Annotated in this window: 57 protein-coding genes and 2 tRNA genes (2 of these 59 running past the window's edge); 25 read left to right on the forward strand and 34 right to left on the reverse strand. The window is 33.8% G+C overall.

Annotated elements, in window-relative coordinates; genetic code table 11:
• Window positions 1-375: the 3' portion of a DUF3108 domain-containing protein gene (locus M9B42_03610; protein ID URQ63868.1), read on the forward strand. 297 nt of this gene lie to the left of the window's left edge; 375 of the gene's 672 nt are visible here — the last part of the coding sequence; the start codon falls outside the window, past its left edge; it ends in the stop codon at window positions 373-375.
• On the opposite strand, the gene dcd is transcribed toward M9B42_03610, so the two are convergent.
• Genes dcd through M9B42_03640 form a run of 6 tightly spaced genes read right to left on the reverse strand, consistent with a single transcriptional unit; the run spans window position 356 to window position 4,264 of the window.
• Window positions 356-922: a dCTP deaminase gene (gene dcd / locus M9B42_03615; GenBank protein ID URQ63869.1), complete on the reverse strand. Its 567-nt coding sequence runs from the start codon at window positions 920-922 to the stop codon at window positions 356-358. The two genes, M9B42_03610 and dcd, sit on opposite strands and share 20 nt — an antisense overlap.
• Window positions 919-1,524: a recombination mediator RecR gene (recR, locus tag M9B42_03620; protein ID URQ63870.1), complete on the reverse strand. Its 606-nt coding sequence runs from the start codon at window positions 1,522-1,524 to the stop codon at window positions 919-921. The genes dcd and recR overlap by 4 nt, the downstream gene beginning before the upstream one ends.
• Window positions 1,514-3,088: a DNA polymerase III subunit gamma/tau gene (gene dnaX, locus M9B42_03625; protein ID URQ63871.1), complete on the reverse strand. Its 1,575-nt coding sequence runs from the start codon at window positions 3,086-3,088 to the stop codon at window positions 1,514-1,516. The genes recR and dnaX overlap by 11 nt, the downstream gene beginning before the upstream one ends.
• Window positions 3,085-3,519 carry a recombination regulator RecX gene (locus M9B42_03630; protein ID URQ63872.1) on the reverse strand — a complete coding sequence of 145 codons (435 nt, stop codon included), beginning with the start codon at window positions 3,517-3,519 and terminating at the stop codon, window positions 3,085-3,087. The genes dnaX and M9B42_03630 overlap by 4 nt, the downstream gene beginning before the upstream one ends.
• Before the next feature lie 3 nt (window positions 3,520-3,522).
• On the reverse strand, window positions 3,523-4,017 hold the full coding sequence (locus M9B42_03635; protein URQ63873.1) for a hypothetical protein: 495 nt from the start codon (window positions 4,015-4,017) through the stop codon (window positions 3,523-3,525).
• On the reverse strand, window positions 4,007-4,264 hold the full coding sequence (locus M9B42_03640; protein ID URQ63874.1) for a helix-turn-helix transcriptional regulator: 258 nt from the start codon (window positions 4,262-4,264) through the stop codon (window positions 4,007-4,009). The genes M9B42_03635 and M9B42_03640 overlap by 11 nt, the downstream gene beginning before the upstream one ends.
• A 193-nt stretch (window positions 4,265-4,457) precedes the next feature.
• On the opposite strand from M9B42_03640, the gene M9B42_03645 reads away from it, so the two are divergent.
• The 3 genes from M9B42_03645 to M9B42_03655 are packed head-to-tail and all read left to right on the forward strand — an operon-like array spanning window position 4,458 to window position 7,482.
• Window positions 4,458-4,874, forward strand: coding sequence for an Hsp20 family protein (locus M9B42_03645; protein ID URQ63875.1), 417 nt, complete (start codon window positions 4,458-4,460; stop codon window positions 4,872-4,874).
• 29 nt (window positions 4,875-4,903) lie between these two features.
• Window positions 4,904-6,886, forward strand: a complete 1,983-nt coding sequence (locus M9B42_03650) for a thioredoxin family protein (protein URQ63876.1) — start codon at window positions 4,904-4,906, stop codon at window positions 6,884-6,886.
• Complete coding sequence (locus M9B42_03655) at window positions 6,883-7,482, forward strand: redoxin domain-containing protein (GenBank protein URQ63877.1); 600 nt, start codon at window positions 6,883-6,885, stop codon at window positions 7,480-7,482. Before M9B42_03650 ends, M9B42_03655 begins: the two co-directional genes overlap by 4 nt.
• On the opposite strand, the gene M9B42_03660 is transcribed toward M9B42_03655, so the two are convergent.
• On the reverse strand, window positions 7,479-7,991 hold the full coding sequence (locus M9B42_03660) for an HNH endonuclease (GenBank protein URQ63878.1): 513 nt from the start codon (window positions 7,989-7,991) through the stop codon (window positions 7,479-7,481). The two genes, M9B42_03655 and M9B42_03660, sit on opposite strands and share 4 nt — an antisense overlap.
• Before the next feature lie 91 nt (window positions 7,992-8,082).
• On the opposite strand from M9B42_03660, the gene M9B42_03665 reads away from it, so the two are divergent.
• From M9B42_03665 to M9B42_03680, 4 genes are read left to right on the forward strand one after another with little or no spacing between them, the layout of a single operon-like run.
• Window positions 8,083-8,787, forward strand: a complete 705-nt coding sequence (locus M9B42_03665) for a TIGR02206 family membrane protein (protein URQ63879.1) — start codon at window positions 8,083-8,085, stop codon at window positions 8,785-8,787.
• Window positions 8,784-10,454, forward strand: coding sequence for a GMC family oxidoreductase N-terminal domain-containing protein (locus M9B42_03670; protein ID URQ63880.1), 1,671 nt, complete (start codon window positions 8,784-8,786; stop codon window positions 10,452-10,454). The genes M9B42_03665 and M9B42_03670 overlap by 4 nt, the downstream gene beginning before the upstream one ends.
• The gene (locus M9B42_03675; protein ID URQ63881.1) at window positions 10,451-11,146 is read left to right on the forward strand and encodes a TIGR02206 family membrane protein; all 696 of its coding nucleotides are present in this window, start codon (window positions 10,451-10,453) and stop codon (window positions 11,144-11,146) included. The genes M9B42_03670 and M9B42_03675 overlap by 4 nt, the downstream gene beginning before the upstream one ends.
• Window positions 11,147-11,189: 43 nt before the next feature.
• Complete coding sequence (locus tag M9B42_03680) at window positions 11,190-11,834, forward strand: biotin--[acetyl-CoA-carboxylase] ligase (protein URQ64790.1); 645 nt, start codon at window positions 11,190-11,192, stop codon at window positions 11,832-11,834.
• A 23-nt stretch (window positions 11,835-11,857) separates the two neighbouring features.
• Here M9B42_03680 and M9B42_03685 read toward each other — a convergent pair whose 3' ends face one another.
• The gene (locus M9B42_03685) at window positions 11,858-12,583 is read right to left on the reverse strand and encodes a hypothetical protein (GenBank protein URQ63882.1); all 726 of its coding nucleotides are present in this window, start codon (window positions 12,581-12,583) and stop codon (window positions 11,858-11,860) included.
• Between the two features lie 73 nt (window positions 12,584-12,656).
• On the opposite strand from M9B42_03685, the gene M9B42_03690 reads away from it, so the two are divergent.
• From M9B42_03690 to M9B42_03730, 9 genes are all read left to right on the forward strand, one after another.
• Window positions 12,657-13,274 carry a glutathione S-transferase family protein gene (locus tag M9B42_03690; protein URQ63883.1) on the forward strand — a complete coding sequence of 206 codons (618 nt, stop codon included), beginning with the start codon at window positions 12,657-12,659 and terminating at the stop codon, window positions 13,272-13,274.
• A gap of 2 nt (window positions 13,275-13,276) precedes the next feature.
• A complete protein-coding gene (locus tag M9B42_03695) occupies window positions 13,277-13,894 on the forward strand; it encodes a hypothetical protein (protein URQ63884.1) in 618 nt (205 codons plus the stop codon).
• Window positions 13,895-13,945: 51 nt separating this feature from the next.
• Window positions 13,946-15,208: a glycoside hydrolase family 3 C-terminal domain-containing protein gene (locus tag M9B42_03700; protein URQ63885.1), complete on the forward strand. Its 1,263-nt coding sequence runs from the start codon at window positions 13,946-13,948 to the stop codon at window positions 15,206-15,208.
• Window positions 15,209-15,296: 88 nt separating this feature from the next.
• On the forward strand, window positions 15,297-16,940 hold the full coding sequence (locus M9B42_03705) for an acyl-CoA carboxylase subunit beta (protein URQ63886.1): 1,644 nt from the start codon (window positions 15,297-15,299) through the stop codon (window positions 16,938-16,940).
• Window positions 16,937-18,874 carry an ATP-grasp domain-containing protein gene (locus M9B42_03710; protein URQ63887.1) on the forward strand — a complete coding sequence of 646 codons (1,938 nt, stop codon included), beginning with the start codon at window positions 16,937-16,939 and terminating at the stop codon, window positions 18,872-18,874. Before M9B42_03705 ends, M9B42_03710 begins: the two co-directional genes overlap by 4 nt.
• Entirely contained in the window at window positions 18,874-20,643 is a 1,770-nt protein-coding gene (locus tag M9B42_03715; GenBank protein ID URQ63888.1) for a DUF1446 domain-containing protein, read from the forward strand. Before M9B42_03710 ends, M9B42_03715 begins: the two co-directional genes overlap by 1 nt.
• Window positions 20,633-21,418 carry an enoyl-CoA hydratase-related protein gene (locus M9B42_03720; GenBank protein ID URQ64791.1) on the forward strand — a complete coding sequence of 262 codons (786 nt, stop codon included), beginning with the start codon at window positions 20,633-20,635 and terminating at the stop codon, window positions 21,416-21,418. The genes M9B42_03715 and M9B42_03720 overlap by 11 nt, the downstream gene beginning before the upstream one ends.
• Before the next feature lie 71 nt (window positions 21,419-21,489).
• Window positions 21,490-22,626 carry a nitronate monooxygenase family protein gene (locus M9B42_03725; GenBank protein URQ63889.1) on the forward strand — a complete coding sequence of 379 codons (1,137 nt, stop codon included), beginning with the start codon at window positions 21,490-21,492 and terminating at the stop codon, window positions 22,624-22,626.
• 105 nt (window positions 22,627-22,731) lie between these two features.
• A complete protein-coding gene (locus M9B42_03730; GenBank protein ID URQ64792.1) occupies window positions 22,732-23,910 on the forward strand; it encodes an MFS transporter in 1,179 nt (392 codons plus the stop codon).
• Here the strand turns inward: M9B42_03730 and M9B42_03735 are convergent.
• The 4 genes from M9B42_03735 to M9B42_03750 form a co-directional block, all read right to left on the reverse strand.
• Window positions 23,907-24,875, reverse strand: coding sequence for an alpha/beta hydrolase-fold protein (locus M9B42_03735; GenBank protein URQ63890.1), 969 nt, complete (start codon window positions 24,873-24,875; stop codon window positions 23,907-23,909). The two genes, M9B42_03730 and M9B42_03735, sit on opposite strands and share 4 nt — an antisense overlap.
• Before the next feature lie 5 nt (window positions 24,876-24,880).
• Window positions 24,881-24,957, reverse strand: a tRNA-Val gene (locus M9B42_03740).
• 31 nt (window positions 24,958-24,988) lie between these two features.
• Window positions 24,989-25,672, reverse strand: coding sequence for a pirin family protein (locus tag M9B42_03745; GenBank protein URQ63891.1), 684 nt, complete (start codon window positions 25,670-25,672; stop codon window positions 24,989-24,991).
• Between the two features lie 13 nt (window positions 25,673-25,685).
• On the reverse strand, window positions 25,686-28,145 hold the full coding sequence (locus M9B42_03750; protein ID URQ63892.1) for a zinc-dependent metalloprotease: 2,460 nt from the start codon (window positions 28,143-28,145) through the stop codon (window positions 25,686-25,688).
• 81 nt (window positions 28,146-28,226) lie between these two features.
• Here M9B42_03750 and M9B42_03755 point away from each other — a divergent pair, with 81 nt between their 5' ends.
• Window positions 28,227-29,318: a PQQ-dependent sugar dehydrogenase gene (locus M9B42_03755; GenBank protein URQ63893.1), complete on the forward strand. Its 1,092-nt coding sequence runs from the start codon at window positions 28,227-28,229 to the stop codon at window positions 29,316-29,318.
• On the opposite strand, the gene M9B42_03760 is transcribed toward M9B42_03755, so the two are convergent.
• Genes M9B42_03760 through M9B42_03780 form a run of 5 tightly spaced genes read right to left on the reverse strand, consistent with a single transcriptional unit; the run spans window position 29,311 to window position 33,505 of the window.
• Complete coding sequence (locus tag M9B42_03760) at window positions 29,311-30,366, reverse strand: MBL fold metallo-hydrolase (protein URQ63894.1); 1,056 nt, start codon at window positions 30,364-30,366, stop codon at window positions 29,311-29,313. The two genes, M9B42_03755 and M9B42_03760, sit on opposite strands and share 8 nt — an antisense overlap.
• Window positions 30,363-30,824, reverse strand: coding sequence for a hypothetical protein (locus tag M9B42_03765; GenBank protein ID URQ63895.1), 462 nt, complete (start codon window positions 30,822-30,824; stop codon window positions 30,363-30,365). The genes M9B42_03760 and M9B42_03765 overlap by 4 nt, the downstream gene beginning before the upstream one ends.
• Entirely contained in the window at window positions 30,821-31,222 is a 402-nt protein-coding gene (locus tag M9B42_03770) for a DUF1330 domain-containing protein (protein ID URQ63896.1), read from the reverse strand. The genes M9B42_03765 and M9B42_03770 overlap by 4 nt, the downstream gene beginning before the upstream one ends.
• A complete protein-coding gene (locus M9B42_03775; protein URQ63897.1) occupies window positions 31,209-32,288 on the reverse strand; it encodes a haloalkane dehalogenase in 1,080 nt (359 codons plus the stop codon). Before M9B42_03775 ends, M9B42_03770 begins: the two co-directional genes overlap by 14 nt.
• Entirely contained in the window at window positions 32,288-33,505 is a 1,218-nt protein-coding gene (locus tag M9B42_03780; protein URQ63898.1) for an acyl-CoA dehydrogenase family protein, read from the reverse strand. The genes M9B42_03775 and M9B42_03780 overlap by 1 nt, the downstream gene beginning before the upstream one ends.
• Window positions 33,506-33,588: 83 nt before the next feature.
• Here M9B42_03780 and M9B42_03785 point away from each other — a divergent pair, with 83 nt between their 5' ends.
• From M9B42_03785 to M9B42_03800, 4 genes are all read left to right on the forward strand, one after another.
• Complete coding sequence (locus M9B42_03785) at window positions 33,589-34,494, forward strand: LysR family transcriptional regulator (GenBank protein URQ63899.1); 906 nt, start codon at window positions 33,589-33,591, stop codon at window positions 34,492-34,494.
• A gap of 91 nt (window positions 34,495-34,585) precedes the next feature.
• Window positions 34,586-37,675 carry a bifunctional proline dehydrogenase/L-glutamate gamma-semialdehyde dehydrogenase PutA gene (gene putA, locus M9B42_03790; protein URQ63900.1) on the forward strand — a complete coding sequence of 1,030 codons (3,090 nt, stop codon included), beginning with the start codon at window positions 34,586-34,588 and terminating at the stop codon, window positions 37,673-37,675.
• Window positions 37,675-38,061: a DUF4345 family protein gene (locus M9B42_03795; GenBank protein URQ63901.1), complete on the forward strand. Its 387-nt coding sequence runs from the start codon at window positions 37,675-37,677 to the stop codon at window positions 38,059-38,061. The genes putA and M9B42_03795 overlap by 1 nt, the downstream gene beginning before the upstream one ends.
• The gene (locus M9B42_03800) at window positions 38,061-38,354 is read left to right on the forward strand and encodes a hypothetical protein (GenBank protein URQ63902.1); all 294 of its coding nucleotides are present in this window, start codon (window positions 38,061-38,063) and stop codon (window positions 38,352-38,354) included. The genes M9B42_03795 and M9B42_03800 overlap by 1 nt, the downstream gene beginning before the upstream one ends.
• Here M9B42_03800 and M9B42_03805 read toward each other — a convergent pair.
• The 3 genes from M9B42_03805 to M9B42_03815 are packed head-to-tail and all read right to left on the reverse strand — an operon-like array spanning window position 38,351 to window position 42,929.
• A complete protein-coding gene (locus M9B42_03805) occupies window positions 38,351-38,764 on the reverse strand; it encodes a TIGR01244 family sulfur transferase (GenBank protein URQ63903.1) in 414 nt (137 codons plus the stop codon). The genes M9B42_03800 and M9B42_03805 overlap by 4 nt on opposite strands.
• Window positions 38,765-42,163, reverse strand: a complete 3,399-nt coding sequence (locus tag M9B42_03810; GenBank protein ID URQ63904.1) for an indolepyruvate ferredoxin oxidoreductase family protein — start codon at window positions 42,161-42,163, stop codon at window positions 38,765-38,767. It lies immediately after the preceding gene.
• A 37-nt stretch (window positions 42,164-42,200) separates the two neighbouring features.
• A complete protein-coding gene (locus M9B42_03815) occupies window positions 42,201-42,929 on the reverse strand; it encodes an SDR family oxidoreductase (GenBank protein URQ63905.1) in 729 nt (242 codons plus the stop codon).
• A 41-nt stretch (window positions 42,930-42,970) separates the two neighbouring features.
• Here M9B42_03815 and M9B42_03820 point away from each other — a divergent pair, with 41 nt between their 5' ends.
• Complete coding sequence (locus M9B42_03820) at window positions 42,971-43,561, forward strand: 2-hydroxychromene-2-carboxylate isomerase (protein ID URQ63906.1); 591 nt, start codon at window positions 42,971-42,973, stop codon at window positions 43,559-43,561.
• Here the strand turns inward: M9B42_03820 and M9B42_03825 are convergent.
• The 8 genes from M9B42_03825 to M9B42_03860 form a co-directional block, all read right to left on the reverse strand.
• Window positions 43,558-44,202: a hypothetical protein gene (locus M9B42_03825; protein ID URQ63907.1), complete on the reverse strand. Its 645-nt coding sequence runs from the start codon at window positions 44,200-44,202 to the stop codon at window positions 43,558-43,560. The genes M9B42_03820 and M9B42_03825 overlap by 4 nt on opposite strands.
• A gap of 13 nt (window positions 44,203-44,215) precedes the next feature.
• Window positions 44,216-44,362, reverse strand: coding sequence for a hypothetical protein (locus tag M9B42_03830; GenBank protein URQ63908.1), 147 nt, complete (start codon window positions 44,360-44,362; stop codon window positions 44,216-44,218).
• A gap of 6 nt (window positions 44,363-44,368) precedes the next feature.
• Window positions 44,369-44,800 (reverse strand): pseudoazurin, encoded by a 432-nt coding sequence (locus M9B42_03835; GenBank protein ID URQ63909.1) that lies wholly within the window; start codon window positions 44,798-44,800, stop codon window positions 44,369-44,371.
• A complete protein-coding gene (locus M9B42_03840) occupies window positions 44,797-45,405 on the reverse strand; it encodes an alternative oxidase (GenBank protein ID URQ63910.1) in 609 nt (202 codons plus the stop codon). The genes M9B42_03835 and M9B42_03840 overlap by 4 nt, the downstream gene beginning before the upstream one ends.
• 119 nt (window positions 45,406-45,524) lie before the next feature.
• Window positions 45,525-45,830, reverse strand: a complete 306-nt coding sequence (locus M9B42_03845; GenBank protein ID URQ63911.1) for a hypothetical protein — start codon at window positions 45,828-45,830, stop codon at window positions 45,525-45,527.
• Between the two features lie 62 nt (window positions 45,831-45,892).
• Window positions 45,893-45,977: transfer RNA gene (locus M9B42_03850), tRNA-Leu, on the reverse strand.
• A gap of 15 nt (window positions 45,978-45,992) precedes the next feature.
• Entirely contained in the window at window positions 45,993-46,205 is a 213-nt protein-coding gene (locus M9B42_03855; GenBank protein URQ63912.1) for a hypothetical protein, read from the reverse strand.
• 3 nt (window positions 46,206-46,208) lie between these two features.
• Window positions 46,209-47,918 (reverse strand): MBL fold metallo-hydrolase, encoded by a 1,710-nt coding sequence (locus M9B42_03860; GenBank protein ID URQ63913.1) that lies wholly within the window; start codon window positions 47,916-47,918, stop codon window positions 46,209-46,211.
• Window positions 47,919-47,980: 62 nt separating this feature from the next.
• Here M9B42_03860 and M9B42_03865 point away from each other — a divergent pair, with 62 nt between their 5' ends.
• A complete protein-coding gene (locus tag M9B42_03865) occupies window positions 47,981-48,556 on the forward strand; it encodes a pyridoxamine 5'-phosphate oxidase family protein (protein ID URQ63914.1) in 576 nt (191 codons plus the stop codon).
• Here M9B42_03865 and M9B42_03870 read toward each other — a convergent pair.
• Window positions 48,553-49,074 carry a hypothetical protein gene (locus M9B42_03870; protein ID URQ63915.1) on the reverse strand — a complete coding sequence of 174 codons (522 nt, stop codon included), beginning with the start codon at window positions 49,072-49,074 and terminating at the stop codon, window positions 48,553-48,555. The genes M9B42_03865 and M9B42_03870 overlap by 4 nt on opposite strands.
• A 56-nt stretch (window positions 49,075-49,130) precedes the next feature.
• Here M9B42_03870 and M9B42_03875 point away from each other — a divergent pair, with 56 nt between their 5' ends.
• Window positions 49,131-52,013 carry an insulinase family protein gene (locus M9B42_03875; protein URQ63916.1) on the forward strand — a complete coding sequence of 961 codons (2,883 nt, stop codon included), beginning with the start codon at window positions 49,131-49,133 and terminating at the stop codon, window positions 52,011-52,013.
• Here M9B42_03875 and M9B42_03880 read toward each other — a convergent pair.
• The 5 genes in view from M9B42_03880 to M9B42_03900 are tightly spaced (each overlapping or abutting the next) and all read right to left on the reverse strand, a layout consistent with a single transcriptional unit that may run on beyond the window.
• The gene (locus M9B42_03880) at window positions 52,010-52,612 is read right to left on the reverse strand and encodes a transglycosylase SLT domain-containing protein (GenBank protein ID URQ63917.1); all 603 of its coding nucleotides are present in this window, start codon (window positions 52,610-52,612) and stop codon (window positions 52,010-52,012) included. The two genes, M9B42_03875 and M9B42_03880, sit on opposite strands and share 4 nt — an antisense overlap.
• The gene (gene ligA / locus M9B42_03885) at window positions 52,609-54,639 is read right to left on the reverse strand and encodes an NAD-dependent DNA ligase LigA (GenBank protein ID URQ63918.1); all 2,031 of its coding nucleotides are present in this window, start codon (window positions 54,637-54,639) and stop codon (window positions 52,609-52,611) included. Before ligA ends, M9B42_03880 begins: the two co-directional genes overlap by 4 nt.
• Window positions 54,575-55,228: a cell division protein ZipA C-terminal FtsZ-binding domain-containing protein gene (locus M9B42_03890; GenBank protein URQ63919.1), complete on the reverse strand. Its 654-nt coding sequence runs from the start codon at window positions 55,226-55,228 to the stop codon at window positions 54,575-54,577. The genes ligA and M9B42_03890 overlap by 65 nt, the downstream gene beginning before the upstream one ends.
• A complete protein-coding gene (locus M9B42_03895) occupies window positions 55,225-57,429 on the reverse strand; it encodes an AAA family ATPase (GenBank protein ID URQ63920.1) in 2,205 nt (734 codons plus the stop codon). Before M9B42_03895 ends, M9B42_03890 begins: the two co-directional genes overlap by 4 nt.
• A protein-coding gene (locus M9B42_03900) for a cytochrome c-type biogenesis protein CcmH (protein ID URQ63921.1) crosses the window boundary here: on the reverse strand, window positions 57,419-57,671 show its 3' portion. It continues 131 nt past the right edge of the window; only the last 253 of its 384 coding nucleotides appear in the window; its start codon lies beyond the right edge, outside the window — the gene reads right to left on this strand; it ends in the stop codon at window positions 57,419-57,421. Before M9B42_03900 ends, M9B42_03895 begins: the two co-directional genes overlap by 11 nt.

The raw sequence follows: 57,671 nt of genomic DNA on the forward strand, positions 1-57,671 counted from the left end.
AATAAGATTGAATCTCAGGAGCTTGGTTTTGCATTTTTAAATGAAGAAAATGTGCTGGATCAGCTTGGAAGTGATCTCCAAATGCGACTTAATGTTAAAAATGGCGTTGATAACTTTTTCTTAAATGTAATTACAAATACAGAAGGGAAAATTGTTGAACGTGAATATAAGGTAGTTGGAGAAGAGGTTATTAAAAAGAAATTTGGAAATATTAATTGCATTAAAGTTAAAGCAACATCAAATGATGCGGGAGATATAACTTATTATATTTCACCGGAGTATGATTTTATGATTATTGATAGTTTCATAGAGTTAAGAAATGGCAAAATTAATAAACTATCTCTAGTAGACGAACCTAAGTTTTTGGAAGAGTGACACCTGTTTGTCCCTGATATTTTCCTCCACGATCTTTATAGCTAGTCTTACAAACTTGGTCTGATTCAAAAAAAAGCATTTGAGCAACTCCTTCGTTAGCGTAAATTTTTGCAGGTAAATTAGTTGTGTTTGAAAACTCTAGCGTCACATGACCCTCCCATTCAGGCTCTAGTGGAGTTACATTTACAATAATTCCACATCTAGCATAGGTTGATTTTCCAAGACATAGAGTAAGTATCGATCTTGGTATCTTGAAATATTCCACCGTTCTAGCAAGTGCAAAAGAATTGGGTGGAATAATACATTCACTATCTTGTATATCGACAAAACTTTTTTCATCAAAATTTTTAGGGTCAACTACTGACGAAAATGTATTTGTGAATATTTTAAATTCATTTGCACACCTTACATCGTAACCATAACTTGATACGCCATAGGAGATTACTTTTTTATTATCAACTTCTCTAATTTGCTCTTTTTCAAAAGGTTTAATGAGCTGATTTTTTTCTGCCTGTTCAATAATCCAATTATCAGATTTAATGCTCATTCTTTGATTTCTCTTCTACCCTGAATAGCTCTACCTAAAGTAGTATTATCAACATACTCCAATTCCCCTCCCATTGGAACTCCATAGGCTATTCTAGTGACTTTAACTTCTTCTTTTGTGATCTGATCTCTAATATAGAATGATGTTGCGTCCCCCTCCACTGTTGGACTTGTTGCAACTATTATTTCTTTTATATTCGAATTAGTAATTTGTTGGATTAATTTAGGAATGCCTAATTCTTCAGGCCCTAAGCCATCTATTGGAGAAAGTCTGCCCATCAAAACAAAATACTTTCCCTTAAAAGTTCCTGAATTTTCTATTGCAAGTACATCTGAAGGATTTTCAACTATACATAGCATATTTTGATCTCTTTTTTCATCACTGCATATATTACAAATGCTTTGCTCAGTTAAATTTCTACATTGGTTACAATTCCTTATTTGTTCGGTTGCTAACCTTAATAGATCAGATAAATTTTTGGCTTTATCTCTGTTTTTTTCAAGTATATTAAACACCATCCTTTGCGCAGATTTGATGCCAACGCCAGGCAAAATAGTTAAAGCATTTATTAATTCATTTAACAGATCAGAGTCATTCTTCATGGTCAATAATTATTAGTTTCTCTTTATTTAAAGTCTTGTCATAGTTTTCTTGTAAATTTTTAATTAGAGAGCTGTTAATTATCTCTTTTTGAAAATCTTCAATTTGTTCTTTTCTTTTTTTCTTCCAGTTATTTGAGGGTGTATCAATTACTTTATCTATCTCCTCAATTTCTATATCAAGGTTACCAAAACCTGCATTATCAAGAGATTTTTTTAATTCAGAAATATTATTTTCTTTTATTCTTTTTGCAAACATCTTCTCTCCAATAAAAATTACTTTGTTATCGGATGATTCTTTTATCTCGAGATTTGCAAAATGAGTTCTGGTAGGCCCAACAATATCAAGACTTTCAAAAGTTTCCAACCAGATTTTAGGATCTAATTTTTTTTCTTCATTTGTTTGCTTTGATTCTTCTGTTTCAATTTTTTCCTCAGACTTTTGTGGTATTTTAGATTTACTTTTCTTGGAATATTCTATTGATTGGTCTTCAGACTTTTTTTTTGAATCGTCTTTAATTTCTTCGGTAGAGTTTTTTCTGTTATCTCTGAATGATAAACATTTCAAAACACTTATTTCAAATGCTTCTCTTGTTCTTCCAGAAATTTGTGACTCATTAAATCCAGAATTGAAAAATTGATGATATAAATGAGCGTCCTGAGAATCATTTCCTTTTAACATCTCTTGAATTATTTGTTTATGCAATTCAGCTAAAACTCTCTCAAAAAGAATTTGATAGTTTGTATCGAGGTCATAAAAACGTTTTAGTTCGTTGATAATATTTTCGACATTATTTTCTGAAATATCACTTAATAATTTATCTACAGATGATTTGTCTATTAGGCCATGAAATTTTGACATCTCTGCCTCAGTTATATTGTTATTGCATTGAAAAGCAGCCTGATCTGCAAGGGTAATTGAGTCTCTAATTGATCCGCCAGCTAATTCAACTAATAAATCTATTGCACCATCATCAAATGAAATATTTTCTTTTTTAAAAATATTTTTTATATTCTCTGCAATAGAATTATCCGAAACAATCTTTAAGTTAAATTGTAAGCATCTCGATATAATTGTTTTAGGAATTTTATCTGACTCTGTAGTTGCCATTAAAAATACAACGTGTTCAGGGGGTTCCTCTAAAGTCTTAAGCATAGCATTCCAGGCATTTTTAGAGAGCATATGAACCTCATCTATGAGATAGATTTTGTATTTCCCATTTGAAGGACTGAATTGAACGCTGTCTAGAAGCTCTCTCATTTCCTCAACTTTGCTATTTGATGCTGCGTCTATTTCTATTAAATCTAAATGAGAATTATTTTGTATATCTATGCAGCTAGGACAGTTATTGCAAACATCGCCGTTATCTAAATCATACTGATGGCAGTTTAGTGCTTTTGCAAATAGTCTAGCAAGCGATGTTTTACCAATTCCTCTTGTGCCAGAAAAGATATAACCGTTATGAATTTTTTGATTTTTAATAATATTTCTTAATGCAACCACTGCATGATCTTGTCCTATTACTTCTGAAAAAGATTTTGGTCTATATTTTGTTGCTAAAGTCATATATCAAGATTTGTTGACCCTTTTATTATTTCATAAGTGAAACCTCGGTAGGACAAAAATCTCAAAATCTTTTGCTTATCTTCGTAATTAAGTTTTTTGTTACCAATTTTTCTTTCTGAAACATTTTTACAAATAGCATGCCAATCAATATTGAGTGAATATAAATCGTAATCATTTTTTGAGATTGAATTTTTCTGGAGAAGTTGTTCTATGTAATTTGGGCCATAACCTGCTTCACTTTTGGACTTTATTAGAGATTCAGCAAATCGCTTATCTGATAACAAATTTTTATCAATGAGTTTATTTATCAGCTCTTCAATTTGTTCTTCATTATCCTGAAACTTTTGAATTTTGCTTTTTAATTGCGAAATCGAGTGCTCCCTTCTTGATAGGATATCTAGCGCTTTATTCCAAAGGTTTACTTCTGGCAATTCTTATTCAAGTGGAACTACCCTCGTTCTGCCGGCAGACCTGATAATTCTAACTTCATCTCCTTTACGGAAATTATAGTTTAGGTCTTCTGATATTTCTTGCACTACTGAAATTTCTTTTCCATTATTTTCAAGAAGAATTATTAACTCTAACCCCTTCTTTCTTGATAGTGACTCTCCTACTTCACTTCCAACAACTGAACCAACCAGTCCTCCAACTAATCCACCAATTAACTCAGATGTTTCTCCATCACCGTCAGCTGATCTTTTCGCAGCAGATCCTGTTACAATTGCACCAATTACAGCGCCCGATGCAGTTCCAGCATCCCTATCGCCCTCTATAATAACCTCTTTGACTGATACAACAGTGCCAGAGAGAACTATTTGAGATTTTCCTGCTGCATCTCTAGGCACAACGTTTGGCTTGAATCCACCAGTAGCACAGCTAGTTAGAAAGATTAGAGAAAAGGTTAAAAATATTTTAAGTTTATTGCTCATATTTACTTTGATTTATCATAAGAGGAAAAGTTCCCTCATGTAATTTAAATAAGTCCTCAACTTTACAATTCAATATTGTAGCAATCTTTAATGATAAGACTGTAGAGGGTATATAAACCCCATTCTCAATTGCATTGATACTTTTACGTGATACCTGCACAGCTTCTGCTAAAACAGCTTGAGTTATGCCAGCCTCTTTTCTTTTAACCGTTAGTAGCACTTCTAAATCTCTATGATTTTTACCCATTTATATTATCCTTAATAAACAATAATGTAACTTATACTACTCATTATTTCAAAAAAAAACAACATTTTGAGAAGTATAAGTTACATTTATCAAAAAAAAACTTGATTTTTGAAAACTAATCTATAAATTATGTGATGTTGGTGCTCGGGTGAGGCCAGCAATTAATTAACTAGTCGCTTATAAGGAGGACATTATGTTAATAAATTTTACTGATCCAATGTTTTCAAACCGAGTTTTAGGTTTTGAAACACTCGTAGATAGACTCGAAAGAATTTCTAATGAGTCTCAATCTGGTTACCCACCGTATAATATTTTTAAGGATGGGCTTAAGTTTAAGATAGAAATTGCTCTAGCAGGCATCGATAAAAAAGATGTTGATATTGAGCTGTGTGATGGAGTGCTGACAATTAAGCATGATGGTCCTAAGGAGGACAATTCTGCTGAAGAGGCATTGCACAAAGGCATAGCTAAAAGAGCATTCAAGCTAAAATTTACTTTAGCAGAAGATCTTGAAGTTTTAGGTGCTGCAATAAAAAATGGTTTACTTACTGTTAACCTTGAAAGAGTAGTACCTGACCATAAAAAACCTCGTGTAATTGAGGTAAAATAACTATAGGGCGGGAAACCGCCCTTCACTTTATGAAATCTATAACTAAATTATTTTTATATCTTCTACTAACATTTAGTATAAGTGTTCAAAGTAGTGTTCAAAACGAATACTCTTCATTTTCAGTTATAGGTAACAACAATGTAATAAATAAACCTGGAGCAATCGAGCTCGGTTTTAAATTTGCCTTAAAAGATGGTTGGCATACGTATTGGTTAAATGCTGGTGATTCTGGAGGGCCTGCTGTATTTGAGTATAAAAATAATTCTAATTTAGTTATTTCTGACATAACCTGGCCTGGACCTCAAAAGATTCCATACCCTCCTCTCATGACATATGGATTTAAAAATGATTTGGTTATTCCTTTTAAATTAACTCTCAATAACTTAGAAGATTCTCAAATAGAAATAAAAACAAAATTTTTAGTTTGTGATGATATTTGCATACCACAAAATGATTCTTTCTCTTTAGAGTTAAAAAATGGGATTTTAAATATTAAACAAGCCCCAAATGAGCTTTTGAAATGGAAATCTCTTATTCCTGCAAGAGGACCTCCGGTTGAGATAGTTTTTCCAAACCAAAATGGAGCCCTAGAGATAATTTCAGATCAGATTGATGAAGGATCATATTTTTATCCGTACATGGATGGTGTAATCGATTATTCAGTTGCACAAAAAATTACAATTAAAAATCAAACACAAGAAGGTTCACTAGCTCTTTCCATGTTAGATACTTTTGATGGACAAATTTCTGGAGTTATATCCTCAAAAAACGGTTTTAGCGAAATTAATGAAACAATTAAGATTACGCCAACTGTTTTAGAAAGTTCTTTATCCGAGATAAGTTTAATAACAGCTTTATTGTTCGCATTTATTGGAGGTTTGATCCTTAACCTAATGCCATGCGTTCTGCCAGTAATTGCTTTAAAGGCCTTTTCTCTCATTAAAAATTCACAAAATTCTAATAGCTCAATTACTTTAAATGCTTCTCTGTATGTATTTGGTGTTTTAGCTACTTTTTTAGGTATTGCAGGAATTTTGATTGCATTGAAGGGAGCAGGAGAAAATATTGGTTGGGGCTATCAATTGCAATCTCCAATGATTGTTGGTTTTCTAAGCACTTTAATGTTTGTAATAGGGCTTATCCTTTTTACAGATATTGATTTTGGCAGCAGCTTAACAAAACTAGAAAATCTTAATAATACTTCTGGTGCATCGGGCTCATTTTTGACTGGAGTTTTATCAGTTTTAGTTGCTTCACCTTGTACTGCACCATTCATGGGTGCAGCGTTAGGATATGCATTAGTGCAATCTAATACCTTCTCAATGCTGATTTTTCTATTCCTTGGACTTGGATTTGCATTACCATATTTTCTAATTGCAATTTTCCCAAGACTTGTTGAATTCTTACCAAAACCTGGAGAGTGGATGAAATATTTAAAACAATTTTTTTCATTCTTAATGTTTGGAACAGCAATCTGGTTATTTTGGGTATTATCAAACCAAGTGGAGACAAACTCACTTCTTACAATACTAATAGTTTGGCTAGTCATTTCTTTTTTCATATGGTTTTTACCTCTCAAAATTTCAAAACCAATTAAATACTTAACTTCTTTAGTAATTTTATTCTCCACTATAATTTTTCTTGACTGGGGTTTTAAGCAGAAAGGTGTAGAAACTATGGTTAATGAAAGCTCTTGGACCAAAGAGAGAGAAATTTCCCTTAGAAATCAAGGTTCATCATATTTTATTAACTTTACTGCAGCTTGGTGCATTACTTGTCAGGTAAATGAGAGAGTTGCATTAACAGAAAGAACATTAAAAGAATTTGATAAAAGAAATATAAAATATTTCAAGGCTGACTGGACAAATAGAAGTGATGAAATTTTCCAAGAATTAAAAAAATATGGCAGATCTGGTGTTCCTGTATATGTATTTTGGAATAAAAATCTAGAACAGCCTATAATTTTAAATGAAGTTTTAACAGAAAAATATGTAATGGAGGTTACAAAATGAAAGCTAAAATTATTCTAATTATTTTCTTTGCAATGAATATTTTTTCTCTTGCAAAAGTTGGAGAAACTGCACCTAACTTTTCACTAATTAATCAAGACAATAAAAAAATAAGCCTTGAGGAGTTTCGTGGCAAAAAAGTAGTCCTAGAGTGGACTAATCATGAATGTCCCTTTGTCAAAAGGCATTATGAGACTGGTAACATGCAAAAACTTCAAAAGGAATTAGTTGAAGAGAATGTAATTTGGCTTTCTATTGTTTCTTCTGCAAAAGGAAAACAAGGATATATAGATCAAGACCAAGCTAAGGAACTTACCCTAACAAGAGATGCATCCCCTAATCATGTTCTTCTTGACGAGGATGGTTCTGTAGGTAAAAAGTTTGTAGCTAAAACTACACCTCATATGTATGTAATCGATGAAGATGGCATGCTTAAATATCAGGGTGCAATAGATAACCTTGGGACAATGGGTGCTCTTTTTAGTACAGATCTATCCAAGGGAGTAAATTTTGTTAGAGAAGCAATTCAAAGTCTTAACGCAGGATTAGAAATTGAAAGTAGCAGCACAAGGCCTTATGGGTGCTCTATAAAATACTAGAAAATATAGTCAGCCCAAGATTTGTCAGGAAAATCTGACCTCTTTAACTTATGTCCATTTAATAAATGAGCAAATGATGGTTTTTTAGGCTCTATTATTGGCTTGAGAGTTTTTGAACCTTTTTTTGTATTGCATGATTTGCAACATGTAACAATATTCTGCCACTCTGTCTGTCCTCCCTTAGATCTTGGTATTACATGGTCTAATGTAAGCTGATTTACATCAAAAATATCTAAACAATACTGGCATTTATACATGTCTCTGAGATAGACATTTGACCTGGAGAACTTTACGTAATTTTGAAATTTATGGAATCTCTTCAACATAATTATGCTTGGAACTTCTACCTCAACTGATGGTGAACGCACAACCCAATCTTCATGATTTTTTACAATAACTACGTTTCTTGTAAAGATTAGTTTGATAGCAGTTTTCCAATCTAAAGTTGATAAAGGAAAATAGCTCACAGGCTTACCATTTCCATTTAAAAGAAGACAATCTTTTGGCATATTTCTTAAATTAATTTAATAATTCATCATAAATTATATTTTGCTTGTATCAACATAAGCTGTATGATTATTCTGTATAAATTTTTTGCTTATGATTGAACCATTTATACTTTTTGGGGAACAACACATTGAGACTCTTACTTATACCTTCGGTATAATTGTTTTGATTTGTTTAATAAGTAATTTCATCAGCACTTCCCTGCAAAATATTGTCACAAAAATTATAGGAATCTCTCTTTTAGGCTTTGAAATTCTTAGGCCATTTTTATACATTTTTGTTTTTGAAAAACCTTGGGAGACTTACCTCCCCTTGCATATGTGTGCGTTTAGTGCATTTCTTATAGGTATTTTCTTGTTAAGCAAAAGCAGAAATCAAATGTTCTTTGAGCTCCCTTACTACTGGGGCGTAGGAGGTGCAACTATGGCGCTTGCAACACCAGATCTTACGCTTGGGTGGCCCGATGTTGAATACTTTTTCTTCTTCTATGGCCATGGCCAAATTTTATTGGGAGTGTTTTTTGCATTAACTGTTTTAAAATATCGTCCACATCTGCAAAATTTTTGGAGAATGGCAGTTATAACTATTCTTCTTCTAATACCAATTTACGCAGCGAATATTCTAATTGGAGGAGATGCAAATTATTGGTATTTAATGGATAAACCTGCCGGAGACTCTCTAGCGGTTTTTATGCCTGAAGCTCCTTATCATATTTTGGGTATTGCACCCTTAGCACTAATTGTTTTTTTCATCACATACGTACCTTTCTTGTTGTGGGACAAATTTAAAAAAGCATGACAAAATTCGATTACATAATTGTTGGCGGCGGTTCAGCAGGTTGTGTCTTAGCCAATAGATTAACGGAAGACAAAGCAACTAATGTTTGTCTGATTGAAACTGGCCCGAAAGATAAAAATCCTTTAATTCATATACCTGCAATGTATGCATTTCTAAGAGGAGCAAATCTAATTTATGAGTACGATACAGTTCCACAGAAAAATTTTAGTGATGTTACATTAGCTGAAGGGCCTGCAAAAATTTCAGATACATTTGGAAGAACTTACTCAGTTCCCCAAAGTTATGAAGAAAAGAGAAAAGGCTACCAACCTAGAGGTAAAGTTCTAGGTGGCTCAAGCTCAGTTAATGGCATGCTTTATGTTAGAGGGCACAAATGGGACTACGATCATTGGGCTGAATTAGGTAATGAAGGATGGTCTTTTAAAGATGTGCTTCCATATTTTAAGAAATCTGAAAATAATGAAGTTTTTTCAGATGATTTGCATGGCCAAGGAGGACCGTTGAATGTTGCCGCTCAAAGACATGATAATCCATTCACAAGGTTTTTCGTTGAGGCAGGCTCAAAAGTACATAAATTAAATGATGACTTCAATGGTGATGATCAAGAAGGTGTTGGAATATATCAAGTAACCCAAAAAAATGGTCTTAGATGCAGTAGTGCTGTAGCCTATCTAAACCCAATAAAAGATAGAGAAAACTTGACCATATTTACAGATACTATTGTTGAAAAAGTTGAATTTGAAAAATTAAGAGCAAAATCAGTTAAATGTATAAGTAAGGACAAATATTTTTCTTTAGAGGCAAATAAGGAGATCATTCTATGTGGTGGAGCTTATGGTTCCCCTACCCTTTTGATGAGATCTGGAATTGGTGACAAAGATTTTTTAGCATCAAGACATATAGAGTGTCTTGTAGATTTAAAAGGAGTTGGTGAAAACCTACAAGATCATCTTGACTATATTACAACGCATCGAGTTGATGACTGGGAGCTTTTAGGTAGTTTCTTCAAATCATTAAAGTTTACTTTTAGAGCACCTATAGAATTTATGAAATTAATTTTTCAGAGGAATGGGATGTTTACTTCGCCGTTAGCTGAAGGAGGTGCTTTTATTAAATCTTCAAAAGATAAGGAAATTCCAGACATTCAATTACATTTTGTAGTAGCTATGGTTGAAGATCATGGGCGCCAAGACCTATGGGGAAATGGCTTTAGCTGCCATATGTGTCTTTTAAGACCTGAATCAAGAGGAACTGTAAAAATTGCAAGCAAAGACCCATTCGAAGATCCTTTAATAGATCCCAACTACCTTTCGGTCCAATCCGATATTGACACAATGGTTGATGGATATAAAAGAATGATGGAAATTATGAATAGTGAGCCGTTGAGTAATTATAAAAATATCAGAAACCCAATAGACATAAATAATGATCAAGCGATAGTCAATGCACTAAGAGAAAGATCAGATACAATATACCATCCTGTAGGTACGTGTAAGATGGGCAATGATGAAATGGCTGTAGTGGATAGTGAGCTCAGAGTAAAAGGCGTTGAAAATCTTAGGGTTGTTGATGCCTCTATTATGCCGACGCTTGTAGGTGGAAATACAAATGCTCCTTCAATGATGATTGGTGAAAAAGCAGCTGATATGATAAGGAACTCAAAATGACTGCACAGGCATTAAATTTACTAGACACATCTCATATCCTCACATTTATTTTTTGCATTTTTGTTATAGTTTTTCTACCAAGACTCTTCATAGGTTCAAGTGAGAGGACAATCAAGATTTTACGCTATACACTTGCTTTTCTTATGATTTCTCATGAGATTTTCGATCCATTTTTTAAAGTTGAAGTCAGAAATTACGCAATGGTAGATGCGCTTCCACTCCATATGTGTGCTTTTTCAACTTGGTGTATATCTATTTATCTTTTAGGTGGTCCTAGAATATTTTTCTTATTTGCATATTTTTGGGGAATAGTTGGTGCTGGGATGTCTTTATTAACTCCAGACACTGCACTTGGCTTCCCATCTCTTGAATATCTAAATCATATGTATGGACATTTGCTTATAATTTTGGGGGTATCTGTAGCAATGGTCTTAATGGATCAAAGACCCTACTTTAAAGACTTTCTCAAAATAATGACTTACACAACTTTTGTTTTCTTGCCATTGATGTATGTACTAAATTTTGCTCTAGAAACTAATTATTGGTACATTTTAGAAAAGCCTAGTGGGGACAATATTACAAGCTTTATGCCAGATGCTCCCTATCATATCTTTGCACTAATACCTGCTGCTTGGTTTTTCACTTATTTGGTGTATGTTCCGTATCATTTAAAGGATAGGAGAGCAAATTAGCATTTTAGAAGTTCACTTTCATTCAGTAACTTCAACTAACGAAATTTGTTTAGAAAAATTAGAAGAAAAAAAATATTCTTCAGTTCTCATTTCCAGTAATTCACAAACAAATGGAAGAGGAAGAAATCAGAATAAGTGGCATAGCAAAGAAGGTAATATTTATTTTTCATTTGGTTTCATAAAAGATAATCTTTCAGAGAAAATACCTCTTAAAACAGCAGTAGTAGTTAGCGATGCAATAAAAGATTTCTTTGGTATTGATATTCAACTAAAGTGGCCTAATGATTTGGTGTACAAGAATAAAAAAATTGGTGGAATTTTAGTTGAGTCAGTTAATAGCGATGGCAAATTTTTTGTCGTAATTGGGGTAGGAATAAATCTAAAACTGGATGCACTAGAAGCTCACTGGGGAGATCTAAATCTGACAATAAATGAAAAGGAAAGATTAAAATTTATTAAATTTGTTTTTAAAAGGTTATCGAAAATTAATGAGGATAATTTTCTTAGCGACTGGAAAGAAAGGTGGGAGAAAAAATGCTTCCATATGAATCAAGAGATACTAATCTTGCCTGATGAAAAAAAAGGTGTTTTTTTATGCATCGACACCTCAGGAAGAATGATTGTTCAGTTAGATAAGGAAAAGAAAGTTTTCAGCAGCTCGGAAGTTAAAATAAGAAATGCTTATTAGTTAACAAGCATTTCTCATATTAATTAATTCCAATTAGAAAAAATAAATTCTTCATAGAAGCTATTTTGCCCACTACATTTGGCAATCCTCTCAAATCTCTTTGAGTTTTCAGGGTATTTTGAAGAAAAATCTACATATTGCTGTGCCATTGTTGCTCTGGATTCGAATGAGTCCCAGTGAAATACCTGAATAAAATCAAATTCAAATTCATCTTCCCAGCCAAGATATGGAAAAAGATAATGATGCCTCCATCCTTTAAACCCATATTGAATGAGTTCAGATTCATTAAGTTTGGCGGCAGAAAATAGCTTTTCACTGTTGCCAGAGGCTGTAAATTTACATGCAGCAAACTGAACAGGTTTTTTCTCATCTTTTTTTTCAGATGAGATTTCACTTTTGCCAACTAAAAAGTTATATACAGCTCGCCACTTATTGCAGTCTGCTGCATCATCTGGTTTTTCGTAGTCATTTAAGTATGACCCCCACTCTTCATACATGGACTGCCCATCTGGCCAACTTCCCCACAGAACATAATCATATTCAAATTCCCCTGCATGCATTGGAGCTAAAAATGATTGCTCATATTGCGAACCAACACTTTCCACAAACTCTCCGTATTTACTTGCAATATTTTTTGCATCATCAATCGAATTTCCCTCTTTTAAATTACACCAGGCAAATTCTGAACGGTATTGTTCCTCTTGCGAGAAAGAAAAAAATGAAATAAATAAAAGTATTAAAATTTTCATAAGCACTCCTTCTACAAACTTATCATAAATTTCTTAAAATAATTTTTTTTATCTCAAATAGTATAATTAAACTGTGATAAAGATTTATGCCACAGAAAATTCAAGATCAGTAAGGCCAATTTGGACAGCAGAAGAACTTGGTATTGATTATGAACTTGAAATGATGCCATTCCCTCCAAGGGTTTTTAAAAAAGAGTATCTTGATGTGAATATGCTGGGTACTGTTCCATATCTGATTGATGGAGATATAAAAATGACTGAATCTGTTGCAATGTGCCAATATCTTATAGAAAAGTTTGGACCTTCAGATTTACAGGTAATGCCAAATGAAGCTGATTATCCAAACTATTTAAATTGGCTTTTTCATGCTGATGCCACACTTACTTTTCCGCAAACTGTAGTACTAAGATATAAATTTCAAGAACCTGGTGTTGCCGATGGTGCAATTGAAGGTTATAGCAGGTGGTTCGTTTCACGCCTAAAGCTTCTAGAAAGTAGTTTGGCTGATAGAGAATTTCTTTGCTCAAATCGCTTCACAATAGCAGATATATGTGTAAGTTACGCAATAAATTTAGCAGAAGCTCTTGGCATTGAACAAGCAATGAAACCAAATATAAAGCGTTGGACAAAAAATTTATTTAAAAGAGAGGCTTTTCTGAAAGCTAAATCTTTAAAATTTGAAGAATCTTAGTGATGGGAAGAATAGGTAAATATATTTCCTACCTATTAATTATCCCAATACTTTTGTGGGCTTTTAATATTTATTTTAAGCCAATAAGTCATGCTAAAGTTTTATTGAACTCAAGTGGTGAAGTGAATAAAAAATTAAAAGATAACTTCTCATACAGAGATCTTAATAAAAATGGGAAGCTTGATATTTATGAAGACTCAAGACAGCCTGTTCACTTGAGGGTTGATGATTTGCTTTCTCAAATGACTTTAGAAGAGAAAGTTGGTCAAATGTTTCATCCCCCAGTTCTTATTAAAGCCGATCCTATCTTTAAATCTTTTTTAGATGCTATGCGTGGTGGTGTTTCAGTAGAGGAATTTATTTCTTTGAAACATATATCTCACTTTAATTTTTATGGGAATGCTTCCCCAATTGATATTGCAAAAAAGCTAAATCAACTACAAAAAGTTGCAGAAAAAAGTAGGCTTGGCATTCCAGTAACCTTTAGCACTGATCCTCTTCATGAAGTTCCGCGTGGAGGTGGCATAGCATCATTTTCATTAGAAGGAATATCGAAATGGCCATCACAACTTGGATTTGCAGCTACAAGAGATGCAGATTTAATTTTTAAATTTGGCTAAATTGCTTCAGCTGAATATCGTGCAATGGGTTTTAGAACTGCACTTCATCCAATGGCTGATTTAGCTACGGAACCAAGATGGGCTAGAAATTTTGGAACCTTTGGATCTAATGCTGATCTTTCTTCTGAGATGACGGTGGCCTATATAAAGGGGTTTCAGGGTGAAGAGATAAATGAAAAGAGTGTTCACACTATGGTCAAACATTTCCCTGGTGGAGGACCACAAGAAGGAGGGCTTGATCCTCATTTAAAATCTGGGGAGAATCAAATTTATCCGGGAAATAACTTTAATTATCATTTGAAACCTTTCCAAGCTTCAATTGATGAAGGAATAAAGGTAATAATGCCTTATTACGGAATACCTAAAGGACAAACAGATGAAGATGTAGCAATGGCATTCAATAAATATATCCTTACCGAATTATTAAGAAAGCAAATGAACTTTAGTGGTGTAATTTGTACTGACTGGGGTGTTATAGAAGAAAGGCATTGGGGTGTTGATGATCTTTCAATAAGTCAAAGATATGAGAAATCAATCAATGCAGGAGTTGATCAGTATGGTGGTGAAGATAAACCAGAATATATTATTGATCTTGTTCAAAAACAAAGAATCTCAGAAAAAAGAATAGATGAATCTGTTAGACGAATCCTTACAAATAAATTTGAATTAGGTTTATTTGAAAATCCGTTTGTTAAAGAAAGTTTAGTCTCTGAACTTGTAAATAAAAAATCTTATATCGAGGAAGGTCTTGATGCACAAAGAAAATCTATAGTGTTGCTTTCAAACAAAGATAACACTCTTCCACTATCTAAAGATTTAAATATTTTTGTCGATGGAATGAGTAAAACTGAAGCATCAAAGTTCGGTAAAATTGTTAATGACCCAAAAGATGCGGACTATATACTTCTTTTCCTCAATACTGTATTTAATGGAAATCAGCCATCTGGAATTGATAGAGTCCAAGATAATTTTCTAAGTAAAATGTTTCCAAATATGGATCTTAATTATGATGATGAAATAAATTCAAGAATTGAAGATTATTCAAAAAAGTCAAAGTTAATCATTATTTCAGATTTAAATAGACCGGCTATTTTGACAACAGCTGTAGAGAAAAGCATGAGTCTTATTGGTACGTTTGGCGTCCAAGATAAAGTTATTTTTGAAACTATCTTTGGAGATAATAACCCGTTAGGACAACTACCTTTTGAAATTCCCTCTTCAATGGAAGAGGTTAAGAGTCAAAATTCTGATGTCGCAGATGATACAAAATCACCAATCTTTAAATATGGACATGGTCTGAGTTATCCTGATTAAATCATAGCAATTATTTTTATTATATTATGCGAAGTTTTATAAATTTTTTTTCTTAATTTTTAAAAAATTTATTATATAATTTTCCTAAATGTATAAAAATATCGCTCCAATTCTTAAGTCATTTATTGATAAAAAATCGAATTCTTTTATCAATAATAAAGAAATGATGCTCCAGAAAATTGAGAAGCTTAATTCTCTATTAAGTGAAGCAGAGTTAGGTGGTGGTCAATATCATCTCGATAGATTAGCAAAACAAGGAAAGCTTCCAGTAAGGAAAAGGATAAAGCTTTTATTAGACCCTGACACACCTTTTCTTGAAATATCCCCTTTTGCTGCTCATGGTACAAGTTATACAGTTGGTGGTGGCTGTGTAGTTGGAGTTGGACTTGTTGCAGGTAAAGAATGTGTTATTTTCGCAAATGATCCATCAGTTTTAGGTGGTGCGATGACAGTGTATGTCCAAGAAAAATGGATGAGAGCAATTCAAATTTCTCGTGATAATAAAATTCCATTCATTAATTTTGTCGAGTCTGCTGGTGCTGATCTTAGAGGTGCCCAAGGTGGTGCAACAGAAACAAGACAACTTCAATATCCACATTTTGCCTCATCAGGGAGGTCTTTCTATGAAATGACAGAGTTATCAAAGTTAAAAATTCCAGTAATTTCTGTAGTCTTTGGTTCTTCAACTGCAGGAGGAGCATATCAACCAGGCATGTCCGATTACAATATTTTTATAAGAAACCAATCTAAGGCTTTTCTAGCTGGCCCTCCTCTAGTTCAAATGGCTACCGGAGAAATTTCAGATGATGAAACGCTTGGTGGGGCAAAAATGCATTCTGAAATATCTGGTTTCTCTGACTATTTAGCAGAGAATGATAGCGATGCGATTAGGATTTGTAGAAATGTTGTTAATCATCTAAATATTTATAAAAAATCAAACTTCTCCTTAAAAACATCGTTTGAGCCTGCTTATGACTCAGAGGATCTTTTAGGTTTATTCAGCGATGATTTAAAAACTCAAGTTGATATTCGTGAAGTAATTATGAGAATTGTTGATGAATCAAGATTTGAGGAATATAAACCTCTTTATGACAGCTCTATGGTTTGTGGTTGGGCAAATGTCTTTGGTTATCCTATAGGTATTTTAGGAAATAATGGTCCTATATATCCTCAAACAGCTGAAAAATCAGCAACATTCATTCAACTTTGCAACCAAACTAATACTCCTATTGTTTTTCTACACAACGTTACAGGGTTTCTTGTTGGCAAAGAGTTCGAGAGACAAGCAATTATAAAAAAAGGTTCTCAACTCATTAACGCAGTATCTAATTCAAATGTTCCTCATATAAGCTTCATTATTGGTGCTTCATATGGTGCAGGAACATATGCTATGTCAGGCAGAGCATTTAATAATAGATTTTTGTTCACATGGCCATCAGCAAAAATAGCTGTAATGGGGCCTAAACAATTTGCAGGTGTGATGTCTTTAGTAAGAAGAGCAAAGGCAAAAAGAAAGGGTGAAAAGTTTGATGAAAAACTAGATAAACAGCTCGTTGAAATGGTTGAAACATTAGCTGAAAAAGAATCTTTAGCTCTTTCAGCCAGCAGCATGGTAACTGATGATGGAATTATTGATCCAAGAGATACTAGAAATGTTTTAGGATTTTCTCTTTCAATCTCAGACAATAATTTAATCAAAGGCGCTGATGGGTATGGAGTTTTTAGACTATGAGACTTAAAAGAATCCTTGTAGCAAATAGAGGCGAAATTGCGCTCAGAATTATTAAAACTATTAAAGAAATGGGCTTAGAAGCTGTTGCTATGTATGTGGAAATTGATAAAAACTCTGTATATGTTCAGAATTCTGATCATGCATTTAGACTTGATAATGGGTATATGGATCAAGATGAAATCATTAATAAAGCAAAGCAATTTAATGTAGATGCAATACATCCAGGCTATGGGTTTTTATCTGAAAATGCAGAGTTTTGCAAAAAAATAAAAAATGAAAAGATTGTTTGGATTGGGCCGGACGCAGAAACAATTGAATTAATGGGAGATAAAATCAATTCAAAAAATTTTTGTATAAAACAAAATATTCCAACACTCAGCAAGACCTCTAAACTCTCTGATGCAAAAAAAATAGGTTATCCAATCTTAGTAAAGGCTTCTGCAGGAGGTGGTGGCAAAGGAATGAGAGTAGTTAATTCGCCAAAAGAACTTGATGACTCTGTAGCAGCAGCCAAAAGAGAGGCTAAATCAAGCTTTGGAGATAACAGAGTTTTTTTAGAGAAGTTCATTGAAAAATCTAGGCATATTGAGGTGCAAATATTAGGTGATAATTTCGGGAATGTAATACATCTTGGTGAGAGAGAATGTTCAATTCAAAGAAGGCACCAAAAAATTATAGAAGAAAGTCCCTCTTTAAGACTGACTGAAGATTTAAGGCAAAATATTACAAGTACAGCTGTTGAGTTAGCTAAAAAGTTAAACTACAAATCTGCAGGAACAGTTGAATTTATTTTTGATGAAAATACAAACGAATTTTGGTTTTTAGAGGTAAATACTCGTCTCCAAGTTGAGCATCCAGTTACAGAAATGGTAACAGGCATCGATCTTGTTAGAGAACAAATAAAGGTTGCTAGTGGAAAAAGACTTTCATTCCAACAATCAGATATAGTCTTTAAAGGTCATGCTATTGAGGCAAGACTTTATGCAGAGAATCCCAATAATGACTTTCTTCCTGAAACTGGAACTATTGCTAACTTATCTTTTTCAAACTCAGCAAATATCAGATGGGACACAGGAATCAAAAAAGGAGATAAAGTTACTCCAGACTTTGACCCCATGCTTGCAAAAGTAATTTCGTTTTCAGAAACTAGGGAAGAATCAGCGAAAATCTTATCAAAAGAGCTTAAATCTATTCATCTACCAGGTGTTATAACAAATAAAGATTTTTTGATTGGATGTCTAGAAAATAAATCATTTCTTAGCGGCAAAACTACTTCAGATTTCATTGAGCGGGAAAACAAGAAGCTATTTCCTCTGAAAGATAAGGGAAATATAGATAGATGCATGAAAGCTGCGGTTGCATGGTTACAGTTTTACCAAAAAACTTATAACAGCAATCTTAATTTTTTACCACGAAATTGGACAAATGGAATATTGCCAAAGTCCACTCTGGCTTTTCTCTTGAATGATGAGGAATATATTTTTAAATATTCAAATACTGGAAATTTTTTAGAAATTTATAGAGAGCACTTTGAACGAATTTCACTCTCAAAAATTGAAATGGTAGAAGTTAGTGAGAATTTAATAATCTGTGAGATTGATGGAATAATCCTAAATGCCACTATTACCAAATTTGGAGAAAGTATCTCAATAAATTCTGGTCAAGGAGATTTGATATTAAAAATTTTACCAACTTTTAATGATCTAACTGAGGTAGCTGCTGAGGGAAGCTTAACAGCACCTATGCCAGGTAAAATCATTAAGATTAATGCAAAATTAAATAAAACTGTAAAAGCTGGTGAGACACTTTTAATACTTGAAGCTATGAAGATGGAACATGCTGTAAAAGCTGTATCTGATGGTAAAATTTCCGAAATGTATGTAAAAACAGGGGATCAGGTCGAAAGTGGTGCAAACCTACTTAAGATTGATTGATGAGTAAAAATACAATCAAAATTGCTAACTGTAGTGGATTCTATGGTGATAGGCTATCTGCTGCAAAAGAAATGGTTGATGGTGGTCCAATTGATGTTCTTACAGGTGACTACCTTGCAGAGCTAACCATGGCTATTCTATATGGTCAAAAAATACAAAGAGGAGAAAAAGCTGGTTATGTAGGAACTTTCCTTAAGCAATTGAAACAAATTGCCTCTTCTTGTTCAGAAAAAAATATTAAAGTCATCTCTAATGCTGGCGGACTCAATCCAAAAAGTATGGCCGATGAAGTAAAAAATATACTTGATTCCGAAGGGCTGAATCTAAAAGTTGCATACATAGATGGTGACGATTTTATGGATAAATTTGATGAGCTAAAAAAAAATGGAGAAGAGCTTAAAAATTTAGATACTGGAGCTTCACTATTCAAACAAAGTCTTCCAGCAGTTTCTGCAAATTATTATTTAGGATGTTGGGGCATTAAAAAGGCTCTTGATGAGGGTGCAGATATAGTAATTTGTCCGAGAGTTACAGACGCAGCACTAGTTATGGGGCCTGCAGCTTGGAAATTTAATTGGTCTAGAGATGACTATGATAAATTGGCTGGTTCACTGGCCGCTGGACATATTATAGAGTGTGGAGCTCAAGCTACAGGTGGCAACTATTCTTTTTTTAAAGAAGTTCCCTCATTTCAAAATGTTGGATTCCCAATTGCAGAAATTGAAGAATCAGGCAATTTTAAAATATACAAACACAAAGGGACTGGTGGATTAGTATCAACCGGAACAGTTACAGCTCAATTACTTTATGAAATTTCATCGCCAAAATATCTTAGCCCAGATGTAATAGCTCACTTTGACTCATTAAAAATTGAAGATTTAGGTGATGACAAAGTATTTATTTCAAACGTCAAAGGATCTCCTCCAACAAACAAACACAAGGCATGTATAAATCTGGCTGGCGGCTATAAAAATAGTATGGAGCTCATTGTTACAGGTTTAGATATTGAAGAAAAAGCAAAAATATTTACCGATGAATTGTTTCGCTCTCTCGGAGGTAAGGATGAATTCGATGATGTCTCCATCCAATTAATTAGAACAGACAAGAAGGAGCCATTAACTAATGAAGAGGCTATGGCAATTTTAAAGATTGACGTAAAATCCTCTTCACCAGAAAAAGTTGGCAGAATATTTAGTGCAAAAGTAATAGAACTTGCTCTCGCTAACTATCCCGGGTGGACTGCTCAAAGTGAGATTAAACAAGCTTCGCCCTTCATTTCATATTGGCCTGCCTTAGTTGATTCAAAGAATGTGAAAGAAAAACTTCATTTCAATAATGAATCTAAAGTTATAGAAATCGAAAAGCATCAAGAACAACCAATTAACTTTGAAAAAATCAACATTGATGAATATGTTGCAAAGGATATTGAAAAAATAAATTTTGGAAGAATTTTTGGAACACGTTCGGGTGACAAAGGTGGGTGTGCAAATTTAGGTGTATGGGCAAAAGATGCTTCAAGTTATTCTTATCTCTACCATTTTTTAACCGTAGAACAATTAAAAAAATTATTACCTGATCTTGAGTGTTTTGAAATTGAAAGATATGAACTGCCTAACATTTTTGCACTAAATTTTTATGTCAAAGGAATACTTGAAAATGGGGTATCATCTAATAATAGGAAAGATGGGCAGGCCAAAAGTCTTGGAGAATATCTAGGCACAAAGCTCATTGACTGTCCTAAAGAATTTATTGAAAAATATGCAAATTAATGACTTAGAATTTAAAACTACGTTAGTCACTCAAACTAATAACATCTTAGAAATTGTCTTAAACAGACCAGATAAAAAAAATGCCATTAATCCTACCATGACAAATGAACTGTTGTATGCCTTAAGTTTTGCCGAAAAAACACATGAAATCCGAGTGGTGAAATTTAGTGCTAATGGTGATGTTTTTTGCTCTGGTGGTGATTTGAGCGTTATGAAAGAAGAAAAAAATGACCTTATTCCTGATATGAAAGGAGGTATAGCCGATATAGTCAAATCAATAAGAAAATTATGTAAACCAATAGTTATTGAGGTTAGGGGCAATGTTTATGCAGGTGCTTTACTGCTTATAGCAAATGCTACTCATGTATTTGCTTCAGATCATGTAAAGTTTTCAGCGCCTGAAATTAAAAGAGGTATATGGCCTTTTATGGTAATGGCTGGTTTATTTAGAGTAATGAACAGAAGAGCTGGTTTAGATTTTATTATGAGAGGAAACCAAATTAATGCTGTCGAAGCAAAAGAACAAGGATTAATAACAGAGTTTTATTCTGAAAAGGATATTGGTAAAAAGGTTCAGGAAGTAGTTGATGAGCTAGCCGCATTACCTCCAAAAGCAATGAAAAAAGGTTTAAATGCCTTTTATAAACAAGAATTTAAGGATTTTGATGAAGCAATGGATTTTTTAGAAAAGCAAATTGCTGAAAGTCTTCAAAGTGAAGAGGCTCAAGAGGGTATAACTGCATTTCTTGAAAAAAGACCACCCAACTGGAAATAAGGTTAAGGTATAATTGTTATGTATTTTAAGGAATCTGATCTAATACGAGAATTATCTAAAAGGGGTAAAAAATGAAGTCAAAAATTTGTGAAATACTTAATATAGAGTTTCCATTGCTAGCATTCAGTCATTGTAAGGATGTTGTTGCTCAGGTCTCAAAAGCAGGTGGCATGGGTGTCTTAGGAGCTGTTGGAATGACTCCTGAAATATTAGAACAAGAATTAAACTGGATAGATCAAAATGTAGATGGAAAACCTTATGGTCTAGATCTGCTTGTACCAAATAATTTTGTTGGAAAAGAAGGAAGTGTTGATCCCAAAGATTTAGCGGAAATGATTCCACAAGAGTATCGTGATTTTAGAGCTGATGTCTTAGATAAATATGAAATTGAAAGTGATGGATTGAGAGAACAAACTCAAGATTATTCAAATTGGGGTGCGAATATGAAAGAAGATGGAGCAACTGAAATGCTACAAATAGGCTTTGATCACGGTGTAAAACTTTATGCAAACGCTCTAGGAGTACCACCTAAGTGGATGTTAGATCTTTGTAAAAAGAATAATGTCCCTGTTGCAGCGCTTGTTGGGAAAAAAGAACATGCTGTTAAACAAGTAGAAGCAGGTGTAGATATTCTGGTTGTATCTGGAACTGAGGGTGGTGGTCATTGTGGAAGTGTATCAACTATGGTTTTAGTTCCTGAAGTTCACAGGGCAATTCAGCCAATTAAAGATGTTCCAATTTTGGCAGCAGGTGGAATTTGTACTGGAGAGCAAATGGCAGGTGCCATGGCAATGGGAGCATCAGGTGCTTGGTGCGCATCTGTTTTTTTAACAACCTCTGAAGCTGAAACTTCTGAAGTCGTAAAAGAAAAAATGCTTCATGCTTCATCAGATCAGACAGTTAGATCAAGGAGCAGAACAGGAAAGCATTCAAGACAATTAAAATCTGACTGGACTGATGCATGGGAATCTCCTGATGCACCGGATCCCTTACCAATGCCTCTGCAGACAATGGTCAGCGAACCCGCTTTAGCAAAGATTGATAAAGCCTCAGATGTGGGTCATGAAGGGGCAAAAAAACTTGCCACCTATTGGGTGGGTCAAGGGATTGGTCTTGTTAATGAAAAGCTCACAGCTGGGCAAACAGTACAAAAATTTAAAGAAGAGTTTATAGATGCTTACGAAAGATTGAACTCGTTTATGGAGTAATGTATCTTAAAATTAAATAACACTTACTTCCTTCTTTTAGTCACTGTACTCAATATCTTAAATATTGCTGATAGACATTTTCTGATAGCTTTTTCAGATGATATTATCCCTGCCCTTAATCTAACAAACGCAGAGTTTGGTTTGCTTACTGGAATTATATTCACTCTGATATATACAATCTCTGGAATTTTTGTTGGCTCATTAGCTGATCGTTTTAATAGATCAAGAATAATAGGTTGTGGAGTAATAATTTGGAGCTTTTTCACAGCTTTATCAGGCTTAGCAAAAAACTTTGTTCAACTAGCAATTCCAAGATTTTTTATAGGAGTAGGAGAATCAAGTATTACACCAAGCACAATGTCAGTTTTGGCAGATAGATTTGGCAAACAAAGACTAGGTTTTGCTGCTGGTTTTTATTATATGGGTGTGCCTGTTGGGGTTGGGGTTGCCCTTTTGATTGCAGGCTTCTTGGGTCCAGTTATTGGATGGCGGGGTTCTTTTTACTTGCTAGGTGGAATTGGTGTTGCACTTGGCTTATTAATGTTATTTGTAAAAGATCACCCCAGAACAAAACTGCCACGAAAGACTGAAACTAACAAAAGATCATTTAAAGAGGTTATTGCCCTCCTCTTTGAGGTGTTAGGCAAATCTAAATCTTTAGGCTTAACAATTTTAGCAGGAACTCTGTATCACTTCGTATTGGGAGCAGCAGCATTTGATATTAGATGGGCAGTAGTAGATAAAGGATTTGAAGCAGATTTCTATCTGCAGATTAATTCATTGGTATTTCTAGTTTTTGGGGTTGCTGGTAGTGTTTTTGGTGGAGCTATGAGCGATTGGGCTTTGAAAAAATACAATTTACCAAGAACTTGGTTCTTATTAATTCTTACCTTTGTGCTTATGCCTCTAGCCTTTACTAGATATGCAGATCCAACTTCTGTGATATTTTGGATTGGTATTGTTAGCAGTGCCTTCAGTACTGGATGTTTCTATGGGCCAGTTTTTTCAGCGATTCAAGAAGTCGTTCCAGCAAATATCAGGGGTAGTGTAGTTGCTTTTAATCTTCTTTGTATAAACTTAGTTGGTTACAGTCTTGGCAGTTACACAGCCGGACTAAGCATTGACTACTTGCTTGATATGGGAGTGAGCCAACCCTATACCCATGTTTTAGTTGCTTCAGTAGTAATTTATTTACTAACAGGACCAATTTGTTATTACCTGGCTGGGAAACATTATGATGCTGACAAAAAAGCACTTGAAATACAGTTTTCTAAAGAGACCTAAGGGTTTAAAACATTTTTCTTAAAAAAATTATAAATTTCTGATACTCCATCAATATCCATATTAACCGAGTTACTTCCTGCCTTATTACCAGTACCTGGCCAGGTATGCCCTGCCCCATCAAAGAGAAAAAATTCAACACTAGTTCCTTTATCGCAATTTAAATAAGAAGTTTTAACACCAGTGCTGCCATCATTTGGAGCGAGATCATCAACTAAGCTAATATCTGGTTGAGAGTTACAATTGTTATGAGCTGCCCAAAATTCCATTAAATCTGTCTGGGATAAACCAAGACTAGGAAAGCCTAAAAAAGGAACCACTGAATCTTGCAAGCCATGCATTTGCATTACTGAAATAGGGCGAGTTGGTGAACAGCTACTATAAGTCTGAGGGGACATAGTCCCTGTCACAGATGCAACAGCTGCAATTCTTGCTCCTAAATTACATGCTAAGTGATAACTAAAAAATCCCCCATTAGACATGCCAGTTGAATAGATCCTTTGGTCATCAATATTATAAAGTGTCTGCAAGAGCGATATTAATTGATCTATAAATCCAATATCATCTTGATTACTTGTTCCACCATCACCATTCCAATTATTCCAATGTGGGCCATTTCCATAGGTTGTTGTACCCTGAGGATGAGCAATAATAAATCCATTCTCGTCAGCTAAATTTCTAAAATCACCATAATTCATTTGCTCAAAAGCATTACTCCCAAAACCATGAAAGTTAAAAATTACAGAGGTAGGATTGCTTTGATTATACGACTGAGGTACGTAAAGAATAAATTCTCTTCTTATACCATTATGTTGCAAATAACCGTCTAAAGTGCCTTTTTGATTTGGATTAATTCCTGAAGGGGGCATTTGATTTATTGGGCTTTGGCTGGAATCGTTCCCACTCCCACCACCACAACTGGATATTAAAATGATGACAAATAATTTAAGAATTAGTTTAGTTCTCATGCTACTGGTAGACCCGATTGGACTTGAACCAACGACCTCTGCCATGTCAAGACAGCGCTCTAACCAGCTGAGCTACGGGTCTATTTTTATAATTATATATTGTTTGAATTAAACTAGACGTCAATAACTAATAATTCTGATTCTTCTTGAGTGGTTATCTTCAATTCGTTAGTATCTGTTATCTCTAAAGCATCGCCCTTTTTTAGCTCTATACCATTTACTTCGAACACTCCGAAAGAGGCTAAGACATACCCTGATCTTTTAAGCTTATGATTTAATTCTTTTTTAGCATTAATTTTACCTGCATAAATATCAGCATCAGCATGAATAAATAATGGAGCTTCATCAGACCCACCAACTATAAGGTTCAGCCTATTTTCAACATGTTCTTTTGGAAACTCCATAGCATCCCACCTAGGTTCAACATTTAAAGCATTAGGTTTTATCCATATTTGATATAGGCTAGTTGTTTCATCCTCTAGATTATGTTCTGAATGTTTTACTCCGGTACCAGCACTCATGACTTGAACATCTCCAGCATTTGTCTTTCCTTTATTCCCAAGGCTATCTTCATGCGTAATTGCTCCTTTCCTGACATAAGTAATAATTTCCATATTGTCGTGACCATGGGTTGCAAAGCCACTTTGAGCAGCTATTAAGTCATCATTTATTACCACTAAGTCACCAAATCCTGTACGGTTTGGATCTTGATAAGAGCCAAAACTGAAGTGATGTCTTGCTTCCAGCCAGCCATGATTTACATGACCTAAACTTTCGTAGGAAATTTTATTTGTCATAAAGTCTATTTAGCTATGAATCTAAAAATTTCGAGATCTTTTTATTTAAATATCTGAAATGAGTTTTTGTATCTTTATCACTCACACCAGATTTTGTAAATTTTTGAATCTTTTCAAGACTTTCCATGATTGCTGCTTTGGATATCTCATCGTGTTGTGGAATTTCACCGCCACCACGAGGACCTCTTGGCATTGCAGGTGCAAATGCACTCATTAAAGCATCAACATAATTTGATTGTAGGTTTCTTTTAAAAGTATTGGGCACTTCTCCTCTAATAAAGATTCCATTAAAGAGATCGTCCAAAACTTCTGAAGGCATATATTTGTTACCATATTTTGATGAATCAACAAGTCTTGTCATTACTTCAGGGTTCAAAATTTCAACTAATATTTGCCCTTGCATTTCTAAAACCATTTCGTGAAGTTGTGGTACATCATCACGATCGAAGTCTGTAAGTCTTTTCTCGGTATGAAGATTCTTAACAATTTCTGAATCAAATTCCCAAGCATCATTTGATAGGTATCTTTTCACTATTAAATCCATTGCTTCTTTTTGTATTTCATATGGCACAGGCTCAAAAGTATTGATACTTTGTCCATTTAGAGATCGTGTAACGTACACTCCTCCAATGTGACCTGCCACACCAGCCATAAATCTACCTTTTGATCTCATTAATCTGTAAAAAGCATTTGTGAAATCATGTTTAGTCTCACCCTCAACATTAAATATTTCATCCAACTCTTTTATTTTCTTATCAATAGTATCGAATCTTTCAGAGGTATAAGTAATCACATCATTTGAAAGGTCCCAAGTTCTAAACCTTGGATCAATCCCATATGCCCAGTTCCAAATATAAGGAGCTTCAACTGATTTGGATAGAAGTATTTCTCTTTCTTCATCAGTCATATTAGGCTTATAGCCAAATTCAATGGCCCATTTATCATATTCACCAGGCTCAATAGAAAAGAACCTACCTTGTTTAACTCCCTCTGGAGCAATATTTGGAGGATCGTAGTCCATTATTGAAGATAGAGTGGCATTTCCTGTTATTGATACATCATGAATTTCTCTGGGTCCATGAAGATAACTTGCGTTAAAGTTGTGTATTAAAGCTAAAGTGTGACCAACTTCATGAAGTGTGAGATTAATGATCCATTGTTCTAAAGGGTCATTTTCTTCATCATATCCCCATAATTTTCTCAAAAGATATCCAGATTTAATCGCTGAGAATTCAAGCATTATATCTGAAGCAATAATTTCACCGGTTTTTGGGTTTGCAATACTTGGCCCATAACCAGCTAGACCGGAAGGCTCGGGTGAATGAGCCCATCTGACAACGTTATATTGAACGTCACCCGCATCCCACTCAGCATCATCAGGCTGAATCTTAGCAACAATAGCATTTTTAAAACCAGCTCTTTCAAATGCTATATTCCATCTTTCTATTCCCTCTACAACAAATGGTTTAATTTCTTCAGGAGTTGAATTTTCTACCCAAAAAACTATTGGTTCAACCGGTTCAGAAAGTTCTACCTCTGGGTCTTTTTTCACAAGTCTCCATTTATTAATGACGTCTCTTGCGGGATAAGAGTCATAAGAGGATAAATCAGTTATTCTTGCAGAATAGAAGCCTACTCTTTCATCAGCTAGTCTAGGTACGAAATTGTCATCAGGCATTTCAACAAAGAGATGACTCATTTTGACAGATGTATATCTATCATCAGCTACAGAATATATATCTGACGATCCTGAAGGCATTGGGTTAAAAAATCCAAAATTTACCTCGATATTTGTATTCTTCTCATAATTCTTTACTTTTTCGACAAAAGTTTTACTTGGGTCAGGTTTGCCAAGATCAAGCTCAAGAAAATCTCTGTATTCAGGTGGAATATTTGGCGATACAGCGGTAAGCATTTCGGATAGAAAAACTTTTGAAAAAGGCAGAAGATACCTTCCCTCCTCTTCAACTACACTTTTGAATCTACCAATAAAGGCATCAAAAATTGCAGTCAATTTTCTTTTGGAAATATTATTTTCTGTTTCGTTCGAAAAATTTGTATTTTTCTTGTAGAGGGCGAGCCCATCCTTAAATTTCCTAAATTCCAATACTATTCCATTACCTATTAATCTATCGCCTTTCATTTCTCCTGACATTACACCGGAACCTGTTGGAGCATTAAGAATATAAGCGAAGTAGAGAAACTCTTTATTTAAATCATTTTCACTAAGCTCTAAAAAATATGTATCTTTTTCAGTATCTTTATAAAGTTTTAAAAAACCATCAATTTCCTCAAATTCACCATCTTCAAGAAAGTCTTCAACAGTTTCAAATTCATTCATCTCTTTCATTGCTTTTTTCATTTCTTCAGGTGAAAGAGGCTTACCATCATCTCCTCTGGGCATTGCGCTAAGAGAATTAGTAAAAAATAAAATTGTTGTGAATATAAATATTATTAAATTGATTTTTTTCATTTCTGCTCCATTTACTAAGTAGCTAAAAAGTTATTTGAACAATCTTTTTAAAGCGATGTAAGATTAACATATTTAAGGCATATGAAAAAAATTTTATTAATAGCAGTCTTGATTTTCTCAGCTCAAATAATTGCATTATCAGATAGACTTTCAGTTCCTGAGGGCTTCCAGGTAGATGTTTTCTCTAGCGACATTAAAAATCCTAGACAAATGGCCTTGGGCAGTGATTTTCTTTTTGTTGGAACGAAAGAGGCTGGTGTTGTGTATGCGCTTCCAAAATCAAACCCTGAAGAAAAAATTGAAATACTAACGGAGTTAAATTCACCTACCGGTGTTGCCCTTCACAATGGAGACCTATATGTTGCAGAAATAGATAAGATTATCAAAATCGATAACATCGAAATGTCATTAAAGACTGGCGATATTAAATCAGAAATTTATTTTGAAAACCTACCAAGAAAGAAGATGTTTAACCCATTAAAAAAAATGTGGCATGGGTGGAAATGGATAGCTTTTGGGCCAGATGACAAACTTTATTTATCTGAAGGTGTTCCATGCAATGTGTGTGAGGAAAAAGATGAAAGATTTGGTTCTATCCTGCAGATTCATGATGGAAATTATGAAATTTATGCAGATGGTGTAAGAAACAGCGTTGGTTTTGCCTGGCACCCAATTAGTGAAAAAATGTATTTTACAGATAACGGAAGAGATTGGATGGGTGATGATATTCCTCCGTGTGAACTCAATAAAGTTTCTTATAAAGGTGAACATTTTGGATTTCCATATTTTCATGGAAATGATATTCCTGATGATAGCTTTAATGCACCTGATGACTTTAGCTATACAAAGCCAGTCTGGGGCTTCCAAGCTCATACTGCTCCATTAGGAATTGATTTTTACACAGGAAATATGTTTCCTGAAAAATATAAGAATGGTGCATTTATTGCACAACGTGGCTCTTGGAATCGATCAAAGAAAGTTGGTTACAGAGTTCTTTTTGCAGAATTTAAAGATGATGAAATTGCATCTATGGAGGTTTTTGTTGATGGGTGGCTGGATGGCGAAACTTCTCTAGGTAGGCCGTCTTCAGTTTTGATGTATGATGATGGTTCTTTATTAGTATCAGATGATACTGCTAATAAAATTTTTAAGATTTCTTACTCTGTTAATTAATCTCACTAATCAAAATTTCTTTTGAATTTGAAGGTAAAACTACCATGGTACCGTCTGTTGAAGCTGTCCAATTTTCAATAGCCTCATCGACGCCTTCAAAAAAGAATTTATCAGACAAAAACCTGATTTCAGTTGGCAGTGTAGGAGTAAGATGATAATAAACAAGGTGCCTTACACCTGCTTTATTTGCCAAATCTACGGCATCAAGAGGAGAAATATGATAATCAAGAATATCTACAAGAATTTTTTTAAGTTTCGCGTCATTTTGTTGTTCAGCAACCTTAATGAATCTGTCCACTATATCTGGAGAGATTACCTCGCAAAAAAGGACATCAGCATCTTTAAAAGATTTGATAAGCTCAGAATCGTACCTCGTATCACCACTTATGACTAGGACTCTTTCTTTATATTCAAATTTATAACCTAGAGCAGGTTCAATTGGCTCATGAAAAACTTTAAATGCTGATATTTTTAAATTATCATCCTCAAAAATTACCGAGCCATCTTCAATCTCTTTAGCTGTCATGCCACCAGTTAATGGATCAGCAATTTGATTACCATGATGTAAATATCTGAAATTACTATCTCGAGAAAAGGCTAGGTTGTATCCTGAAACAACATCATTAATACCCTCAGGTCCAAATACTTCTAATTGCTGCTTTCTATCTCTTGTAACCCATGTGACTAAATTTAGATCGCCTAAATCTGCAATATGATCAGAATGGAGGTGAGTAATCAAAACTCCATTAATATCCTCTAATAGGTCACTACTCCATGTCATTAGGTTATTTACACTCCCATTGCCAATATCTACTACATATTTTTTATCACCTGCTTTAACAAGCAAGCAAGTTTGTGCAACAGCAGTTCCTAATGGTGAGCCCGAACCACAAACTAAAACTGACAAAGCATCTTCTTCAGGAAATATCTGATTATTTTCAATTCCACTCTTTATCAACATATTTAGTATGTTGCTCTGAACATATGAGGAGCTAAAAATACCAAAAGTAATAATGAGTACAAAAATTGTGATTAGAATTTTTTTCATTTTGTTTTAACTTTAAAAAGAGAAATCATAAAAAATAAAGATAATAAAACTAATACTATCCATGCATATTCTTGGCCTGGAGTAATTCCAGTTTGATAAATTGGTTCAAGTGGATGTATTTTCCCGACCACTCCTACTCTGAGTATCCACTCCAGAAGCCATATTAGATAAAAAAAGGGTATAAAAACTTTATATCTGAAGATCACTATCCAGCTGATTAAACACAATAAAACCTGCATCTCGCCCCACAGAGACCCAAACAAATAAATTAAATTATCTGGATCAGGACTTCCTTCAAAAGTGATTATGTTTGCTATTGAATTTATACCTGCATCTTCTGAAAGGAAATGCACGAAACTTCTCCATGTATTCACAATCATGAAAATAATAAAAAAGTATAAAGCTATCTTTGGTCCTTGGTAATTGTCATCAATTACTTTCGGCAAAAGTTTATTCATTGCGTAATTATATTTAGCTGACCTTTAAGTCCTGCGCTTCTATGTTTTTCGCTTTCTATGTAATCCGAGTCAGTAAACATTTTATACATAGCAGATGCAGAGGGGTATTCTGCAATTGCAACCCATTCCCAACTCTCCTCAATTTCACCTATTAAAAGTCCTTTAACTTCACCAAAAAATACAGTCTTCCCGCCAACTTTTTCAAGATGATTTACAACTTCAGTAGCATATATCGAGTAGGCTTCTACTCCTGATAAGTCTGTTTTTCGACCATCTTCATATACAGCTTTATCTTTGAACTTCAACAAATTTACCATTTTTATAGGCTTATCTGTTGGAAAGTTTTTGAAGTCTTCTATTTGTGTTTTTGAGGGATATAGCTGATTAATTACTTCCATTCATTATTCCATTTGACTTCATAAAGCTAACAATGATTTCTGAAATTTCTTTTGGTTGTGTTTCTTGACAAAAATGCCCTGCACCTTTCAAGACAGTATGATTTTGTCCCTTTGTTCCTGGACACTTTTTCAAAAACGGCTTATCCATTCCAACTGTAACAGGATCATTGTCTGCAAAGGCACACAGTAATGGTTTATCAAATTTCTCAAAAAATTTCCAAGCTTTTTTTTGTGCTTCGACTGCCGCATCGTCAGGTAAAGTTGGAACTTGACTAGGCATTGCCCTACAAACCATTTTATAGGAACTATTTGGGAAGGGAGCATTGTATGCTTTTTCTAGATCTGAAACTAAAGGAGAAATTCCCTCTAACCCTAATTCGTAAAACAGGCCTGATATTTTCATTTGCATTCGTGTTCTTTTTTCAAACATTGGCGCAACAAGTAGACCAGCAGGAAAATTTTTCTTGTTCAATGACCACTTTTGCCAATAAGCAAAAGCCATTGGACCAGGTTTTTTAAAGGCTCTAACAAACTCACTAGTTGTTGGAACGTATTTAGAAGCTTTAAATTCCTTTATTTTTCTATGTGTTTCTGGATCCATATTTCTAGATAAAGGAACGCCTGTATTTGATATCACAGCTCCAGAAAATCTATCGCCGTTATCAGCAATAACTCTTAATCCTATTAGACCGCCCCAATCTTGGCCAAAAAATGTTAATTTTTTGAAATCATTTTGTCTTATCCAGGTATTCATCCAATCAACTTGGGTTTGATATGTGTAATCTTCAATTGAACTTGGTTTATCTGATCGACCATATCCAACTAAATCAGGTGCAATTATTCTCACTCCTGCTTTGGTGAGGTATGGAATCATTTTTCTGTAGAGATAGGACCAAACTGGCTGTCCATGCATCAAAAGTACAATGGGTCCATCTTTGGGGCCTTCATCCAAATGATGAATTCTTAGCTCAACTCCGCTCTTGTCTTTAATATTTGTATAGTTAGGCTCAAAAGGAAAGTCTTTGAGATTTTTAAATCTGTGATCTGGAGTTCTTAAAACTTTCATTATTTTGACTCTTGTAAAAATTTTGCAAATTCTAATCTAGCAACACTTCTTCTGTGGACCTCATCTGGACCATCTGCTAGTCGCAAGCATCTCATGAATGCGTACATCTTCGCTAAAGGAAAATCTTGTGATACACCTCCTCCGCCATGCATTTGTATCGCTCTATCAATTACATCGCATGCAACATTTGGAGCTACAACTTTAATTTGTGCAATCTCGCTGGCAGCAACTTTATTGCCGTACTTATCCATTGCCCAAGCAGCATGCAAGGTAAGAAGTCTTGCTTGATTTATTTCCATCCTTGAATTGGCAATAACATCATAATTTCCACCCAGTTTTGCTAATTCTTTTCCGAATGCTGTTCTCTCCATTGATCGTTTACACATGAGCTCAAAAGCAACTTCAGCAGCCCCAACTGAACGCATGCAATGGTGAATTCTGCCTGGACCTAATCTCCCTTGGGCAATTTCAAAACCTCTGCCCTCTCCTAGTACAACATTTTCATATGGTACTTTCACATTATTGAATTTAATATGTGCATGCCCATGTGGAGCATCGTCATATCCAAAGACATGCATCATTCTTTGCACTTCAACTCCTGGAGTATCTGTAGGAACTAGAATCATTGAGTGTCTTTGATGTCTCTCATTTTCTGGATTTGTGACACACATAAAAATAATTAATTTACATCTCGGGTCTCCTGCACCAGAGGTCCACCACTTTTCACCATTAATTACCCATTCTCCATTAACCAGTTCTGCCGTTGCTTCCATATTAGTCGCGTCTGAGGAAGCTACATTAGGTTCAGTCATTCCAAATGCGGATCTTATTTCGCCACCTAAAAGAGGCTTTAACCAAGTATCTTTTTGTTCATCTGAACCATATCTAACCAGCACTTCCATATTTCCTGTATCTGGTGCGCTACAGTTCATAGCTTCTGAAGCAAAAACGGTTCGCCCCATTTCTTCAGCTAGATGTGCATATTCAAAATTTGATAGCCCAGCTCCAAATTCACTATCTGGCAAAAATAGGTTCCAAAGACCCCTTTTACGTGCTTCTTTCTTAAGTTCCTCTAACTCTGGGTGTGGCTTCCATCTGTCTTTTTCAGGTATTTCTTTTCCATGAATTTTCGCTTCTACAGGCAAAACTACTTCTTCAACAAATTCCTTTACTTTTGGAAGGTAAAAATCGATTTTTTCTGTGGTTTCAAATTGCATTTTCAATATATAAAAAAAATTTCTTAAATACTATAAATGTTATTTATAATATGTAATTACATTTATAATTATAATTCATACTTATGAAGTTAAATAATTTAGACCTAAATTTATTAGTAGTATTTAATGCCATTTATACAGAAGGCAGCCTTACAAAAGCAGGTGAGATTGTAGGCATAACCCAACCAGCAGTAAGTAGTGCTCTTTCAAAACTCCGTGAATATTTTGATGATCAGCTTTTCATAAGAGTTGGTCAGGGAGTGAAGCCAACTGCAAAGACTGAAAATATCATTATTCATGTGAGAGATGCCCTGTCTATACTTCAAAAAAGTATTGAGAGGCCAGAGTCTTTTGATCCAGCTGTATCTAGTAGAACTTTTCGCTTATCACTCAATGATGTTTCTGAAGGTCGAGTGCTACCAATTCTAATGACAAAGATTAGGAAAGTAGCACCTAATGTAAAGGTATCGAGTTATTACACAATGAGAGAAGATTTACTTCATTCGTTGGCAGCAAATGAAGTTAATTTTGCTGTTGATCCTTTTCCTCCATCTGAAACAGATATTAAAAAAGAAATAATATTTGAAGATGAATTTGTTTGTGGATTTAGGAAGGATCATCCTTTAGCCAGTTCAAAAAATTTGTCTATTGACCAGTACCTAGAGTTAGATCATATCCATATTTCAGGAAGAAGAACTGGAGGAGCTTTAGTTGATAATGCACTCTCAAAATTACAAGTTGAAAGGAGAGTTATTCTTCGTGCACAACATTACTTAATCACACCTGAAATACTTAAAAATTCAGATATGGTTTTAACATGTACTAAGGCATTCGCTAAGAAACATAAACTTGCTTTTAAAACTCTTCCATTCGAGGTTGCGCCTTCACAGTTTTTTCTTGCATGGCACGAATCAAATGATAATGACCCTGGTCATATATGGCTTAAATCTTTAATAAAAGAATCTTTCCAAGAAGCAAAACTAAAGTAAAAACGGTTTAGTAATCCAACATTTTTCAAGAAGAAAAGTTAAAATATCCCTGCTAACATTTTTCAAGAAGAAAAGTTAAAATATCCCTGCTATGTCAAGCGATAAATATTATAAAGAACTTCAAAGCTTGAAGTATTTTGATGAAGAAAAATTGATTGAAAAAATCATCAATGAAAGTAATTGGTTGAATGATGAAGAGATTTCAATTAATGCTGAATCTATTGTTGAAAAGTGCAGAAGCGATAGAAATAAGACAAAGCTTGATAATTTTTTTCTTGAATACGGATTAAGCAATCAGGAGGGTGTTGCTCTAATGTGCTTAGCTGAGTCACTTCTTCGGATTCCAGATAATTCTACATGTGATGAGATTATTGAAGAAAAAATAGGCGGCAAAAGCTGGCTGAATCATTTAAATAATTCTCCATCTCTTTTTGTGAACGCGACTACATTTGGTCTTTTTTTGGCTGAACAAGTTGTAGAACTAGATCCAAAAATTGGCTCAAATCCAATTAGTTGGCTGTCCGGCATGACTTCAAAAATTGGAGAACCAGTTTTAAGAGAAGCAATTAAAAAAGGTATGGATATTTTGAGTGAAGAATTTGTTTCAGGAACAAGTATTGAAAAAGCATTAACAAAGTTTGATTCACCAAATACTCCATGCTCTTTTGATATGCTCGGTGAAGCAGCTCGAACTAAATCTGATGTAGATTTCTTTTTTGAGGCCTATGAAAATGCAATTAGGTGTGTTGGAGAAAAAAATGCTCTTCTGTCTAAATCCTTTCATGAAATTTCTATAAAACTCTCTGCATTACATCCTCGTTATGAGGCATTAAAAGAGGAAAGAGTTATGAACGAACTTTATGAAAGTGTTTATGAACTATCTTTACAAGCAGCTAATCAAGATATTGCTTTAACAATAGATGCTGAAGAACAAGATAGACTTGAACTTAGTCTAAAAATTATTGAAAAGCTTGCAGAAAATAAAAAGCTTAAAGATTGGGGTGGATTAGGTTTAGCAATTCAAGGTTACGGAAGAAGATCCTCCTCTGTAGTGAAATTCATTGATTATCTTGGAGGCCGAAGAAATGGACTCATGATGCGATTAGTAAAAGGTGCTTACTGGGATCAAGAAGTCAAAATTCATCAAACAAAAGGTTCAATTGATTTGCCTGTTTTTACTGCAAAATCCTTCACTGATTTGAATTATTTACACACAGCTAAAGTTATTTCGGAAAGTAAAAATCTCAAGCCTTATTTTGCTACTCACAATGCTCATACGATAGCTGCAATAATGAGCATTTTTAAAGGGCAGGAAGAAAAAATCGAGTTTCAAAGAATATTTGGAATGGGCGATCTAGTTTATACAAACGCTAAAAAATGCTTTAAAGATTTCCCAACAACAAGAATATATGCTCCTGTTGGCTCTAAGAAAGAATTGCTGCCTTATCTTGTTAGAAGGTTGATTGAGAATGGAGCAAATAATTCATTTGTAAATAAGTATTTAGATAAGAAAATTCCTATTACTGAAGTTGTAAAAAATCCCCTTCTCAATTGCAAAGATCAGTTAATAAATAAAACTTTCCTTAATAACGTAAAAAGACCGAAAGAAATTTTTAAAGGAAGAGAAAATTCTTTAGGTTTTGATTTTGGCGATCTTTATGAAATTAAAACACTGCAAAATGATGTTAAAAATATGAGAAAGCGTGATTATAAAGCTAGCTCAATTTTAGGTAATCATGAATTTACTGGGGAGTCTATCAAAAGACTTTCTCCTCATGAATTAAAAAAAGAAATTGGTTCAGTTACGTACTTAAAAACAAAAGAAATTAAGCATGTTTTTGAAGATTTTGATAATTCTGATTGGTCCAAAACTTCTTTGAAAAAAAGAATTGAGATTTTGTCAAAGGTTGGAGAGTTGCTATCTAACAATAGGGCAATGCTTTTCCATCTTTTGATAAATGAGGCTGGAAAAACATTGAAAGATTGCGACGCAGAATTAAGAGAGGCAATTGATTTTATTAATTACTACAATGCCCAGGCAAAAAAAATCTTCAAAAGAAAAAGAATGCCTGGTCCTTCAGGTGAAGAAAACTATCTTGAACACGCCCCTAAAGGGACATTCCTCTGTATAAGTCCATGGAATTTTCCCTTAGCAATATTTGTGGGGCAAATTACAGCAGCGCTAGTAACAGGAAATAATGTTATTGCAAAACCTGCTGAAGATACTTCTATCATTGGGTGTGAAGTTGTAAAAATCTTCCATGAATCTGGTGTGCCGAAATCAGCATTAAAACTAGTACTTGGTGACAAAAAAATTGGCAATGAATTAACTAAAAACCCTCTTATTGCCGGTGTTGCTTTTACAGGGTCAAGTTTTGCTGCAAAGCAAATAAATAAGAATCTTGCTGACTCAAATGGTCCTATAAAAAGTCTTATTGCAGAAACAGGTGGTCAGAATGCAATGATCGTTGATTCATCTTCCCTCAAGGAGCAAGTTATAGATGATGTTATCAGATCAGCATTTTTGAGTGCTGGTCAAAGATGTAGTGCATTGAGAGTTTTGTATGTTCAAAATGAAATTGCTGACGAATATTGGGATTATCTTAATGAGGCATTGCAAGAATATACTATTGGAGATCCAAATCTACCAAAAGTTGATATTGGTCCCATTATTAACAAAAATTCGAAAGATAGATTGTTGAAACATATATCAGCTTTGAAAAAATCAGCGAAAAGAGCTATTGAACATCATCATAAACAAGATAAAGGTAATTTATTTATCGCACCGATTGTTTTTGAAATAGACAGCATTAATCAAATTGATGAGGAAAATTTTGGACCAATCCTTCACTTTATACGATATAAAAATGAAAACTTGCAACAAGTCATCGATGAGATTAATGATACGGGCTATGGGCTAACAATGGGTGTTCACTCCAGAATTGTAAGTAAGGCTAGAAGAATATTTGAGGCAGCAAATGTCGGAAATTTTTATTTTAATCGGGATATTGTTGGAGCTGTTGTTGGAGTGCAGCCTTTTGGTGGTCAAGGTTTAAGTGGTACAGGTCCAAAGGCTGGAGGACCAGGCTACCTTTATAATTTCGTTACTGAAAAAACTTATACTGACAATGTTATGGCTACTGGTGGTAATATAGAATTACTAAATAAAAATGCAATGTAATGATTAATAAGATTTTTCTTGGTTTTACTGCAGCAACTTATGGATACTTGGGAGGATGGGCCCTTTTTGATCCAAGTAGTTACGTAACTGCAGTGGGTCTAACAATTAATACTGACTTGGGCTCCGCTGAAATTAGAGCTGTATATGGCGGTATAAATTTTTTAGTTGGTATCTCAGCTTTCGTTGCTTTGATAAATTCTAGAAATGAAAAAACTTTCTTTACTATTTTATTATTTTTAATATCAGGAATACTTTTAGGAAGAATTATCTCACTTATCTATGGAGAATATACTTCTCCATTTATAGGGTACTTCACAGCTTTTGAGATTGTATATTTTGTATTTTTGGTTAGTGCTTTAAGGAAATTGAGAAATAGGATTTTTTAATGGATGGTCTCATTCAGTTTTTTTCAGAATATAACTATGATGGAATAGTTTATGGTCTGATTGATAACGGCGTTCTTGGATTTTCAACTCTCCTTGGCATTGATATTGATAGATATTTTCGAGGGAGCGGAATACATGGAGCCATTTATGGAGCACTTCTAGGAAACACTTTATCTGACTTTCTAGGCGCAATAGTTGATTTTCCTCTTCTTCTTACAATAAATATAACAGCAGGATGCTTAATAATAATTCCATTAGTCTGGTTATATTTATCAATTTCAAAGAGACACTAACCTTTGATTGCTAATAGAACTTCTTGAAGATTGCTTAAATCAAACCCGGCGCTTTTGCACTTATCTAATATTATTTTGGCATCAAGATCTTTTGCATTTGCAAAAGCCCATTGAGTAATACTTCTATTTCCAGTTCTGCAATAAGCCAAAGTCTTTTTTTCTTCCTGAATAATAGAATTAAGTTCAAAAACTTTTGCTGGATCTATTTCACCTGGTGAAATTGGAATAAAAAAGCATTTGATATCATTTTCTTTGCACGTTTTCTCTATTTCTTCATAGATAGGTTGGCTCTCTTCTTCTCCATTAGGTCTATTACAAACAATAGTCTGAAAGCCTTGTTCTTTTAGATTTTTTATATCGCTTGAAAAAATTTGGCCAGATACAAAAAATTTTTCTTCTACTTTATGCAATCACTTATCTCCCTTAATTGCATTTTTAAAAGCTTGAAAAGATTCATCTTTTACTGGCCCATAACCCCTTACAGAACTTGAGCTATCAACTAGTGCCTCAAGATATTTTCCCCTCAGACCTGATGGAGTTTTGGTAATTTTGTCTAACTCACTAAAAAATATTTTTCTGTGTGCATTATCCCTTCTTCTATCATGTGTAATTTGGAAAGGATCAAAAAAGCTTCCTCTTAGGAACTTAAAGCTTTTGAGAAGTTTAAACATCGGTATTGCGAAAGTACCTGGAATTTTAATTTTAAGTGGTCGACCAGTTCTTTTGTCTTTAATAAATGACATAAAAGGTGGCGATAGATAAAAACCTAAATTTTTCCACTCACCAAATTGTTTGCTCACCATTTCTTTTGATGTTTCAAGATGCATTCTTGCAACTTCATACTCATCTTTAACTGCAATAACACGGTAAATTTCTTTTATGGTTTTCTTTAATAGCTCTTCTGTTTCTAATTCATTTTTAATTAAGTCTTTCGTAAAATTAACTTTGCTATTGAAGAAATCTATTTCTTTTTTATCGTAAATAGCTAGCCTTTCAAGTCTGTCCTTAAGAACACTCTCGGTGGTTTGTTCTTTCTCTTTAAATGAATTTAAGAATTTAAAAATCTTATCTTTTGGATTGAATGCATAAAGTCTTCCGAGATTAAAACTATAGATATTTTTTTCTACACCAATGCCATTTAACTTAATAGCATATTTAATACTCTCTTCTTTTAGTGGAATATGACCAAGCTGATAAGCTGCGCCAAGCATCATAATATTCGCTGCAATTGCATCGCCACATAAATTTTCTGCAATCTTAATTGCTGGTACTGTGATATCAATATCTTTAGTAGTTTTATCAATTACTTTTAAAACTTCATCATCCTTAAAATCTAAATCTCTATTGGTTACAAAATCAGCAACTGGAATAGTATCTGAATTAATAATCGAATATGTTTTTTTATCAGATAAAACTTCTTGAATTTCTGGCTTTGTTCCGACCACTGCATCACATGCTAAGAAAAGGTTAGCTGAGGCAGGTGCAATTTTATGACTAAATGTTTTTACATTCTTTTCATAGATTTTTATGTGAGACCAAACTGCTCCCCCTTTCTGAGCTAGTCCTGTCATATCTAATATTGTTGATTCTTTACCCTCATAATGAGCAGCCATAGCTGTTATTGCCGATACTGTTAAAACACCAGTTCCCCCAATTCCAGTAAGAATAATATTGGAAACACCATCAGAAACTTTATGTTTTGGATCTGGAAGTCCATCTATTTTATGTGATGTTGTTCTTGCTTGAAGTTGAGCGTCTACAGAGACAAAAGATGGACAGAAACCTTTAAGACATGTGTAATCTTTGTTACAAGTGGATTGATTAATTTTTCTTTTTCTTCCAAGTTTTGTTTCAAGTGGCTCAATTGATACACAGCTGGATTGCATTGAGCAATCTCCACATCCCTCACACACATCTGGGTTTATCATTATTCTTTGCAGAGGATCATGCATTTGGCCTCTTTTTCTTCTTCTTCTTTTTTCAGCTGCACATGTTTGATCAAATATTAAAACACTTACACCCTTATGTTTGCTAAGGTTTACCTGTTCACTAATAATGTGATCGCGATGGACACTCTTCACGTATTTTGATGATAAATACTTATACTTTTTTGGATCTTGCGAGAGAACTGAAATCTTCTTTACACCTTCAGCTAAAACTTGCTTAATAATTCCATCGACATTCCAATTATCCCCAATTTCTTGGCCTCCTGTCATTGCAACAGCATCGTTATAGAGAATTTTATATGTGATATTAACTTCAGCATCAAGAGCAGCTCTAATTGCTAAAATACCCGAATGTTTGTAAGTTCCATCACCAAGATTTGCATAAATATGTTTTTCTTTTGAAAAGGGTGATATTCCTATCCAAGGTGTTCCCTCACCTCCCATCTGAGTAAAAAATTCTGTCCCTTTCACAGTATTTACTGCCATGTAATGACACCCAATTCCACCTAATGCACGTTTTCCCTCAGGAACCATTAATGAAGTGTTGTGAGGGCAACCAGAGCAAAAGAATGGTTTTCGATTTAGTGGAGCATTTATATTTTCTTGTGACTTATTTCGTTTTTGAAACCAATCAAGCTGATTAATAACAGCACTATCACTGTTAAATTTCGAAATTCTTTCAGCAATAACTTCAATTATTGTTTGCATTGGAAGGTCATTTTCTGCAGGCAGTAACCACTTTCCATTTTCATCTTGTTTTCCAATAACTGTTGGTCTTACGTTTTCTTTCCAATTGTATAGCTGCCATTTTACCTGGTGTTCAATTAATTCTCTTTTCTCTTCAACAACTAGAACAGTATCAAGACCTCTACAAAATTCTCTTATACCTTGTGGCTCAAGAGGCCATGGCATTCCAACTTTATATAAAGCAATGCCCATACTTTTTGCTTTTTCTTCGTCTATTCCAAGCCATCTGAAGGCTTCAAGAACATCATTATATGATTTACCTGCAGAAATTATTCCAAGTTTTGCATTGTTGTTCTTCCAAATTACTTTATCAATTTGATTCGCCCTAACGAATTCTTGTGCAGCAAAACCTTTTGCCCTCTGCAGTCTAAAATCTTGCTCTCTGGGAGTATCTGAGAAGAGGATATTTCTTGGTAAGTCTTTGTATTCTCCTAAAAATGCACCGCTAGGCACAATGATCTCTTCGTTTTCTATCGAAGTATCATAAGTCCTACCAGAATCTGCTACGTCGGATACGATTTTTAAACCTACCCAACAGCCACTATATCTGCTCATTGCAAAACCTAATAAACCAAACCTTACGATTTCACTGACTCCACTTGGATATAAATAAGGCATGAAAGCACTCATAAAGTTGTGATCTGATTGATGAGGTAATGTTGAGGACTTAGCTGCATGATCATCTCCAGCAACTGCTAGCACTCCACCAAATTTTGAGGATCCTGCTGCGTTTGCATGTTTAAAAACATCCATAGAACGATCCATGCCCGGACCTTTTCCATACCAGATTCCGAATACACCATCTTTAACTCCTCTTCCATGAAATTCTCCCTGTTGTGAGCCCCAAACGGCGGTTGCACCTAATTCTTCATTTAGACCAGGTTGATGGACGATATCATTTTGATCTAGAAATTTTTTTGCACGGTGCAACTCTAAATCATAACCACCAAGAGGTGAGCCTTTGTAACCAGAAATAAACCCACCAGTATCTAGATTTCTTTGAATATCTAGTTCTTTTTGAATAAGAGGTAGCCTGACGAGTGCCTGTATTCCTGTAAGAAATACAGTGCCATCTCTTTTTCTATATTTATCATCTAAAGATATACCCTTGCTCAAAATAGCCTCTTATTTTTAAATCATTATTATAACAGTTTTAGAATTTTTCCATGTAAGGTCTAAGATCAATTTCATGTGTCCAAACAGACCTTTTTTGATTATGCAAATCAAGATAAACCTGAGCAATTTCATCTGGTTTTAAAATTCCATCTTTTTTCTTCAATTTATAAATATCTGGAAAGTTCTCTTTAATCCAAGGATGATCAATTGCTCCGTCAATAACTGTATGAGCAACATGAATCCCTTTAGGACCAAGTTCTCTTGCCATTGATTGAGCAACTGCTCTTAATCCAAATTTTGCTGATGCGAAAGCACTGAATCCAGAACTGCCTCTCATCGATGCTGTTGCTCCTGTAAAAATAATTGTTCCCTTTTTATTTTTCAACATATATTTAGCTGCTTCTTTTCCTGTTAGAAAACCTGCAAATGTAGCCATTTCCCAAACTTTTTTAAAAACTCTAGAAGTTGTTTTGCTTATAGGAAAAAATACATTCGCACCAATGTTGAAAATTACACATTCAATTTTTCCCTGTTTGGCTGCAGTTTTGAAGAGTTCTTGAATTTCTGCTTCATTTCTTGCATCCATTGGGTATGGTGTGCATTTAAAGCCTTTTTTATTTATGCCTTTTGCAAGATTTTGAAGATCTTTCTTATTTCTTTCTCTTCTAGATGCAAAAACATGATATCCAGATTGTGAGAATTTTTGTGCTAGAGATGAGCCTAATCCTGGACCAGCTCCGATAATTAAAACTATTTTATCTTTCATGAATTGTATTTGAATTATATCAATAAGGTTAGAATGAGAGAATGCAAATAAAATTCATTTTTGATATCGCAAGTCCAAATGCATATTTATCTCATAAAGTAATTCCTGATTTTGAGAAAAAATATGATGTCAAATTTGATTATTTTGTTTGTTTGCTAGGAGGTATTTTTAAATTATCAAATAATAAACCTCCTATGATTGCTAATGCAGAAATACCTCTCAAATATAATTACTTTGGCCAAGAGATCACAAGATTTGCAAAATTCCATCAATTAATAAACTTTAAAATGAATCCTCACTTCCCAATAAATACTTTGATTATTCAAAGAGGGGCTTTAGCAGCACAAGAGAGAGGGAATTTTGCAGAATATGTAGACTGTATAGCCAAAGGAATGTGGGAAGAAGAGAAAAATTTCAATGACATTGAAATTTTAAAGAGTTATTTATTGCAGAATAAAATCAACGGTGAAGAAATTTTAGAACAAGCCGCAACTCCTGAAATTAAACAAAAGCTTATAGACAATACATCTAAAGCATACGAAATGGGTGCTTTTGGAGTTCCAACTTTTTTTGTTGGGAAGGAAATGTTTTTTGGTAAGGAAGCATTTAGAGAAATGCCAGACTTTCTTTAATTAAAATCCTTATGTGAAAAGTAACTCACACCAGTTTTATTATTGAATGCCTCAGTTACCATATTTTTTGCAAGAGTCCTCGCTTCAACATTTTTAAAATCCTTTAGCTGTGATGGCAGCACTTGCCCAAAGATATTTGTTACTTTCTCAAAAATTTGAACATCTAGGCCAATTTTATTCTCCCTTTCTCCTAAAAGATGACTTGGTCTAAATATATTAATTTTATTAAATGATAACTTTTTAATTTCTTCTTCCATCTCCCCTTTTATCTTTAGATAGTGATTAAGCGAGTTTTTATCTGCCATTACCGAAGAAATTACAGATATATCTTTTATTCCGGTATCAAGCGCCATTTTAGCTAGTTTGATGACTAATCCAAAATCAACTTCTTCAAATTTAGGCTTAATTTTATCGCGCATATAAATAAGATCTAAAAGCTCCAATGGGTATCCCAAGCATATAAAGAAATGTTCTGCAGGTTTTAAACTGAAATCTTTATTGAAATCTATAAGCTCTTGCTTAACATTGTTTGGAAATTTGAAAGGTCTTCTTGAAATTGCAATTACTTCATGCTCTTGGAGGAAATCAGTAATGAGTGTTTTGCCAACGAGTCCAGTTGAGCCAGCAACTAATATTTTCATAAATTTAATTGAATTATTTGGAAGTTTTATTCTCTAAAGCACTTATTTTATCCTCTATTTTCTCAAGCTTATCTAAGATTTGATGAAAAAAATTTCGCGCCTCTGTTGGGCACTTTTCAAAAAAATGCTCTGTTAACTTTTCTAAATCTTTATTATCCATCAGAAATTATTCTACTAGATTTAGATAGTTTGATAACCTTTCGGGATTTACAGCAAATGTTAGCTTTCCAACATTAGCTTTGACTTCATTTAAATTTACCGCTTCACCTACTTGTATTACTCCAATCATTCCTAAGATTAGATGAGGTGTACATTGATAAACATATACTCCCTCTTCATTTAAAGTAACGCTAATGTTTTCATTAATTTCACCTTTCCATGGACTAGCTCCAGCAGGAATGAGCCCTTCTACTGATTCTGAGTTGTGTGCTAAATCAACAGATTTAAAATGGATAGTATCTCCTTTATTAACTTTTAAAAATCCTGGCTCAAAGATCATTGATCCGCCATCACCAAAATTTAGCATTTTCACTTCATGTTCGGCAGCACTAAGATTTAATGCCACTCCCATTATTAAGCCTATAAATATTTTCTTCATCCTATCTCCTCATCTGCATATTTATGATTAACTTCACTGTGATGCTCTTCATCTGCCTTTACACATTTAACAAGATCTATTAGTCGAGCATTGCTTTTCAAATCGTAGTATTCAATTGCTATTTGTGGGGCTTTTACATTTTCAATTTCACCATCTTCAATCATCTTTAAGTATTCTGTATAACTTTTGACAGCTTCATCTTCAAAAAAACCTATCATTCTATGAGCTGTTTTAGTGAAGAAAACATACATAAAGAAGTAAAATGCGCCAAACAAAAACTGTGAAAATAATACTAGACTTCTCTCGAATATATTCGGTTTAGCAATTTCAATAAAGAACATTAAATGCATTCTTTCATTTTCTGCCTCTGCTAACATTTCTCTTATGTGTTTGCCATAGCCTGCTTTCATTGATCTTAAGCTTTTAAAGTGCATCCACATCCCTGCGACCATACCAGGAACACCTGCAATAGTTTCGAGCACTACTGCTCTGTGGCCATATCTTTTTGCAAAAAAAGTATCTGCTATGAACCTAAAGAAAATGGTCATTGAATAGGCAAACCTATCAGAAAGTGTATGTAGGGAATTATTTTCAAATATATTCATAATATAAGATTTATTTATAAGCTATTATATGAATTATTTATACTTAAACAAGGTTTTGGTAAGGAGTTTGCTAAAGATGTTCTTAGAAAAATGCAGGAGGATTTAATTCCTCCAACATTTTATGGATTCTTATTAATCTCTGGAAAATTAACCAAAGGATTTTCGTTTAGAATTGTTGCTTCTGTAGTCTCAACATGTGCTCCTGCTGCTGCTCTAATATCTGTAAACTCCTGATCCTCTTTGAAAGATTTAAGACCTTCCATGCTCTGATAATGGATAATGGCAAACATACTTGTATCATCATCCTTCTCAGTTCCGGCAAAGATAATTGTTCCACCGTGTTTTTGAAGACGGTGGCCATTTTCAAGCGCCATTTCCATCCATTTCGCAAATGAATCACATTTTTGTGTAAGTTTTACGTACATATTTCCTCCTAAAGAAAGAGTAACAAATAATTTGTTAAATTAAATTAAGTTTCTAATAAAAATGGTAGGGATGGAGGGAGTCGAACCCCCACGCCTTACGGCACTGGAACCTAAATCCAGCGTGTCTGCCAGTTCCACCACATCCCCAGCTGAAACGTTATTTTATATGACAAAAGCTAGGATTAAACCTAAAACAGCAAAAATTAACCACATAATTGCTTCCTTTTGGCTTCCTTTTTTAAAAGCCATATATGAGAGAATCCAAAAAATAACAGGTGAAACAAGTAAAAATGCTTTACCGATTAATATTACAGCTGGAACTAAACAAACAATTAAGAAAACTTTGTAAAAAGTCTCATTTAGAATCTTATCCATCATTTAATTTCTGAACCTTGCAACAAATCCTAGAAAGCCTGCTTTATTTTCTCCTGTTGCTAAGCTGCTAGACAACAAAATATCTACAACAGGATTTAATTTTTGTGTTAAAAGTTTTTTAAACGTCAGCGATTCCATCTCAATATCTATATCATCAAGAGTTTCAACTACTTTATAGGTCAGCACTGAATTATGTAATCTTAGTTCCCAAATCTCATTTAGGTCATTAAATTTAATTTTCACAGTTTCACTTAGCTCCTCGGTGTCCTTTGGATCAAGACGTATAGCCATAATATCTAAAAACATTAAAATACTAAGTTCGCGAAGCATCTTATCTGTAATGCTTGATTCAGCAGTCACAAATCCTTTACTTGTCTCTATATCAGATATTGCCGCATATTCACTAAGATAGTAGCTTTTTGCATTAGGGTTATAAGCCTCTTCTCCCAAGATTCTAAGAGTTTCCGCTCTAAGATTTCTTACCTCTATATTTTCCTCAGAAAATAAATCAGTTAAAAAAAGCGTCCATTGATAATCTTTTTTCTCAAAAGAACCTTTAATTTCTTCAAGTAATTTTTCATCAGAAATTAGCCCTCTAAGCCTTGATGAAAATTCTTTTTTTTCCAAAGGATGTAAATTAGAGGGATTACCGTCAAACCATCCAAAATAGCCATTAAATAGATTTCTTGAACTCCATTCTACTGAGCCATATAGTTCAAATAAATAAGGGTTTTCTCTTAAGCTTTTTGGCAATTTAATTGATTGCGCAACATCTATTGGGTTGCCTCCAAGATTAAGTTTACGCATGGTCTGATCATGCACATACTTAATTGCATCTCTATAGTTTTTAAGAATTTCGAGAATATTTTCTTTACCTATTATGGGGACGCCGTGACTTGGCACTAAAACTTCTGGCTCAAGAGCAATCATTTTTTCTATGCTTTGATACCAAGATCTAAAACTTCTAAAAGACGTGCCTCTGATTGTATAAATATTTGGAAATGCTTTGTAGATATTATCTCCAGAAAACAATGTCTTCATTTCTTCAATCCAAACAAAAATTTGATCATCCGTTTCTCCAGGTGCATGAAAGAAATCTACTTTTAGACCACCTACTTCTTCAGAGTGTGTTTTATCAAATACTATATCTGGTTTCAGATAGCCTGATGTATCAACTCCTGCCTCAAGCTTTATTCCAATTCCATCTGAAAAGTTTTTATCTTTTAAAATTAAACCGAACATCTTTTGTGATCTTTCGCCGATTAATGTTCTTTTAATACCCATAAAATTTTCAAACTCTGCCTCAAGATCTCTATGACCAATAACGCCATTGATTTGGAAATTTTCCTTGAAAGCTCCAGCTCCTAAAGTATGGTCAGCATGGAAGTGGGTATAAGCAATTTTAATTTCTTTGTTAGGATTAAAATTACCCATATCTTTTATCACTCTATTAGCTGTTTCTATTCCTCCCATCGTGTCGATTATCAGACTTTCACCATCACCAACAACTAGAATGCTGTTCGCCAATCCATAGCCCACAGCAACATGCAGATTAGGTAATGGAGAATAAATTTTTTCCTGAAAATCTTCACTGAGAAGTGAAAGATCTTCATTATTTTCACCTCTTGAAACAGATGAAATGTCTCTTTTTTCTTCTTCATTTGAACAAGACAACAGCACTAATAAGATTAGTAAAATCCTTAAATTTTGCATATGGGTATTTTAGTCTATATCTTTCTGTTTATCTCAAATTTAATTAGACTCAAGTCATGGATATGAATAAAAAAGAGGAACTGCTTGAAAGAGCAAATTTTATTCTGCAAGATGGTGTAAAAAATCGTGATTCACTTTTTCATACTCTTGTACTAAGTTCTTTGTGCGATGGAGAAATCGAATCCCGAGTCATGGTTTTAAGAGAATTCAACGAAAAAAAAAGAATCTTAAGATTCCATTCTGACTTCAGATCAAACAAGATTAAAGAGTTAGAAAAAGATAATAAAACAACGGTTATTGGTTATGATCCCAATCTTAAAGTGCAAATAAGACTTATTGGAGAAACAAAAATAAATTATCAAAATGAAGATACACAGAAAAGTTGGGAATCCTCTCAAGCAATTTCAAAAAAATGTTATTCCGTGAAAGAAGGCTCAAGTGCAAAAATTGAAAATCCAAAAGATGTAGATTTTGATATCAAATCAATAAATGTTGAAGATGGGTATGAGAATTTTTGTACATTAAATTTCAACTACAATATTCTTGAATTCCTTTACTTACAGAGAAGTGGACATAGGAGATGTAGGTTTTCTTGGAATGCTATGAATGAAGTTAAGAGTGTCTGGCTTGTACCCTAACTGTTGAGCAGTTCAAGCATAAAGCTATCTATATATTTGCTCACTTCTTCTTCAGAGAGTCTTAATTCATTTCTTACATTTTTTATCGGCCTTATACCAGTCCAAAGAGTTTTTCCAGTTTCTACAGAATAAGCTGTGACTCTTAGGAATGATCTATCAAGATCGTTGTAGAAATCATTATAGAAGGGATCGTAATATGGATAGTAAGCTCCTCTTCTTGCGTAAAACCTTGAGCTTCTAAAAGTATCTTCATCAATAGAAAGAGAGATTTTAAAAGCAATTTCAGCTTCTTTGCTCAAAGACAGTCCTAAAGCTTGCAACTCATCTGATAGCTCTACTTCTAAAAGCTCAGATGTAAATGGACTTACTCTTACATCATCTGATTGAGCAAAAGCTGATACTTGGAATGTGCTGTAATCTTGTATGTCAAAATCACTTAACCTTTCAGTGCTTACAGGATTTGAACTACATCCACCTAGTGTGGCTAAAAATATAATTGTTAAAATTTTTCTCAACATACTTTATTTATGACTCATAATATATATATATATTAGTTCCCTGAAAGAAATTCAAGATGCGTGGTTTTAAACTTTTAGATAAAAAACAAAATAAATCTCTAGGATTTGAGGCAGAAAGATATTTGCTTGATGATTACGGCTCTGAACACATTCACCTTAAAAATGATTCAAAAGAACTGGTTTTCATGGTTATGTTTCGTACAATCCCTGAAAATTCAACAGGTGTAGCTCATATCCTTGAGCACACAACACTATGTGGTTCTGAAAAATTTAAGGTACGAGATCCCTTTTTCATGATGCTCAGAAGGTCAATGAGCACTTTTATGAACGCATTTACATCCAGTGACTGGACTGCATATCCTTTTGCTACTCAAAATAAAAAAGATTTTTACAATCTTCTGGATGTTTACCTTGATGCAGCTTATTTCCCTGTTCTTGAAGAAGAAGATTTCAAACAGGAAGGACATAGACTTGAATTTTCAAAGCTAGATAAAAGTAGCTCTGATCTTGAATATAAAGGAGTTGTGTTCAATGAAATGAAGGGCTCAATGAGCAATATTTCAAGTGTGACATGGCAGGCTTTAACAAAAAATTTGTTTCCAGATCTGACTTACAGACACAATAGTGGTGGAGAGCCAAAAGAGATAATTGAATTAACTCATGACTATCTCAAGAATTTCCATAGTAAGTTTTATCATCCGTCTAATGCTACTTATTTCACATGGGGAGACATTGATGCAAAAGAAATTCAAAAATTTATAACAGATAAATTAAAAAATAAATTTGAAAATATCTCACAAGATAAAATCGAAATAGTGGAGCCTCAAAAGTCGTTTGTAAAAAGTGTGAATGCTGAGGAAGCCTTCAATCCGGTATCAAAAGAGCAAAGCAGCCATCAAAATTATTGTGCATGGGTTTTGGGTGAAAGTTCCAATATAGACGAACTGCTAGAATCTCATCTTGTTGCACTTCTTTTGCTTGGAAATTCTGCAACACCCCTTTACAAAGCATTAGAGTCGAATGATATAGGGAAATCACCTGCTCAGATTCTAGGCTTAGAAGATAGCATGAGACATTTAATGTTCATATGCGGTATTGAAGGGAGTGAAGAAAACTCCCAATCAAAATTTAACGCACTGATTGATAAAACTTTTGCAGATATAGTCAAAAATGGCTTCAAGGATGAGCAAATTGATGCGGCCCTTTACCAATTAGAGCTAAACAGAAGAGAAATTTCTGCAGGATCATTGCCTTATGGATTACAAATTCTTCTTTCACTTGCACCTGGTTCACTGTATAAATCAGATCCGCTTATCCTTTCAAATGTTGATGAAGCTCTAAAAAGACTCAAAGAGAATGCTAAGAAGAAGAATTACTTACAAAACATTGTCAAAAGAAACTTCGTAGATAATCAACATCGTGTGAATCTTGAAATGGTTCCTGATCTTGAGCTCATAAATAAGAAAGAATCTGAACTAAGAAAAATTCTTGATAACTTGAAAGCATCAATGAGCAGCAAGGAAAAACTGGACCTTGTAAATGAATCAAAAATCCTTGCAGATAGACAAAACGCAAAACCAAATAAAGATGTATTGCCAAAACTTGAACTATCAGATGTACCAAAAAATTTAACTTATCCTAAATCAAAGAAACTGGTTACTTTTGGATACTCTCCTACATTCTATGAACAACCAACTAACGGACTTACATACCAATCAATTACTAGAGATGTGAATATTGAGGGACTTGATCAAGTTGGTGATTTAATGATCTTATCCTCACTTCTAGGAAGAATTGACACCAAAAATAAGGACTACTTAAAACTTCAGGAAGCAATTTCAAAAATATCAGGCGGAATAAATGCCTCTTCGCATTTTTATCTTGATAAGAACGAGGAGATAAAAGGCAAACTTTCTCTTTCTTCTAAATCATTACCAGAGAACTCGCTTGAAGTTACAAAATTGATGTTTGAGATTCTTAATGAAACAAAATTTGATAACGATAAGAGAATTAAAGAATTAGTTTTTCAAAATTTTATGGGCCTTCAGCAAACAATTGTTGAAAATGGACATAGATTTGCGATGTTAGCAGCATCCTCAAGTCACAATAAATTATCTCTCATGCAAGAATTAAGCTCTGGGCTTAGTTCTCTTTATAAATTTGCACCTTTTGTTTCAAATAATGAGGAAATGCTTAAAGCTGAACTTGAAAAACAAGTTAAGTTTTTCGACGCAAACAAGAACTCTGCAAATGAATTGATGTTTGTATCAAATGTTCTACTAACTAAAGATGAGGTAAAAGATATTAGATCATTAGATTTCAAAATGGAGGGAGATTCAAAAGTGGAACTTCCATTTAAACAAGAATTTCACAAAATTGCGATGCCTATTAATACACAAGTAAATTTCTCAGCGTTATCGATGGATGCACCGATTTATGATCCAAAGGAATCTGCAAAGTATCTTCTTTTATCCAGTCTTTTAAGAAATGAGTATCTTCATAAAAGAGTAAGAGAACAAGGAGGAGCATATGGTGGTGGAGCAGTATATGATCCTTTCTCTGGAACATTTAAAATGTTTTCATACAGAGATCCTCGCTTCATAGACACAATTCAAGATTTTGAAGATTCATTAGAATGGGCTTTAAAAGGTGATTTCAGTGAAGAAATTCTTTTAGAGGCAAAGCTTTCAGTCTTATCAGATATCGATAAACCTTCCTCTCCAGCAGGTGAAGCTTTTAAGGATTACAGATTAAATCTTGAAGGGAAGTCCCAAAAGGATAGATCTGCATATAGAAATAATATTTTAGAAATCAAAACAGATGAAATTGTAGAGGCTGCAAAAAATCTAAAGGACAGAAAAAAATCAATTTTCTCTATCATTAACCCTAATTTTGAAAAAACTGCTCAAGATAACGGTTTTCAAATTAGAAAAATCTAGTCAAATATATTCCAGTTTCTTTTTTTGACAACAATCTCACAGTTTTTAAGTTGTCTCTCATATTTCGCTGCATTTAGTTTTACTTTTTTTGCTACTGAAAGGAGCCAATCTTTTTCTTTAAATGTCCCTCTTTTATAACCACCATAACCCTCATGGTAGGCTAAATATAATTTTTCTACCTCATAGTTTTGTATTCCTGATGATCTTGCTTTTGAAAGGTACCAGCCAATAAAATCAACTGAATTCTTAAAACTTGCTCTCCTTGCCCAATTGTTTCCAGTTTCGTTTTGATACTCTTCCCAAGTAGATTTTACTGCTTGAGAGTAGCCTCGTGCTGAGGAAGGTCTTTTTCCAGGAAAAACCCAAAGAATTTTTTCCCTGTCAGGTGCAGCCCTAGAATCGAATGAGGACTCCTGCCTTATAATTGCCATTACAGTGCTTGGTTTTGCTCCCCATTTTTTCTCAGTATCTAAAAGCGGCTTTTTCCATGATGGATTATCATCAAGCATCTTACAAATATCATCCTGATTTAATGGAATTTCATTTGAACAATTAGTTAGAAGAATTAACAGAATACTTGATAATATTACTCTTATCATATTTTTAAAAACTCTTTTAAGTTTTCCTCTTTAACTAATTCTATGCCAAATTCTTCTGCCTTTCTCAATTTAGAACCAGGATTTTCACCACAAATCAAATAATTTGTTTTTGAACTCACGCTGCTTGATGGAATGCCACCTTTATCTTTAATTATATCTTTTAGCTCTTCTCTGCTATATTCCTCAAAAGTGCCTGTAATAACAATCTTTTTGTTATCTAAATGGCTATCTTCAGTAACTATAAAATCTTTAATGCTTAATTCATTTACTAGATCATCAATGCCAATCGGATCAGTAGAAAGGAAATTTATAATCTTTTGAGCAACGATATCTCCAATATTATCCATTTGTAACAATTCATCTAGATTTGTATTTTTAAAATTAGAAAAAGTTTTAAAGTATCTTGCTAAACTAGATGCGGTTGTCTCACCAACCTCTGGTATGCCAAGCGAATATATAAACATTGCAAGACTTGGCTCTCTTGAGCTCTCAATGCTCTGAAAAAGATTCTCAATCGATTTCTCACCGAAGCCTTCTAATGATTTAAGCTCACTTTCATATTTTTTTAATCTGAATAAATCTGCAGCTGATTTCATGTATCCCAAATTGATTAAAGTTTTATTTATTTTGTATCCAAGACCCTCAATATTCATTGCCTTTCTCGAAACAAAATGTTCAAAAAAACCAAAAAGTTGTTTTTTACATTTCATTCCAGCACCACATTTCAAGAAAGGACCATCAAGAAAAAGTTCTGATTCACATGATGGACATTTGTCTGGAATTTTTACTGGGGTTTCATCACCTGAGCGTAACTCTTTATTAACCTTAACAAGCTGTGGGATAACATCTCCTGCTCTCCTAACAAGAACACTATCATTATCCATTATTTCAAGACGTTTTAGTTCATCCATATTATGCAAAGAAATATTTGAAATATTTGCTCCTGCAATTAACACTGGTTCAATTGTTGCAAACGGTGTAATTACTCCTGTTCTGCCGACAGAGAAAAGAACTTTCTTTACTTTGGAAACCTTTTCTGTCGCTGGAAATTTCCACGCTACAGCCCATCTTGGAGCCTTAGAAACAAAGCCAAGTTTTTCTTGTTTAGAAAAATCATCTACTTTTACTACTGCTCCATCAATTTCGTAATCTAAATCTTCACGAGAAGATAAAATTTTATCAACATAATCTTTTACCCCACTTTTATTAGAAAAATTTGTAAATTCATTGGTTGAAAAATTATTTTCTTTAAGAAAATTTAAAAAATCTCTCTGATTTCGCTTTGTAAAATCACTGCTATGTCCACCCAAACCATAAAAAAATACATCTAGTGGTCTACTTGCAACAACCTCTCTATCAAGATTTCTAAGAGTTCCAGCCGCTGCATTTCTTGGGCTCAAAAACTTCTTTCCATTTTTGCTCTCAATTTCTTCATTTATATTTTTAAAGTGTTTTAATCTGAAAAATACCTCTCCCCTTATTTCGATTACTTCTGGATAATCTTTTAGTGTAAGTGGTATATGTTTGATGGTTTTAACATTTTCAGTAATAACTTCACCTGTTATGCCATCACCTCTCGTTACGGCCTTGGATAATTTTCCTTTCTCGTAGGTAAGTGATACTCCAATACCATCAAATTTTGGCTCAATGGAATAAATTATTTCTTGGCTTCCTACCCTTTTTAGAACTCTTTCTTCAAATTTTTCAAACTCCTCTTCATTAAAGACATTATTTAAAGAAAGCATTGGCTTGATGTGATCATGTTTTTCAAAATTTCTAGCAGGCTTTGCACCGACTTTATCGGTTGGTGATAGTTTTTCTTTCTTGTTTTGTTTTGCCTCTAAATCTTTAAATCTTTGATATAAAGCATCGTACTCTGCATCAGATATTTCTGGATTATCGTCTTGATGATAAAGCTTATTATGACGTTCAAGTTCCGCTTTTAACTTATTTATTTCTTCTTCAGGTGCCATATCCCATATCTGTTTGTGAAACTTCTTCTCTAAGATATTCCAAAGTCTGAGCATCTACTTTATTTAAATTCTCATCAAAAAGCCCCATATCAAAATTGCTTTTGATTGAATTTGCTAAATCAATCATTTCATTGAAAACTGTCAATCCTTCAGTTTTCTTTTTAATACTATTAGGCATTTCAAGAGTTAGATTTATTGCCTCTACTTCCTGATTTTCTAAAAATGTACCAGGCGTTTTAAGATTAATGACATAAAACTTGTTGTCACCCTCATCATGTTTTGAAGTAAAAAAATACCCATCTTCTTCTGGGTGTTTTCTTTCGTAAAGGCCTGCACTATTTAACTTTGCTTTCAACATTTCGTACATCGGAGAAGTATTGATTCTTGCCTTCAGAATCAAGGAAATTGTTTTAGCACTGAAATCTATTTGCACTTGTTCAGGAGGTCCTCCGCTAGAATTCTGATTTTTCGGAGTTACGCTCCCGTTATCATTTTTTTTATTTTTATTATTATTTAAGTCTTTTGAAAATTTCAAACCATTCTTATTTTTGATGATTGAATAGGCCTTTATGGCAATTAGTGCGAGAATTATTAATCCAAAAATAATGTAAATTGAATATTGAATATAAGGATTATCAATCAAGATTGTGCAAGCTCCATTGCCTGTTCTACGTCCACAGAAACAACTTTTGAAACTCCTAGATCTCTCATAGTCACTCCAAGGAGATGAGTGCTTTTTTCCATTGATATTTTATTATGTGTTACAAAAATAAATTGAACTTTAGAAGACATTTCAGACACTAAATTAATAAACCTTACAGTGTTTTCATCATCTAATGGGGCATCCACCTCGTCAAGCAAACAAAATGGAGCAGGATTTATAGAAAACAATGAAAAAACTAAAGCAAGAGCAGTTAATGCCTTTTCACCACCTGATAACTGAGATAGTTTTGTGTTCTTTTTTCCAGGTAATCTAGCCATTAAGATTAGTCCGGAGTCTTCGGAACTATCAACAGGATTTAATTTACAAAATCCACCATCAAAAAGTTTTGGAAAAATTTCCTCTAAAAACTTATTAGTTGAATTTAAGCAATCATTGAAAGACTTATTAGATTCTCTATCTATCTTTTTAATTGCCTCGTCTAGTTTTGATAATGATTCAACTAATTCCTCAATCTGACTAGTTAAAACCTCTTTTCTTTGCTTTTCCGCTTCTAGTGTTTCAGGTGCTGCAAAATTGATAGGCCCTAGATTCATAATTTTCTGTTGCAGCTTTTCTAATTCAATACTTATGTCCTCTTCTTCTCCTTGAATATCTTTCACATCCTTATAGGTATCGAGTTTCTCAGTCTTTTCCTTGATTTCGTTTTCCAAACTTCTTTTATTAACTTCTTCTTCGTTTCTTTTTTGTGATATTGCTTCTTTCTGTGTTTCAAGTCTTGTGATTTCTGCCTCAAATTTTCTGACTTCTTCGTTTAAGTTATCTTGATTTGCTCTAAGAGTAGTAATTTTTCCTTCTTGCTCCTTTCTATTTTCCACAAGATCAGAAAGTCCTGATTTTTCATTTTTAAGATCTTTTTTTATGTCTTCAATTTCTTTGATGATTGCTTTGTTTCTCTCAACAAATTGTTCTTTAAGAGAGTTAATAGTTTCTGAATTATCAGAGCCCTTCCCTTTTCCAAAATCAAAACCTTTTTTCCAAAATTTAATTAATGACTGTTTCAAAATTTCGAATACGCTTTCATCAATCTTTCCTTGAAACTTTTTGATTTCAATAGAAACTTCACTTTCTATTACTTTTTCAACATCAGATTCAGCAGATGATGTTTCGACAGCTCCATCATCATCACTCAAATCAGCTAAATTCTTTTTATTTTTTTCTTGTTCAAGCTCTAATTCAGAAATTCTTATATTCGAAGATTTTTCTTTCTCCTCTATCAATGAAATCTTTGCACCAAGTTCAAAAAATACTCTCTGCTGATCCTCTAAATCTTTTAGACCCTCCATTAGCTTTGTTTTACTCACATCTCTTTTTGAAGTAAAAGCTAATCTTTCCCCATCAAGTTTTTCTATTCCATCTTCAGTACTTTTATTTTCTTTCTCAGCAGATTTAAGCTGATCTGTTAATGTATTGATTTCAGAGTTAATTAAAAATTTTGAAAGTTCTTTCTCTTTCTCTCTAAGTTTTTTGTATTTAGTAGTTAAATTTGCTTCTGCATTAAGTCTCCTTATAGATCTTTTTACTTCATCCTCAAGATCTTTGAGCCTATCAATATTTTCTGAAGTTCTTTTAATTCTTGATTCAGTTTCTCTTTTTCTCTCTTTGTATTTTGTTATTCCAGCGGCTTCTTCTACATAACTTCTTAGCTCCTCTGGCTTTGCACTAACTAGACTAGATATTATTCCTTGCTCAATAATGGCATAACTATTAGCACCTAACCCTGTCCCAAGGAATAAATCTTGAACATCTCTTCTTCTTGCTGAAGCATTATTTATAAAATAAGTTGATTGTCCATCTCTTCCCATTTCTCTTTTAACACTTACTTCATCAAATTTGAGATATTCTCCACCCAAAAAATTTTCAGAATTATCAAAAAAGAGTTCAACAGAGCAATGGCTTACCGGCTTTCTATTATCTGAGCCATTAAAAATGACGTCTTGAAGACTTTCACTACGTAGACTTTTCGCTGACAGCTCTCCTTTAACCCATTTGATTGCATCAATTATGTTTGACTTTCCACAACCATTTGGACCAACAATGCCACACATTATTCCAGGGAAGTCTACTTGAATCGGATCAACGAAACTTTTAAATCCAGAGAGTTTTAAGCTTTTAAGTCTCATTTCGTTTTTTTATAGTATAGATGGTTACAAGGCCAATAGACAGAATTAAAACAATTAATGGAAGATAAATAAGCAAATTATTTTTACCAATTTCTTCATTCAAAATAATGTAATTTCCGTACCTTTCTCTCATCAGATCATAGATTTCTTTATCTGACTTCCCATTACTAATCAAATATGAAATTTCTTTTTTAAGATCTTTTGAAATTGGAGCATTTGAACTATTTATATTTCCATAATCA

It is taken from the genome of SAR86 cluster bacterium, assembly GCA_023703535.1.
GTDB lineage: Bacteria > Pseudomonadota > Gammaproteobacteria > Magnimaribacterales > TMED112 > TMED112.

Bases quoted from the DNA above. Each gene is read 5' to 3' on its own strand.
- M9B42_03660 (URQ63878.1), bottom strand. From the start codon at position 7,991: ATGCCAAAAGATTGTCTTCTTTTAAATGGAAATGGTAAGCCTGTGAGC.
- M9B42_03635 (URQ63873.1), bottom strand. From the start codon at position 4,017: ATGAGCAATAAACTTAAAATATTTTTAACCTTTTCTCTAATCTTTCTA.
- M9B42_03675 (URQ63881.1), top strand. From the start codon at position 10,451: ATGACTGCACAGGCATTAAATTTACTAGACACATCTCATATCCTCACA.
- M9B42_03795 (URQ63901.1), top strand. From the start codon at position 37,675: ATGATTAATAAGATTTTTCTTGGTTTTACTGCAGCAACTTATGGATAC.
- recR (URQ63870.1), bottom strand. From the start codon at position 1,524: ATGAAGAATGACTCTGATCTGTTAAATGAATTAATAAATGCTTTAACT.
- putA (URQ63900.1), top strand. From the start codon at position 34,586: ATGTCAAGCGATAAATATTATAAAGAACTTCAAAGCTTGAAGTATTTT.
- M9B42_03715 (URQ63888.1), top strand. From the start codon at position 18,874: ATGAGTAAAAATACAATCAAAATTGCTAACTGTAGTGGATTCTATGGT.
- M9B42_03760 (URQ63894.1), bottom strand. From the start codon at position 30,366: ATGAAAAAAATTCTAATCACAATTTTTGTACTCATTATTACTTTTGGT.
- M9B42_03755 (URQ63893.1), top strand. From the start codon at position 28,227: ATGAAAAAAATTTTATTAATAGCAGTCTTGATTTTCTCAGCTCAAATA.
- M9B42_03820 (URQ63906.1), top strand. From the start codon at position 42,971: ATGCAAATAAAATTCATTTTTGATATCGCAAGTCCAAATGCATATTTA.
- M9B42_03860 (URQ63913.1), bottom strand. From the start codon at position 47,918: ATGCAAAATTTAAGGATTTTACTAATCTTATTAGTGCTGTTGTCTTGT.
- M9B42_03670 (URQ63880.1), top strand. From the start codon at position 8,784: ATGACAAAATTCGATTACATAATTGTTGGCGGCGGTTCAGCAGGTTGT.
- M9B42_03845 (URQ63911.1), bottom strand. From the start codon at position 45,830: ATGTACGTAAAACTTACACAAAAATGTGATTCATTTGCGAAATGGATG.
- M9B42_03840 (URQ63910.1), bottom strand. From the start codon at position 45,405: ATGAATATATTTGAAAATAATTCCCTACATACACTTTCTGATAGGTTT.
- M9B42_03705 (URQ63886.1), top strand. From the start codon at position 15,297: ATGTATAAAAATATCGCTCCAATTCTTAAGTCATTTATTGATAAAAAA.
- M9B42_03825 (URQ63907.1), bottom strand. From the start codon at position 44,202: ATGAAAATATTAGTTGCTGGCTCAACTGGACTCGTTGGCAAAACACTC.
- M9B42_03720 (URQ64791.1), top strand. From the start codon at position 20,633: ATGCAAATTAATGACTTAGAATTTAAAACTACGTTAGTCACTCAAACT.
- M9B42_03780 (URQ63898.1), bottom strand. From the start codon at position 33,505: ATGCAATTTGAAACCACAGAAAAAATCGATTTTTACCTTCCAAAAGTA.
- M9B42_03770 (URQ63896.1), bottom strand. From the start codon at position 31,222: ATGGAAGTAATTAATCAGCTATATCCCTCAAAAACACAAATAGAAGAC.
- M9B42_03895 (URQ63920.1), bottom strand. From the start codon at position 57,429: ATGAGACTTAAAAGCTTAAAACTCTCTGGATTTAAAAGTTTCGTTGAT.
- M9B42_03750 (URQ63892.1), bottom strand. From the start codon at position 28,145: ATGAAAAAAATCAATTTAATAATATTTATATTCACAACAATTTTATTT.
- M9B42_03665 (URQ63879.1), top strand. From the start codon at position 8,083: ATGATTGAACCATTTATACTTTTTGGGGAACAACACATTGAGACTCTT.
- dcd (URQ63869.1), bottom strand. From the start codon at position 922: ATGAGCATTAAATCTGATAATTGGATTATTGAACAGGCAGAAAAAAAT.
- M9B42_03855 (URQ63912.1), bottom strand. From the start codon at position 46,205: ATGGATAAGATTCTAAATGAGACTTTTTACAAAGTTTTCTTAATTGTT.
- M9B42_03875 (URQ63916.1), top strand. From the start codon at position 49,131: ATGCGTGGTTTTAAACTTTTAGATAAAAAACAAAATAAATCTCTAGGA.
- M9B42_03650 (URQ63876.1), top strand. From the start codon at position 4,904: ATGAAATCTATAACTAAATTATTTTTATATCTTCTACTAACATTTAGT.
- M9B42_03700 (URQ63885.1), top strand. From the start codon at position 13,946: ATGGCTGATTTAGCTACGGAACCAAGATGGGCTAGAAATTTTGGAACC.
- ligA (URQ63918.1), bottom strand. From the start codon at position 54,639: ATGCTCAGACTTTGGAATATCTTAGAGAAGAAGTTTCACAAACAGATA.
- M9B42_03735 (URQ63890.1), bottom strand. From the start codon at position 24,875: ATGAGAACTAAACTAATTCTTAAATTATTTGTCATCATTTTAATATCC.
- M9B42_03725 (URQ63889.1), top strand. From the start codon at position 21,490: ATGAAGTCAAAAATTTGTGAAATACTTAATATAGAGTTTCCATTGCTA.
- M9B42_03880 (URQ63917.1), bottom strand. From the start codon at position 52,612: ATGATAAGAGTAATATTATCAAGTATTCTGTTAATTCTTCTAACTAAT.
- M9B42_03695 (URQ63884.1), top strand. From the start codon at position 13,277: ATGGGAAGAATAGGTAAATATATTTCCTACCTATTAATTATCCCAATA.
- M9B42_03835 (URQ63909.1), bottom strand. From the start codon at position 44,800: ATGAAGAAAATATTTATAGGCTTAATAATGGGAGTGGCATTAAATCTT.
- M9B42_03830 (URQ63908.1), bottom strand. From the start codon at position 44,362: ATGGATAATAAAGATTTAGAAAAGTTAACAGAGCATTTTTTTGAAAAG.
- M9B42_03815 (URQ63905.1), bottom strand. From the start codon at position 42,929: ATGAAAGATAAAATAGTTTTAATTATCGGAGCTGGTCCAGGATTAGGC.
- M9B42_03745 (URQ63891.1), bottom strand. From the start codon at position 25,672: ATGACAAATAAAATTTCCTACGAAAGTTTAGGTCATGTAAATCATGGC.
- M9B42_03785 (URQ63899.1), top strand. From the start codon at position 33,589: ATGAAGTTAAATAATTTAGACCTAAATTTATTAGTAGTATTTAATGCC.
- M9B42_03710 (URQ63887.1), top strand. From the start codon at position 16,937: ATGAGACTTAAAAGAATCCTTGTAGCAAATAGAGGCGAAATTGCGCTC.
- M9B42_03775 (URQ63897.1), bottom strand. From the start codon at position 32,288: ATGAAAGTTTTAAGAACTCCAGATCACAGATTTAAAAATCTCAAAGAC.
- M9B42_03870 (URQ63915.1), bottom strand. From the start codon at position 49,074: ATGTTGAGAAAAATTTTAACAATTATATTTTTAGCCACACTAGGTGGA.
- M9B42_03655 (URQ63877.1), top strand. From the start codon at position 6,883: ATGAAAGCTAAAATTATTCTAATTATTTTCTTTGCAATGAATATTTTT.
- M9B42_03685 (URQ63882.1), bottom strand. From the start codon at position 12,583: ATGAAAATTTTAATACTTTTATTTATTTCATTTTTTTCTTTCTCGCAA.
- M9B42_03645 (URQ63875.1), top strand. From the start codon at position 4,458: ATGTTAATAAATTTTACTGATCCAATGTTTTCAAACCGAGTTTTAGGT.
- M9B42_03640 (URQ63874.1), bottom strand. From the start codon at position 4,264: ATGGGTAAAAATCATAGAGATTTAGAAGTGCTACTAACGGTTAAAAGA.
- M9B42_03765 (URQ63895.1), bottom strand. From the start codon at position 30,824: ATGAATAAACTTTTGCCGAAAGTAATTGATGACAATTACCAAGGACCA.
- M9B42_03865 (URQ63914.1), top strand. From the start codon at position 47,981: ATGAATAAAAAAGAGGAACTGCTTGAAAGAGCAAATTTTATTCTGCAA.
- M9B42_03800 (URQ63902.1), top strand. From the start codon at position 38,061: ATGGATGGTCTCATTCAGTTTTTTTCAGAATATAACTATGATGGAATA.
- dnaX (URQ63871.1), bottom strand. From the start codon at position 3,088: ATGACTTTAGCAACAAAATATAGACCAAAATCTTTTTCAGAAGTAATA.